Here is a 57,671-nt window from a genome sequence, read left to right as displayed (position 1 = left end):
CGACGCCGAATTCGAAGCCGAAGTCGGGCCGATCCGGCGCGGACCCGGCCTGGCGCCGATCACGCTCGCGCACAACCTCGGCTCCCGCGCCGAAGTCGACCAGGTTCTCGAGACGGCTAAGGCAGCGGGCGCGGATCCAGTGCATCCCGGGCAAGACCGCGACTGGGGTGGATACACCGGCTACTTCGGCGACCCGGACGGCTACCGCTGGGAAATCGCTTGGAATCCAGGACCACTGGGCGACATCGTCGTCCCGTGACACGCGTCATAACCACAGCCCGCTCGCGTAGCTCGTGCCACTATTCCCAGGAAGGGACTCTTTGGAGGCACGATGTCGATGTCATACCGGCTGTCACCGCTGGACCGCTCCGCGCTCGTCGGTGAGGTCGGCCCGGTCAACATGACCGTCGGCAGTCTGATCTTCGTGGAGCACGGTCCGGGCGTGACCTTTGATGCGATCTGCCAGCGCATCCGGGAACGCATCCACCTCGTGCCGCGATGCCGGCAGAGACTCGACGAGGGCCGTACCGGCGTGCGGAACGCGGTGTGGGCCGACGATCCCGATTTCGACGTCGAGTACCACATCCACACGTCAGCTTTGCCGGCGCCGGGCGGTCACGCCGAGCTCATGCGCTACGTCGGCAACGAGATGTCGCGCAAGATCGACCGCTCGCGACCCCTGTGGGAGCTGCACCTCATCGCCGGGCTCGAGGACGGTCGGTTGGCCATCCTCATGAAGATGCACCATGCGATGGTCGATGGCGCGTCCGCGCTGGGAATCGGCCTGGCGATCCTCGATGAAAGCCCGGAGCCCGCCACGATCGCGCCGCCCCAGGACGTTTTCGTCGAGGAAGCCAAGCCCGGATACACTCTCCGGATGGCGCGCAACTTCGCGATCAAACCGATGAAAGCCGCCACCCAGTTCGTCTCCAGCAGCACCCGCCCGTTTCTCGAACCCCTGTCGACCGCGCAGGACATGGTCGAGGCGGCGGAAGTGCTGCGGGAACTCATGCGGGAACGGCCGCCGGCCGTCCATACGCCGTTCAACAACCGCATCTCCGCGAACCGCACTTATGACTGCATGCAGGCGCCGCTGCAACTGTTGAAGGACATCGCGGAGTCGACGGGTCGGACTCTCAACGACGTGCTCCTCGCCGTCGTCGCGGGGATGCTCGCGAAGTACCTCCACGAGGCCGGCGTCGACCCCGCGACGCTTTCCCGCGAACCGTCGACGCTGGTACCGGTGAACATCCGGAAGCCCGGCGAAGTCGGCGGCAACCGCATCTCGGTCGTCATCGCCGAACTGCCGGTGAAAGAGACCGATCCGCTGAAGCGAGTTCAGATCGCGGGAAAGCGGATGGACGAGCTGAAGGAAGCTGCCGGAGTCATGGCCGGCGCGTTGTTCGTCGTCGTCGGCGGTATTGCTCCCCCGCTGCTCGCACCCGCATTGACGACCATGCTGAGCGTCGGAATCGACTTCCCGTCGCACAATCTCGTGGTGTCGAACGTGCCGGGACCGAAGCATCCGCTGTACCTGAACGGTGCAAAGGTTCTCGAGATCTATCCCATCGTGCCGCTCAACCCGGCCGATCAGGGACTCAACGTTGGTGCGTTCTCCTACGCGGGCACGGTCTACTTCGGATTCTCCGCGGACAAGCGACTCACGCCCGGCGTGACCGTGATCAAGGACGCGTTCGACGCCGCACTTCGCGAACTCGCAGATGCGGCGGGCGTTCGCAGCGAACCGGCCATCGAAGAGGCGTCCTCTGACACGCTCACGAAACCGGTCCGCCGCTTCGGCCGTCACTAACTTCCCGCGATGTTGACCAACCACGTGATGCCGAAGCTGTCGGTCGCCATGCCGAAGATGTCGCCCCACATCTGCTTCTCGAGCGCGACGGCAATGGTTCCGTCGGCGGTCAGCTTGTCCCAGTAGCCACGAAGTTCAGCTTCGTCGTCGCCACTGAGGCTGATCGAGATGTTGTTGCCGGGCACGTGTGGCATGCCGGGTGGGTTGTCGGCAGCCATGAGCGTGAATCCGCCCGACGAGGCCAAGGTCCCGTGCATGACGTTGTCCGCTTCCGGGGCGTCCGGTGAGCCGTACTCGGAGAACGGGTGAATCTCGAGGTCGCCGCCGAATACCGAGTGGTAGAACGTCAGCGCCTCACGGGCGTTACCGGGAAAGGAGATGTACGGGTTGAGCATCGAGGCCATGTCGACTCCTGAGTAGGTCCGGGCTGGTTGCCGGTGCCGACGATAGCCGTCTGTTCAAGATCCGAACAGGCTCTCAGCCAGCAATTCGATTCGCCGCGGCGATCAGCGCCCGAACCGCGGAGTCGTCACCCTCGCCGGCGACCGCGAACGCCCAACTGTCGCGCCCGTCGTTGTCGAAGCGCACGAACGTGGCGACCTCGCCGCGACAGGCGCGCTGGTGGAACGACAGGACCTCGACCGGAATGCCGATGGCGTACAACGCGCTCGTGACAGCGGCGATCGGACCATGGGCCGCGACGCGATGAGTCTGAATCGTGTCGCCCACGGAGATTGTCGCGTGGAACTCCGCCGGGCGGTCCAAGGCCTGTGCCAGGCGCCCGAGGCGAATCGGACCGGTCGGTGAGTACTCCGTCAGAAACTGGTCCCAGGTGAGCTCAGCCGCGGCGGACGCGAGCTGGCGCGGGAGCGGTGCGCCCAAGCGCAATTCGACAGGCGAATTACCGCCCCGAGTGGACGCTGTGTAATGCAGTGTGGTTGTCATGTGAAGCGGTCTTCCTCGTACGAGATGGAAGGACCGGCGCGTAGTTCAGACCCGCAACGGGGGGCCAGTCCGACTCAGACCCCGCTGCGGTGAACTACGAGTACGCGCTTCATGATGCGGTTCACCATACAGTGATCGTCGTCGTGAGGGAAGTGAGTGTTACGCCCCCAGTGCGGTGACCTTCGTGGCGCGCATCAATCGCTCGATTCGTGCGGCGAACGCATCGGGTGCGGGCCGGGCCCCGTTCTGCGCCCGGAGCAGCCACGATGTCAGATGTTCGACGAGTTCGCGCACCTCGGTCAGCTGATCAATTCTGGCTTCTTCGGTCGCCGCGGATGCGAGGCACTCGTCCCACACGGCATCGAGGTCGAGAACGCGGCGGACCGTCTCGTAGGCCAATGCCACGTCCGCGGTGCTCACCCCGAGCCGCTCCTGCAGTCGATAGATCGTCCCCGGTCCCACCCGATTGACGAGTTCATCCGCGATGGCCGTGGCGATGATCTCGCGGCGCAGGGGATGGTTCTCGATTCCCGCTGGGACCGCATCCACAACGGCCGGCGGGAAGTACGCCAGCAGTCGCCCGTTGAAGGCGTCGTCATCGACGACCGTCGAGGCAAGCAACTCCTGAGAGACGAGATTCTTCGACTGCGCGACGAGGATCGCGATCTCCGGACGGGTCAGTCCTTGTCCCAATTCGCGCCGCCGTCCGAGTTCCGTGACGGTCGGCAGACCCGCCACCAACGGATCGATCCCACCTTCGACTTCCAGATTTCCGATCAGATGGATATGGCGTTCGAGCAGGTAGCTCGCCTGCGCGGCGGCCAGACTGATCGCGAGGATCGAATGGCGGCTGCCATCGAGAACGCGGCCGGCGACGTCGTCGGTGAGTGTGGCGAGCAGGTGATCCCGACCGGGCATCTCCCCGATCGCGACCTTTAGATTGACCTCGAGATCGCTCGTGGCAACCCCGGCGGCGTTATCGATGAAGTCTCCGTTGATGCGTCCACCGCGGAGCGCGAAGTCGATCCGGGCACGCTCGGTGAAGCCCAGGTTCCCGCCCTCGCCCACGACCTTGGCGCGCAGCTCGGCGGCGGTGACGCGGACCCGATCGTTGACCGGGTCCTGCGCGTCGACATCGGATTCCCGTTCCGACCGCACGTACGTGCCGATTCCCCCGTTCCAGAGGAGATCGACCGGTGCGCGCAGGATCGCTTGGATGAGTTCGTCCGGCGTGAGATTGTCGGCGTCCAGACCCAAGGCGGCGCGTGCCTCGGGACTCATCGAAACGGACTTTGCCGATCTCCGGAAAACGCCGCCGCCCAGCGAGATTCGGGTCCGGTTGTAGTCGTCCCACGACGACGCGGGCAGCGCCGCCAGGCGTTCCCGCTCGGCGAGGGAAACGGTCGTGTTCGGGCTGGGGTCAATGAAGATGTGGCGGTGGTCGAACGCAGCGATCAACCGGATGTTGCGGGACAGCAGCATCCCGTTCCCGAAGACGTCGCCGGACATGTCACCGATTCCGGCGACGGTGAAGGGCTGCGACATATCCATGCCGGCTTCGGCGAAGTGGCGTTCGACCGCGACCCACGCTCCGCGCGCAGTGATGCCCATGGCCTTGTGGTCGTAGCCGGCAGATCCGCCGGACGCGAAGGCATCGCCAAGCCAGAATCCGTACTCCGCAGCGATCCCGTTCGCGACGTCCGAGAATCGTGCTGTTCCCTTGTCTGCGGCGACCACGAGGTAGGGGTCGTCGCCGTCCGCGCACACGACGCGATCGGGGTGAATCACCCGCCCCGCGACGATGTTGTCGGTGACGTCGAGCAACGCGCGAATGAAAGTCTCGTACGCGGCCACCGGCGCGATTCCCGCTCGCCGCACGACGAATGCACCCTTGGCACCCATCGGCACGATCGGTGCGTTCTTGACCGCCTGGGTCTTCATCAAACCGAGAACCTCGGTGCGAAAGTCTTCGGGCCGATCTGACCAGCGCAGTCCCCCACGCGCCACCGCACCGCTGCGAAGATGCACGCCTTCAACGTCGTCGGAGTGGACGAAGATCTCGCGGAACGGGACGACCGGACCGGGATCGAACAGGCTCGACGAATCGATTTTGAAGGCGAGATAGGGCTTCGGCTGGCCGTCCTCGGCGATCTGGAACCAGTTGGTGCGCACGATCGCGAGCACCAGGGCCTGGAGCGAGCGGCGAATGCGATCGTCGTCGAGCGAGGTCGCCTCCTCGACGAGTTCTGCCACGAACTCGGCTTCGTCGGTGAATCCGCCCTGACCTGCGGGGTCGAAGCGGGCACGGAACAACGCCATGATCGCTCGCACGAACTCGGGCGCCCGCGACAGGGCCTCGACAACGTACTTCTCCGAGTAGCCCCACCGCGCCTGCGCCAGGAACCGGCACATCGCACGCACGAGTACCGTCTCCCGCCAGCCGATCCCGGCCGCCGTCACGAGTTGGGCGAACCCGTCGACCTGCCACTTGCCGTTGAAGCCGGCTTCCGCGGCAGCGGCCACTCGGTGGAGCGTCGCCAGGTCGACCTGGAGGTCATCAAAGGTGAAGGCATCGACCCCGCCGAACGATTCGACCTTGTCGACACGCAGGTCGAAGCGAAGGAACAGGGCGCACACGTCCGCCAACGGCGGACGGTTGCGGGAATCCTCGGAGTCGTCCCAATCGACAAAAGCGCGGATGCCGCGATTATTCGATTCGAACCAGGCTCTCGGCGAGCGGATCTGTTCCTGGACAGCGGTCTTCATGGGGTTCCTTGTGGTGACAAGAGCAAGCGGAACGGTTCGGTGCTCCCCTGGGACGCCGATCGACATATATCGATGACGCCGCCCTCAGAGCACTGAATCGTTTGGCAGCCGATCTACGGCAGGGCGATGTACTTGGTTTCGAGGTATTCCTCGATGCCTTCGGAGCCGGCTTCGCGGCCCAGGCCGGATTGTTTGACTCCGCCGAAAGGTGCGGCGACGTCCGAGATGATGCCGCGGTTGACGCCGACCATTCCGGCCTCGACGGCCTCGGCCACTCGCAGGGCACGGGAAAGATCCTGGGTGTAGATGTACGCGGCGAGGCCGTAATCCGTGGCGTTCGCAGCGGCGATACCGGCGGCTTCCCCGTCGAACCCGGTGATCGCGGCGACCGGCCCGAAGACCTCTTCCGTCAAGATCCGCGCGTCGACGGTCACGCCGTCCAGGACCGTCGGCGGGTAGAAATACCCGGCCCCCGCGATCGGCTCCCCACCGCACCTGACGGTGGCGCCCTTCGTGACCGCATCGGCGACCAGGGCGGTCACGGTCGCCCGCTGCTTTTCGGTGATCAGTGGGCCGACCTGCGAGTGTTTTTCGACCCCACTGCCCACGCGTAGGGGTGCCATCCGAGCCGTGAGCTTCTCGGTGAACTCCGAGCGGACCGCGTTGTCGACGTGAATGCGGTTCGCGGCGGTGCACGCCTCGCCCATGTTGCGCATCTTGGCGGCTATCGCGCCGTCGACGGCCGCGTCGAGATCGGCGTCGTCAAACACGACGAATGGCGCGTTGCCCCCGAGTTCCATCGATGAGTTCAGCACCCGCTTGGCCGCCTGGGCGAGCAGGACCTTGCCGACCCCGGTCGAGCCGGTGAAGGTCACCTTGCGCAGCCGCGGGTCGTCGAACATCGGATCGGTGAGAGCTGCCGCGTTCGACGTCGGAAGGATCGAGAGCACACCTTCGGGCAGTCCCGCTTCGGCAAAAACCTGGCCGAGAAGAAGCATTGTCAACGGCGTCTCCGCCGCCGGCTTGCAGATCACCGTGCACCCAGCGGCCAGAGCCGGCCCGATCTTGCGGGTGCCCATCGCGAGCGGGAAGTTCCACGGCGTGATCGCGAGAACCGGCCCGACCGGCTGCTTCGTCACCAGGATCCGGCCCGTGCCGGTCGGCGACGGCGTGTACCGGCCGTTTATCCGGGGTGCTTCCTCGGCGAACCATCGGAGGAACTCGCCACCGTAGGTGACCTCACCGTTCGACTCCGCAAGGGGTTTGCCCATCTCGAGTGTCATGAGCATCGCGAAGTGCTGGCGGTACTTGCCGTCGATGAGTTCCCACGCTCGGCGCAGAATCTCCGCACGCTGGCGGGAGGGCGTCGACGCCCACTCGGCCTGCACTTTCGACGCGGCGTCCAGGGCGCGAGCACCATCGTCAGGGCCGGCATCCGCGACCTCGATCAGCACCTCGCCGGTCGCCGGGTTGTACACCGGGAAACGATTCGTCGAGAGAACCTGGACACCGCCGATCCAGAGGTCAGTGGGTACTGCGGCAAGGGCCTGCTCGGGAGTCACTTGCCTGCCTTTGCCTTGAGCACCGAACCGATGACGTCGAGGCCTTCGATGAGCAATTCATCGCTGATGACCAGCGGCGGAAGGAGCCGGATGATGTTGCCGTACGTGCCGCAGGTCAGCATGACGACGCCCGCCGCGTTCACGGCAGTCGCAACCTCTTTGGTGAGGACTGCGTCTGGTTCGTTGGTGCCGGGCTTGACGATCTCGATCGCCAGCATTGCTCCCCGGCCGCGAATATCACCGATCACGCCAGTCTCGTCGGCGAGCGACCGCAGCATCGGCTTCGCGATCTCTTCGATGTGGCGTGCGCGGGACGCCAAGTCAGCGGACTCGAGGTAGTCGAGCGCAGCGATCGCCGCGGCGCACGCGACCGGGTTTCCACCGTAGGTGCCGCCGAGTCCGCCGGGGTGCACCGCGTCGAGCAGGTCCGCGCGGCCCGTCACGGCGGCAAGGGGCATACCGCCGGCGATGCCTTTGGCCATGGTGACCAGGTCCGGGACGATTCCCTCGTCGTTCGACGCGAACCACGACCCCGTGCGCGCAAAACCGGTCTGGATCTCGTCGGCGATGAACACGACTCCGTTCGCCTGGCACCAGTCGGCGAGCGCCGGCAGGAACCCGCGAGCCGGAACAATGAATCCGCCTTCACCCTGGATCGGCTCGATGATCACGGCCGCCAAAGACCCAGCGCCGATCTGCTTCTCGATCCGATCGATCGCCTCGGCCGCAGCAACCTTGCCGTCAAGGCCGTCGCGGTACGGGTAGGACGCCGGCATCCGGTAGATCTCGGGCGCGAACGGTCCGAAGTTCGACTTGTAGGGCATCGACTTCGCGGTCAGCGCCATCGTGAGGTTGGTGCGACCGTGGTACGCGTGGTCGAACGCCACAACGGCCTGGCGACCCGTCGCGAGCCGAGCGATCTTCACCGCGTTCTCCACCGCTTCCGCGCCGGAGTTGAACAGGACCGTCCGCTTCTCGTGGTCGCCCGGTGTCAGCCGGTTGAGCCGCTCGGCGACCTCGATGTATCCCTCATACGGGGTGACCATGAAACAGGTGTGCGTAAGGTGCGCAGCCTGTTCGGCGACGGCTGCCGCCACCTGCGGGTTCGATGCCCCGACGCTGGTCACCGCGATGCCCGACCCCAGGTCGATGAGCGAATTACCGTCCACGTCCACGATGACGCCGCCGTCGGCATCGACGGCATAGACCGGCGCCGACGAGCCGACGCCGGCCGCGACCGCCCGCTTGCGTCGCGTCGCCAGCTCCGACGAGCGTGGGCCGGGAAGTGACGTGACGAGATTCCGCTCCTGCGGCAGTCGGTAGGTGATGTCGGGCATCGGTGCTCCTTGTTTCGGTGACTACCGCCGAGTCTTGGCGCCGAACACGGACGGGTCGATCGCCTTTTTGGCGAAGCTTTGAGCCCAAGTTCTACGAAATGGCTATTTCGCATGTGTTTCGCATCACACACACTGGGTAAGTCGCCTGAAACACAGGCGGCGGTCGCCGGCTCATAGGAGTGCACGGCGAGTTTCATCTCTCCCGTGCACAACACAAGGAGCCTCATGTCCCTCATACGTGCGAACTACGACGCACAGATATCGCCGGAGACATCGGCGGGACTGCCGATCACACCCAATTCGCTCGAGAAAGAGCCGAAGAAGCTCCGCTCCCGCCACGTCACGATGATCACCCTCGGCGGAATCATCGGGGCCAGTCTGTTCGTCGGTTCCGGCAACGTCATTCGCACGGTCGGGCCGGCCGCGATTCTCTGCTACCTCATCGGCGGACTGCTGGTGTTCCTCGCCATGCGAATGCTCGGCGAAATGGCCGCTGCCCGACCCACCACGGGTTCATTCATGGAGTACGCCCGGACCGGACTCGGCAACTGGGCGGCCTACTTCGTCGGCTGGCTCTACTGGTACTTCTGGGTCGGCGTTCTCGCCTTCGAAGCCGTCGTCGGCGGCTCGATTCTCCACGGGTGGGTGTCCGGTGTGCCGGCCTGGCTGTTCTCCGTCGGCCTGATCCTGCTGTTCACCGCCTCGAACCTGATCTCGGTTCGTTCCTTCGGTGAGGTCGAATTCTGGCTCGCGAGCGTCAAAGTCCTCGCGATCATCGTGTTTCTGGGTATCGGCATCCTCTTCGCCACCGGTCTCTGGAGCGGTTCGACTTTCTCGATCCCCAACCTCTGGCAACACGGCGGATTCGCCCCGCACGGCATCTGGCCCATCATCAGCGGCGTCGCACTCGTGATCTTCTCCTACTTCGGAACCGAGATCGCCGTCATGGCGGCCGCGGAATCGGAGAACCCTTCGAAGGGCGTGCGGCAGGCTGCGAGCACCGTCATCTGGCGAATCCTGCTGTTCTTCGTCGGCGCCGTCACCATCATGGTCATCGTCGTGCCGTGGAACCAACTGCCCGACCCCAAGGAACACGCGCCGTTCGCCTACATCTTCGGCATGTTCGGAATCCCGGCGGCTCAAACGATCATGACGGCGGTCATCCTCACCGCAGTGTGCTCGGTATTGAACTCGGGGCTCTACTCGGCCGCTCGTATGTTCTCCGCACTCGCCGATGACGGCTTCGCCCCCAAGATCGTGGCCAAGAAACACCGCGGTGTTCCGGTCGTCGCCGTCGTGGCCTCCACGCTCGGCGCTTACGCCGCGGTGTTCGTCAATTTCGTCGCACCGAATTCCGGAGTCTTCGACTTCATCATGAACTCGGCCGGCCTGGTGGCTCTGTTCGTCTACGCGTTCATCGCCCTGACGCAGATGCGCACCCGGCAGAAGATGACGCCCGAGGAGCAGTCCCACCTCAAGCTCAAGATGTGGCTCCATCCCTGGCTCGCCGTCCTGACGATCTCCGCGGTCGTCGGCATCGTCATCGTCATGTTGCTCGGCGACGAATCCAGCCGAACGCAGGTCTGGACGAGCCTCGTCTCTGTTGTCGTTCTCGCGCTGTTCTGGCCGCTGGCGCGCAAGAGCGTCGCACGCGTCGACGCGACCCGAACAACCGTCTGACCCTTCACTGATGCGGCTGCTGCCGGACGTTGGTCCGGGAGCAGCTGCGTCCTTGGTCGCGGCCATTTTCGGGCGCGCCATCCTGTCGAACACACTCGATCAGATTCGACAAAAAGGCGACCCCTTTCCGTCGCCCGCTCACCCAAAATCGTAAGTGCCGCACCAAGCACTGACCCTGAAGGAGGCACACAATGCCTAAGTCCGTCACCCGTCCACCCGCCAAGCCGCGCACCACGGTCAAGCGCGAGGCCGCCCAGCGCGTCGAGGTGAGTGTCGGTACGGACGCCGCGTTCGCCTCGGCCACCGTGCCGACAGCACCGAAGCGGCGCGTCCTTCGGAACGTCTCCGAAGTCCGCCACTTCTTCCGCACGAACGACGTGCCGATCTACTTCGTCGGCGCGACGCCGTTCAACCTGCTCGGCCTCGACCGCTGGGTCCGGAAGTTCAGCTACATCGCCTACTACGACGCCTGGGACGGCGCTCATCCGCGCGTCTTCACGCCGAAGTTCAAGCCGTACGAGGAGTTCGGCTCTGGCGAGGACATCAACAACTGGCTGCTCCGGCACCCGGAGACCCGCGCCTACATCGAGCGCGACACTCCGCGGGGCGTGCGTCCGAAGGTTGCGATGGTGTTCTTCAACGCCGAGACCGAGTCGATCTGCGCCGAACTCGGCTACGACCTGATCCTCCCGACGGCCGAACTGCGCGAGCACCTCGACTCGAAGATCGTCACCACGAAGCTGGGCGACGAAGCGGGGTCACCGAGCGTCCCGAACATCCTCACAACCGTCGACTCGTGGGAAGAGCTCCGCGCGGCTGCCGAAAAGGCCGGCCTGGGCGACGAACTCGTGGTCCAGACGCCATACGGCGACTCGGGCAAGACGACGTTCTTCATCTCGTCCGAAGCCGACTGGCGCAAGTACGCCGGCGACATCGTCGGCGAAGACGTGAAGGTCATGCGCCGCATCAACAACTACCCCGTCGCGGTCGAGGCGGTGATCACCCGCTGCGGCACGATCGTCGGCCCGTTCATGACGGAACTGACCGGTTACCGGGAACTGACGCCGTACAAGGGCGGCTGGTGCGGCAACGAGATGCACCCTGACGTCCTCACGCCCGAGCGCCGCGAAAAGGCTGCGGAACTGGTCCGCAAGCTCGGTGACCGCCTCGGCAAGGAAGGCTACAAGGGCTTCTTCGAGGTCGACGTTCTCATCGATACCGACACCGAGGAGGTGTACCTCGGTGAGCTCAACCCGCGCATCAGCGGTGCCACGTCGATCACGAACGTGACCGCCGGCGCCTATGCCGACGTGCCGCTGTTCCTCTTCCACCTGCTCGAGTTCATGGGCGTCGACTTCGACATCGACGTCGACGACATCAACGAGCGTTGGGAGACGCTCGCCGCGGCGGACACCTGGTCGCAGATGATCATCAAGGAGACGAACGACGTCGTCGAACTGCTCGAGGCGACTCCGAAGACCGGTCACTACTCGCTCGACGACCGCGGAAACCTCATCTTCCGCCGGTCCGCCCTGGACTGGCACCAGCTCCAGGACGAGAGCGAGGCGTTCTTCCTGCGCATCTATGCCACCGGCGACTACCGGTGGAAGGGCGCCGACCTCGGCATCTTGATCACGAAGGGCAGGCTGCAGCGCGAGCGGGCCCATGGTGGCTCGGCGCTGACGATTCGGGCCAAGCACTTCATCGACTCGTTTCGGGCGCAGTACAGCGGTACGCCGCTGGCTGCTCCGATGGTTGATGCGCCTGTCTATGAGGGGATTCGGTCCGTCTAGTGGAATCCGGACAACTGGCTATCAAAGGAGATTCAGCCATGATCGGTGGTGACCCGGGCCGGGTTCTGTCGGCCGTGACACTCGACAACTGGCAGTCGTCGGCGAACTTGCACTGGACGTTCCAGCACGTCGCGGACTTCCTGCCGACTTCCCTCATCTCACGTGGCACGGGCGCTATTGCGACCCTGCCCCCACGACCGGCGGGGATTTCGGATCTCGAGGTGAAGCTGCCCGATGACAAGCGGACGACGGTTGGGCAAATCATGGGCACAACGGCGACCGACGGGTGGATCGTGTCGCATCGCGGCGACATCCTGTCGGAGGCCTACTACGGCGGCATGACCCCCGGCACGCAGCACCTGTTGATGTCGGTGAGCAAGTCGCTGGTCGCGATGGTCGTCGGCGCGCTGGGCGTGGACCCAGACGCGCTCGTCACGAGCTACGTTCCTGCACTGGCGGTTTCGGGTTACCACGGCGCGACCGTACGCCACTTGCTGGATATGCGGTCGGGCATCAAGTTCTCGGAGAACTACCTCGATCCCCTCGCTGAAGTCCGGTTGATCGAGCAGGCCATCGGCTGGGCGCCGCGCACAGTTCCCGACCTGCCGAACACCATGTACGACTTCCTGACGACGCTGCAGCAGAAGTCGCCGCACGGCGGCGCGTTCGAGTACCGCTCATGCGAGACCGATGTGCTCGGCTGGGTGTGCGAAGCCGTATCCGGCAAGCGCATGCCGGAACTGATGTCGGAACTGGTGTGGAGCAGAATCGGGGCCCGATACGACGCGTCGATCAGCGTCGATTCCGTCGGTGCCGGCATGTTCGACGGCGGGATCAATGCCTGCCTGTCCGATCTCGTCCGCTTCGGATCTCTGTATCTCAACGAAGGCGTGTCGCTGACCGGCGAGAAGGTCGTTCCGGAGTCGTGGATTGCGGACACTTTGTCGGGAGCTCCTGACTCGCGCGCCGCATTCGCGAACAGCCCCGACGACCTGCGAATGCCGGGTGGGATGTATCGCAACCAGGTGTGGCTCCCGTATGAGGGCAACAATGTGTTGCTCTGCCTGGGAATTCACGGTCAGATGATCTACGTCAACCGCAGCGCGGACGTCGTCGCGGCGAAGTTGTCGAGCTGGCCGCTACCGCAGAACGCTCAGATGCTGTTCTCGACCGTCCGCGCCTTTGACGCGATCGCGGCCGCCGTCGCATAGACAAGTTGGCGTCTGGCGCACTCGACCAGACGCCAATTCGTCTATCGTTGGCGGAATGAATGTGGCGTTGACGTGGGTCTTGGCTCAGCCTGATCTGCGGCTACGCTTGGTCGGCGGACGCGGCGGGGTCGCGCGCGAGACCCGGCTCGCGCTCGTGACCGAGCTGATGGACCCGAATGAGTGGCTCTCGGGTGGGGAACTCGTCCTGACCACCGGAATCCAGCTCCCCGACACGGCCGAGGGAAAGCGCGCATACTTGCGCCGCCTCAACGACAGTCACGTCGCGGGGGTCGGATTCGGCGCAGGGGTGACCTACGACGAAGTACCGGCCGATCTAATCACGGTGGCTGACGAGCTCGACCTTCCGCTCATCGAAGTCCCGCGCCAGATCCCCTTCGCCGCCGTCGTGGAACGCGTCTCGACCCGGATAGCCGAGCTTCAATACGGTGCGGTCCTGCGGGCTTCGCGCGCGCAACCCCGCATGACGCGCGCGGTCTTGACCGAGGGCGCCCACGCGATCCTCGCCGAGCTAGGACAATCGCTCGAGTCGACCGTCCTGCTGCTCGACAACGGCGGCGCGGTGATCGACAGCCATCCACGCGTCATCGACCCGGAGTTCGCGTCCGCGGTCGTCGGCGCTATGTCGCTTCGCGCAGCTGCGGGCTCGGCAAGCCTTGGCAATCTGACGGTCACCCATCAGCAGATCCAGGTCGGCCGTCGAGTTCGCGGTCACTTGGTTGTCGTCGGGGCGCCACTCGGCAATATCGACCAGGTCCTCCTCGGTCACGCGAACTCTCTACTGGCACTCGACCTCACGTTGCCGAACCGGCTTCGCAACACCCAACGTGACCTCAACGCGCAGGCGCTCGCGCTGCTGCTCGGGGAGCGAGTCGACCTGACGCAGGCGCGCCAACTCATGCCCGGCGCCGCGGATAGTCGCGGCGAAATCCGGGCGCTCGTCGTCACCGGCGATGAGCGTGCCGTCGAACGGGCGGCCGCCGCCATCGAACGTGCGACGGCGAAGGCCGGATTCCCGGTGTTCCGGTATCTCAGTGGCTCGCGACTGACCGTGGTGTTGCCTGCCGCGGAGGGCGAATCGATTGTGGACTCGGCCATTTCGCGGATCGATCGCCGAACACTGCGGGCCGGCATGAGCGCCGCCCACCGGACGTCCCGCCTGCAAACCGCGGTCGACAACGCGAATCTCGCGGCCTCGTCCGCCGAAATGGGCGGCGAAGTGCTCGAATTCACGAGCCTCGTCGGAAGTGCGCTGTTGTCCAACAAGGCGAGTCGTGACGTCCTCAACGCGGTCGCGGACACCCTACTGACCGCGCTGCGGCTGTACGACGACGAGAACGGGTCGGAACTCCTTCCCGCGCTCCGCGCATTCCTCGAGAGCAACGGACATTGGGAAGCGGCCGCGGCAGCAGCCAGCGTCCACCGGCACACGCTCCGCAAGCGCGTCGAACTCGCGCAGGACGTGCTCGGCGTCGACCTCGACATCGCGCGCGTACGCGCCGAACTCCTGCTGGCGATCTTGGCGAGCAGCAGCTGAGCTACGCGGCACCGGTCGCCTTCGGGGCGATCGACACGTACCGGTGGCCGGTCGGGGTGCGAAGTTCATAGGCGTGGCGTTCGCCGTCGACGGGCTTGGCCGTAAAGCCCGGCGCTTCGACGGTGTAGTTGCAGCCCTCGCACACCCCCGCCCCGTTCACACTGCTGGTCGCCCCTCCGTGCTGACGGCCGAGGATGTGATCGTGATGCCGGATCGGAGCGCCGCAATACGGCGTGCGACACACATCGTCGCGGATGTCAAGGAACTGTTTGAGCTTGGCCGGGAAGAACCGTCGGCGGGATTCCATCCCCACCAGTTCCCCGGTCTTGGGTCGGATGTAAAGCCGACGGATCCATGCCAGACCCGTCTTGACCCACCGCCGCGCGATCGACGACGGAATCGGCCCCAACCCGACCGCTTGCGCCGGCTCACAGTCACCGCCGAGCAACGCGACATCGGTCATCACCAGGTTCACCGTCACCGGCACCTCGTTCGCACTGCCCAAGCCGGTGAGGAGCTCGACGAACCGGTCCGCCTCGATCTGATCATGCGTGCGCTCATCCCCGGTCGCTTTGACCGCGTCGGCATCACGCTTCAGGCAGGCCTTGACCGTCACCGCTTGTGGCATCGGCACCAGCGCCGTCACGTACGCCATCGCATCCGGCGCGGGCCGCACGCTGACGTGCCGCTCGCTCACCGCCCGGGCATGCCTTTTGACCACCGCTTCGGGAGCGAGCGTGTACGCGTGTCGCTTGACCTCCCGTTCGAACTGCGTGTCGCTCCACCCCTCGAACGTCGCAGCGTCACCACAGACCAGGCGATCGATCTGCGCCCGTTCTTCCCGCGTGAGGTATCCCGTCTCGCGAACGAGGATCGTGGCCCGATACTCGGTCAACACACCCTCGCGCATTCGCTCCAGGGTGTGCGGCATCTCCGAAACCAACGCCTTTCCGAGCCCGAGATGGATGTTCCCGCGCCGCGGCGACTCCCGGCGCGCGAGCGCGATCTCCAACCCCACGCCCTGGCCTTGTTTCTCCTGACGCATCCCGCGAGCCGCATGCCGCACCCGCACCGACGCATCCAACGCGGCAGCCTCCACCGCCTGAGCTGCCGAGAGCGCGTTCTTCACCCGTTCGTACAGAGCGGTCCGGTCGATCCGCGTCGCTTCGTCCACATCCTGACTCCGTCCCCGAAGCCAGCCAATCAGTTCATCCAGTTCGATCACATGTTCGAACGTACACCTGCCCTACGACAAGTTCCGAAGCCCGGAAACCGCCGTCTACCAGCAACAACAGAAATTGCACGCGACCGACGAACAACCGCAACGCCGATTCCAGCGATGAGGACTACTTCCGTCAGAATCCCCACCACCATCGCGACGTTCATCATCGAAGGGTCGTGGCTGACCGTCATCGCATGGTGGTGATGCCCGGCGGGCATCTGCATCCCCGCCGTCGTCGGAGCCGACATCATCGCCACGTGCAGCACGATCATCGCCAACCCGCCGCCCGCTGCAAGCAGACAGTTTCGGGCGGATCCTGACGTCCAGAGATGCGCGGCACAGACCAAACACCATGCCGCCATCAGGAGAAGCGTCAGCGCGGGCAGCAATGCCCCAATGGACCCGCTCAACACGAGACCGAGGTGTGCGGCTGCGGTGGCGCCGGTCAGTACCGACGCCAGTCGGTTCCACCTCATCACCGCACCGCCGGTTGTTGCTGCGTGATGCAGTGGATTCCGCCGCCGCGAGCGAACAGCGGTCGCGCATCAACCGTGGTCACTGGCCGTCCGTACGCCGTGGACAGGATCGCGGCAGCTTCATCGTCGACCGGGTCGTTGTAGCTGCACGCCACGACGCCGTCGTTGCACACGAGATGGTTGATATAGCTGTAGTCGACGAATCCCTCGCCGTCCCGCAGGACGGATGGCGCCGGAACGCGCACAACTTCGAGCTGCCGACCGGCCGCGTCGGTTGCAGCAGAGAGCAACTCACAAAACAACTGACTCCGCACGTAGTCCGGGTGCTCCGGATTCCGCTGGTCATGTACCAGCACGACACCTGGCGATGCGAACGTCGCCACGATGTCAACGTGCCCCCGGGTCCCGAAATCGTCCTCGTCGCGCGTCAGACCATATGGCAGCCAGATCGCCTTCGAAACCCCCAGCGTGCGAGCAAGCTCGGCTTCGATGTCAGCCTTCGTCAGCCCCGGGTTGCGACCCGGATCGAGTTGCACGGACTCCGTCACCAACACCGTGCCCTTACCGTCGACGTGAATTCCGCCGCCCTCGTTGACGATGGGCGACGACACCACCTCGGCAGCCGCGAGCCCCGCCACGAACTTCCCGATCAGCGCATCGCTCGACCAGGACGCCCAGGATTGCGCTCCCCAGCCGTTGAAGATCCAGTCGACTGCGCCGAGCTTGTCCCCATCGACGACGAACGTCGGACCGATGTCCCGCATCCACGCGTCGTCGAGTTCCGCATAGACGATCTCGACCTTGTCGCCCAGGTACTCGGCCGCAACCGCGGCATCGGCGGGATCGACGACAACAGTCACGGGCTCGTACCGCGCAACAGCCTGTGCCACCGCGGCCCACGTCGACCGAGCCTCGTGCGGATCGTCGCCGAGCGTGTAACCCTTCGACGGAAACGCCATCCAGGTGCGTTCATGCGGAGCCCACTCGGCCGGCATGTGCCAACTCATGACTGCCCCTGAGCGTGCTCAAGGTCCACCGGAGCCGTCAGCTGCCCATACGTGTCGGGACGGCGGGTCTTGAGGAACGGGAACAGCGTCAGCCAGTCCTTGCGCTGGTCGAGGTCGAGATCGGCGACCAACACCGCAGACTCGTCGCGCGGGGCCTGCACGAGAATCCGGCCGTAGGGGTCCGAAATGAAGGACGACCCGTAGAACGTGATGAGGCCTTCGTTGCCGTACCGATTCGGCGCGATCATGAACGTGCCGTTGGAGATTCCGTTTCCGACGATGACCTGCCGCCACAGCGGCTGCGTGTCGAACTCGGGATGGTCGGGCTCCGAACCGATCGCGGTCGGATAGACGATCACCTCGGCTCCCCCGAGCGAATACATCCGTGCCACCTCCGGGAACCACTCGTCCCAGCACGTCGGCATTCCGATCCGCAGGTCGAGTCCGACGGGCGTGTGCACCGGGTAGGCGTCGTCGCCTGCCGGGCCGTGCCGGAAGTAGGTGTCTTCGTAGTAACCCGCGGTGATCGGGATGTGCAGCTTGCGGGTCTTGGCGACGAGTTCTCCCTGCGGTGCGACCAGGATCGCGGTGTTGTACCCCAAACCATCTGGGCCATCGAACTTCTCGTAGAGCGACGCATGCACGAAGACGTTGTGCTTTCGTGCCGCGGCCGCCGCGAACGTGAAGGTCGGTCCGGTGGTCAAGTCCTCGGCCTGAGTGCCCGGGTTGTCGCCGGCCCGCACGTCCGCGGGATAGCGAATGAGCGTGATCTCCGACAGGAAGACGACCTTCGCGCCGGCGTCCGCCGCCTGACCGATGGCGTCGGTGAGTTCCCGAACAAGCAACTCCGAGTCGTCGTGCCAGCAGTGCTGTACCAGCGCGACGCGAACCGGCTCGCGGACCGTGTCTTCGACGCGGCACAGCGACTCTGGCGCTCCCAACGCGGTGATGAGTTTCATTGGATTCCCTCGAACTCAGGGTCAGTGGCGGACGTGCCCTTCGCGAGCGTTTGTCCGGTGAAGAAGGATGGATTGACCGCGCGCATGACGATCATGAGAACGGCGCCGAGGACGAGGGACCCGAAACCGATCCAGAACACCAAGCCGATCCCGAAAACCTGCGAGCCGCTTCCGTTTTCGGGGTCCATGCTCTGATGCACCGAGATCAGGAACACGGCGAAGAGCAGGAGCGCGCCCAGCAGCGGGAACACGAATTTGAACACGACACTGCGGGCGTTGCGGAACAGCTCGCTGCGGAAGTACCACACGCAGGCGAACGCGGTGATGCCGTAATACCAGCAAATCATGATGCCCAGCGACGCGACCGTATCCCACAGCACCGAGTCCGACAGCAGCGAGACGGCGGTGTAGAACACGCCCGTCACGACGCCCGCGAACACAGTAGCGAACACCGGTGACAGGAACCGCGGGCTGATGCTGGCGAACTTTTTCGGGAACGCCTCGTACGAGCCCATGGCGAGCAGAGTGCGAGCCGCGGGCAGGAACGTCGTCTGCAGGCTCGCTGCCGCGGAAGCGAACACCGCGAGCAGCACGAACGGGCCCAGGCTGCCCAGCACCGGATGTGCCAGCGCGGCGAACACGTTGTCTGCGTTGTCCGGATTTCCCAGGCCGATGCCCTCTGTGCCGACGCCGGCGAACATCGTCACGCCCACCGCGATGAGCAGGTACGTGAAGAGAATCGACAACACGCACAGCAGGCCCGCACGCCCCGGGACGCGGGTCGGGTCCTTCGACTCCTCGCCCAGCGTCAAGGTGGTGTCCCAACCCCAGAATCCGAAGATCGAGCCCACGACACCGAGGATCAACGCGCTGATGCCCAGACCGGTGAACGGATTGAACCAGTCGATGTCGAAGCTCAGATGGGTTGGCTGACTACTCGACTTGACCACCGCGGTGATCGCGAAGCCGAGCAGCACCACCATCTGGAACGCCACGAGCACGTATTGAATGCGTTCACTGGTCTGAATCCCGCGCGCCGACACCCAAGTGGCGGCCGCGAGGAACAGCAGCGTCGAGATGATGTTGACGGCTTTACCGGTCCCGAACTGCTCGATGGCCGGATTGTTAAAAACGTCCGCGAGGAACAGATAGAAGAACTCGACCGCGATCGCGGCGAGGTTGGACAACACGAAGATCGTGGCGAGCACCATGCCCCAGCCGCACATCCAGCCGACGTACGGCCCGAAGGCCTTCGTCGACCAGGTGAACGAGGCGCCGCAGTCGGGCATGCGGTTGTTGAGCTCGCGGTAGGCGTATGCGGTGAGGAACATCGGGATGAACCCGACGATGAGGATCGCCGGAACCTTCGCGGCAACGGCGGCCACCATGAGTCCGATGCTCGCGGTCAGCGTGTAGCCAGGCGCTACGGTCGAGATGCCTAGAACGGCGCCGGTGAAGGTGCCAATCCGGCCGGCAGCCAGGCCCTTCTCGTGGATGTCGCCACTGGTCGGAGGCGTGGACACTGTGGTCATCTCTCGTACTCCCGCGGAATGACGACCACTGGAACACGGAGAACGCGGAGCATCCGGGCAGCGGTCGAGCCCAGGAACAGCCGGCGGGGTTGGGCCAGGCGGCTCGATCCGACGAGAATCACATCGCCGTCATGCCAGTCGAGCCGATTGACGGCGTCTTCGACCGTCGCTCCTTCGGCGACCACGGAGGTGACATCGATATCCGCGGGCAATGACGCCTTCGCTTGTTCGACATACCGCCGCGCGTGCTCGATGGCAGCGGAACCGCGGCCCTCGTCCAGCGACACCAACGACACCAAACGCAACGGAACACCGGCGCGAGACGTCGACTCGATCGCGGTCCGGAACACCTCGGCAGCTCCGGGACGCGCACCGATTGCGCACGTCACCTCCCGAACGCGCGGGGCCGTGACGTGCCGGGCTCCGCGCGGTGAGAGGACAACCGGAACGGGAGACGCGTGCAGAAGTTCGTTGACGACGGCACCCAAGGACAGGCTGCCGATGATCCCGCCGCCGCTGCCGCCGACCACGATCGCGCTGGCGGCCAGCTTGTCGGCGAGCTCGATGAGCCCCTCGGCGAACGATTCATGCGCGACGACGTGCGTGTTCACCGGAATGTCGGTGATCGTGGCGGCGGCTTCGGCGAGCCACTGTTCGGCTTGGTGCCGGACGTGCTCGTGGTAACCGCCCGACGGCGCCAGCGCATCTGAGATGACGTCCTCGGGCACGATCATCGCCAGGTCGATCGACGCATCGATCGTGCGCGCGATCATCGTGGCGACGGCGACGGCGTCTGCGCCGCCTTTCGTCGCGAGGTATCCGACCAGTAATCGCATCAGTGGCACCCGTGTTCGTGCGTGGGTGCTGAACGCACCGGCTCCTCGACGTCCGTGTGGCAGTGCTTCTTCGGCTGCGGTCGAACGTCGAGCGAAGGATTGCGATCGAAGAAGCCGACCGGCTTGAGCCAGAAGTTGATCGTGTCCACCGGCATGATCGGCCAGTCCTCGGGCCGCGTGATGTGGTGGATGCCGAACGTGTACCAGAGCACGACATCGGTGTTGTCGATCGAGCGGTTGGCGGCAGTCCATTCGGGCAGACCGTGGTCAACCGAACTCTGGACGACGAACTCCCCCGCCGGCCACTGCTCGTCCGGACTGTTCGGCGTGACCCACACCGTGTGCTCGATTGCCTTGCAGCGCTGGAAGACTGGCGAGTTCGGGTCGAACATGGCCGGGAACGAAGCCGCGGGAACCAGCTTGTAAGACGGATTCAGGCCGATACCGGTCTTGACGTTGGTGTTGACAACCTTCCAGGCGCGCTGCGTCTGGTAGTTCATGTCCTGCTTGCCCTGCTCCTCGGTGAGCAGCGGAGTGTTCTTCTGTCGCAGCGACAGGCCGAACGGGTTGTCCGGGCCCATCGGAACCATCTCGGTCTCGGTGGCGTAGACGGTGTTCTCGGTGCCGTCGACGTCGAGGTCCATGCGCGCGACGATGAAGTGCTGGTGGAACGGCGCGTAGGTGCGGTGATCCACGAGCGATCCATGCGGGTGCGAGCCACCCTCCGGGAAGTGCGTGACGACCATGATGCCGGTCGCGCGGACCTCACACTCGATGTTGCCGTCCTCGTAGAACCGCCAGTAGGTCAGGTACTCGTAATTGGCGACCGTCACGTGGAAAGAAACGACCAGCCGTCGTGCACGACGAACTTCGGTCGTGCCGTTGCCGTCGACGTGCTTCCAGCCGACCGCGTTGTCCTCCTCGTGGATGCACACCGCGTTCTTGATCGTGTACGGCTCGCCCTTGCTGTCATGCAGCGTGGCGTCGAGGTAGCGGATCTCGCCGAGGCAGTCGCAGCCAAGCTCGAGAGAGGTCGTCATGAAGCCGAGTCCCCACTCACCGATGTCGAACGCGGTGCGCCGGTAGTGGTCGAAGGCCTGGTCACGGTAGGGAACCATCATCTCGGCGAACGACAGCTTGTTCGCGATCGAGCGCACGTTCCCGTGGTCGTTGTAGGTGATCGCGTGCAGGGTCATGCCCTCGCGGTAGTTGAAGCCGACCCGCAGCGACCAGTTCTGCCACTCGAGTTTGTTGCCGGTGAGCGTGAAGGAAGGGCCCTCGGTCTGCGTTATGTCGAGCGGCTTGAGCGGTTCCCGCTGGCTCGAGTCCCAGATGCGCTGCGGGACGTGCCGCGGCACGTACTCCCCCATGATCTCGGGCTTTGCAACGCTGAACTCGTCCTCGATCTCGAGGAGTTCCATCGAGTTCATGTCGATGATCGCCTTGAGCCCGTTGACCGGACCGGCGTAGGGGTTTGCGCCTTCAGCCGCACGCACCCAGATGTCCGCCCAGCCGAGACGTCGGTCGCGGAACTTCTCCGGCATGACCGCTTCGCCGTAGGTCCAGGTATCGAAGAACACCAGATCGAGGTTCGTGATGCCGCGCTTGGCGAGGGCTGCCGTGAGGTCCGGGTTCTGACGCAGCGCCTCGTCGGCTTCGTGCCATTCGTCGAGCGTGAAGTTCGGCTGCACGCCCGGGATGTGGTGCCACGACTCCACGGTCTTGCTGGTCAGCGAGACTACCGACTTGTACGTGGCATTCCGGGCCCGGTCGATGACCGTGGCGACCGCTTTGCGCGCGGGGACCGTGCCGTCGGCGTCGAACGCGGCCACCTCAGCCTTGGCGGGTTCGACGAGGGCGATCGCGGCATAGCGCCAGCCTTCGCCGACGTTGTGCTCGTTCTTGAGAAGCGTCGCGACCGTGGCGAACTCGTCGGCGTTCAGCGGGTCGAGGGGGTGAAAGGTGTTCATTCTCAGGGGTTCCTTGCGAGTTAGGAGTGCGAGCTCATGACGTGCTTGATTCGGGTGTAGTCCTCGAGTCCGTACGCAGACAGGTCCTTGCCGTACCCGGATTGCTTGAACCCGCCGTGTGGCATTTCCGCGACGAGCGGGATGTGGCAGTTGATCCACACCGCACCGAAGTCGAGAACGCGGGTCATGCGTTCGGCGGCGCGGTGGTCGTTGGTCCACACGCTTGCCGCCAGCGCGTAGTCGACGCCGTTGGCCATGGCGACGGCGTCGGATTCGTCGGCGAACGACTGCACCGTGAGGATCGGCCCGAAGGTCTCTTCCTGGACGATCGGATCGTCCTGGTGCACGCCCGTGATCACCGTCGGTTCGAAGTAGAAGCCCTGATCCGAAGCCCGCTTTCCGCCGGTCACGACGGTCGCGTGGGCCGGCAGCGCGGCGATCTTCTCGGTGACGGTCGCGAAGTGGCGAACGTTGTTGAGCGGCCCGAAGAACGCATCCGCGTCGTCCGGAAGGCCTGGTCGTAGAGCGGCCGCCTGTTCGGCGAGAGCGTCGACGAAGGCGTCGTGGATCGACTCGTGGACGATGACACGAGTCGCTGCCGTGCAGTCCTGGCCGCCGTTGAAGAATGCCGCCTGGGCAATGCCCTCCGCTGCGGACTTGATGTCCACGTCGGCGAAGACGACGCATGGCGCCTTGCCGCCGAGTTCCAGATGTGCGCGCTTGACCTGTGCGGCAGCAGCCTGCGCGACCGCGACGCCGGCACGCACCGATCCGGTGATGGCGACCATGCCCAGCCCCGGGTGCGACACCAGGGCGGCTCCGGTCGATCCATCGCCGAGCACAACGTTGAGAACTCCGTCGGGCAGGATGCCCTGCGTCAGTTTCGCGAGCACGAGGGTGCTCTCCGGAGTGGTGTCACTGGGCTTGAGCACGACCGTGTTTCCGGCTGCCAGTGCCGGCCCGATCTTCCAGATGGCCATCATGAACGGGTAGTTCCACGGCGTGACCTGTCCGATGACGCCGATCGGCTCGCGTCGCACGTAGGACGTGAAGCCCTCCAGGTACTCCCCCGCAGACTTGCCTTCGAGCAGTCTCGCGGCGCCGGCGAAGAACCGCAGGTGGTCCGCGCCGGTGATGACCTCCTCCGCGGCGATCATCGCTTTGAGCTGGCCGGTGTTGCGGCTTTGCGCTTCGACGATCTCGTCCACATGGGCTTCGATCGCGTCGGCCAGCTTGAGCAGCGCGCTCTGGCGTTCCCGCGGGGTCGTCACGCCCCAGGTCTGAAATGCAGTGGTGGCCGCGGCGACGGCGGCCTCGACGTCGGCAGCACCGGAGATCGGCGTGGCGCCTACCTCCGATTCATCGACCGGACTGATGAGCGGGAGTGTGACGGTGGCAGTGGAATCGGTGAACTGTCCGTTGATGAAGTTCTGCAGGAGCGGCTGCATCGTTATCGACCTTCGAGGGGGTATCGGCTGACGTGACTTCGCGGTACAGTGAGCTGCGTCACGCTTCTAAACATAAAACATTGTAGGTTTTAGGTAAAGAGGCAATTTTCGAAGATCTGTCAGCTAAGGTGACCACCATGAACACGGGACCTGGCCCCTCTCGCAGCCTCGCTGCGGTGTTCACGCCCGTCCGCACGGTCGGCTTGGTCGACGAGATCTGCGAGCGCATCGAATCGGCCATCGAATCCGGAATTCTCACCGGCGGCCAGCGACTGCCCAACGAAACCGAGCTCGCCGCCTCGCTCGGGGTCTCCGCCATGACGGCCCGCGAGGCGCTGGCCCGGCTGCGCGCCCGCGGCATCGTCACCACGACGCGCGGTCGCAGCGGTGGCAGCTTCATCGCCGACGATGCGCCGGCACTACTGGGGGAACTGCAACGCAGACCTTCTGATGCCACGCGCATCGAACTCGAAGACCTGAGGCTGCACCTCCAGTCGATTGCGCAGGCGTGCGCCGCTGCTGCGACCCAACGATCGAGCCATGCCGACGTGGCGACGCTCCGGGCCTACCTCCAGGAGGCCGAAACCGACCCGCGCCAATGGCGCCTTGCCGAGACCGAGTTCCTTCTCGAGGTCGCGGCCGTGGCCCGCTCCGCACGTTTGACCCGGGAAATGCTCCGGCTTCAGACCGAACTCGCCGCACTACTCCCGACGCCGCCGAACGATCCCGAATACCGGGCCGGTCTCCTCGACCTTCGCCGAGCCGTCGTCGACGCGATCGAGGTGCACGATCGAGGTGCAGCCGAGACACACATCCGCACACTCGTCGCCGCACCGATCGCCCACGCGATCGCCATCGGCAGCCGCCCGGTCGCAGTCAGCCCCGAATCCGCGATCGCCGATATCGCCGCCTACTTCGCGGCGATCGAGAAACAGTTGGATTCGTGGGCCCAGTCCTTGGGTCCCCGCCTGACCCCGCACGGGCCATCGCTGACTGGGACGGTGATCGACCGGATCGTCAAACCCGATGTCGAACGACTGCTCAGCGAGGACACGCTGGGACTGATGGGTGCCGGCTTCGTCGCGAACGTCGGGGTTGTGGGCCCAGACCGCACGCACTTCGCCTGGTGGCAAGGAACCGAACTCGACCGCGCCGACGTGCTCGCCAACATCAGCACCCACTCGCAGACGCGATACCTCCGGGCCGAGTGGTTCCGCACGCCGCTGAGCACCGGCCAGCTCGAGATCACCGGTCCATACGTCGACCTTTTGTGCACCGACGAGTACATCGTCACGTTCACCGAACCGGTCCGCTGGCCGCATGAACCGAACATCGTCGGCGTCGCTGGCATGGACTTCACGCTCGCAACCCTCGAGGCGCACACGCTCTCCAGCCTGCGTCAGATCGGCAACGCGACGCTCATCAACGGCGAGGGCCGCGCGGTCGTCTCAGCGGACCCGGAGGTGTGCTCGGGCGACCTCATCGCGAACCTCGACAGCTACCAGCGCTGGCCCGCCGGATCTCGGTTCGCCGTGATCACCCACTGAGCCGATAGTTCGCCGCGTCACACTTCATCAATAAGCGCGTGTCGATTATCCGAATTCTGATAATCGAGTTATGTCGCCAGAGACAAATAAGTCGTTGAATTTTCTTCTGTGACCGCCGTCACTAATTCTTGCAATGCGTGACCCGAGTCGCTGTTACAAGATCGAGATAGTCGCCATTGTTGTCCGTTATATCCGGACCTGCCCATGTAACCCAGGACACAAGAAAGCGGTGGCCCTGCATTTCTGCAGGACCACCGCAATTCAGATGGCGTTACCCAGCGAACGGGCCGCAGTCGATACCGTGCGCGATGAGCCACGGCAGCGGGTCGATCTTCGTGCCGTCCGGCAGCCACACCTCGTAGTGCAGGTGCGGGCCAGTCGACTGGCCCTCGTTACCGACCGCAGCGATGACCTCGCCGGCCTTGACCTTCTGGCCCTCGGTCACATAGAAGGCACTGACGTGTCCGAACACGGCAATCGTGCCGTCGTCCTGGCGCATCCGAACCCACTGGCCGAAGCCCTCGGCCGGACCAGCCTGGATGATCTCACCGTCGGTAACAGCGACAATCGGCGTGCCGATCGGAGCAGCCAGGTCGATTCCGTAGTGGAACGTTCCCCAGCGCTCGGCGAACAGCGAGGTCAGGATGCCGTGGGTCGGCTCGAAGTACTTCGGCGGCGGCGGGAGGACCGGCGCTGCAACCGGGGGCACGAAACGGGTGACAGTTGCCTTGCCCTGGAAGTGCGCGTTGGCGTACAGCGGCTGTGCATCAGCGGTCGGCGGAGCGAACACGGCAGCGGTTGCCATGGACACTGCTGCTACACGAGCGGCGGCGCGACGCTGCGACCGGGCCAGGAACGGCTTGCCGGATTCGGTGCGTCCACGGCCACCTTTGTTTTTGGTAGTCGATAACGAATCAATCACGAGCATGGGAATGACTCTAATACTTAAGTATATTTGCCCATAATTTCCGGCTTGATTTTCGGTAAACGATTGGCTTCTTTTGACAAATGCGCGAACCGCAAAAAGTATGAACTAGCTGGGGTTTTTCAGGGGGTGCCCAACGACCGTTTGGTAAAACCGTGACGCTCGTCTCAGGGGCGTGTTTCCGTCCTCTGACGGGTATACAAAGAGGTCGTCGCCCCATGGCGACGTGCAGAGATGGCGACATCGCGGTCGTACCCGTCGAACAGCGCAAATGTGGACGTTGCACAGACGCCACCGACGACTACGACTACGGTTTAGCTGTCGGTACGCACCGGTAGCCGAGTGCTGCCCAACGTTGCATGTCATGGAGGTAAAACGAATGACCATCGAACCAGCCGCGATACGCCGTCACCGCGTAGTCATCATCGGCTCGGGGTTCGGCGGCCTGTCCGCAGCCAAGGCCCTCAAGAAGGCCGACGTTGAGGTCACCCTGATTGCAAAGACGACCCACCACCTCTTCCAGCCGCTGCTGTACCAAGTCGCGACCGGTGTGCTGTCTGAGGGTGAGATCGCGCCCGCGACCCGCATCATCTTGGAGAAGACCAAGAACTGCAAGGTCCTGTTGGGCAACGTGACCAACATCGACCTCAAGAACAAGACCGTCACCTCGCACCTCGTTGACTGGGACACCGTCACGCCGTTCGACAGCCTGATCGTCGCCGCGGGAGCCTCGAGCTCCTACTTCGGCCGCGACGAGTTCGCCCGCTTCGCGCCCGGTATGAAGACGATCGACGATGCGCTCGAACTCCGTGGCCGCATCCTCGGCGCCTTCGAGGCCGCCGAGGTCACCACCGACCTCGAAGAGCGAGCACGCCGCATGACGTTCGTCGTCGTCGGCGCCGGCCCGACCGGTGTCGAGGTCGCGGGTCAGATCGCGGAGATCGCGGACCGCACGCTCAAGAACACGTTCCGCAACATCGACTCCCGCGACTGCCGCGTGATCCTGCTCGATGCGGCGAACGCAGTCCTGCCCCCAATGGGCGAGAACCTCGGCCTCAAGGCACAGCGTCGCCTGCAGAACATGGGCGTCGAGATCCAGCTCGGTGCCATGGTCACGAATGTCGACTACAACGGCATCGAGATTAAGGACATGAAGACCGGCGAGACCCGCCGCATCCCGTGTGCGGTCAAGGTCTGGTCGGCCGGTGTGTCGGCGAGCCCGCTCGGCAAGATGCTGGCCGACCAGTCGGACGGCACCGTGATCGACCGCGCCGGACGCGTTGTCGTGGAGCCCGACCTCAGCATCAAGGGCTACCCGTACGTGTTCGTCGTCGGCGACATGATGAACGTGCCGAACGTCCCGGGTATGGCCCAGGGTGCGATCCAGGGCGCGAAGTACGCGGCCAAGCGCATCACGGCCTCCCTCGACGGCAAGGACGACCCGACCAATCGGAAGCCGTTCAAGTACTGGGACAAGGGCTCGATGGCCACGGTCTCGCGCTTCAGCGCAGTGTGCTCCGTGCCGCTCCCGGGTGGCCGGAAGCTCGAGTTCGGCGGCTTCATCGCCTGGCTCGCATGGCTCGGGCTGCACCTGTTCTACCTGGTGATGCCGACGAAGTCCTTCGTCCAGGCAACGACGACGACTATGTCGTGGTTCATCACGTTCATCGGTTCGGGCCGCGGTCAGCTCGCCATCACCGAGCGGTTCGTCTACGGACGTCTCGCGATGGAGCAGCTCGCCTCGGTTGAGAAGGCGCCGGAACTGCCGATGGCTTCTGGACAGATCCAGAACGCCAACGGCGCACCGGCTAACAAGCCGGACCCGGTCAGCTGACGCGCTAGTCGGACTTCGGTCGAGGGGGCAGGTTCTGAATGCGGACCTGCCCCTTCGCCATGAGACGACCCTCTGCGTTGGTCATCATGACCTCCCACAGTTGCTGCAGTCGGCCCCGGTGAAGGGGACGCCCCTCCGCGTACAGGACACCCTCCCGGGCCGACTGGAAGAAGTCGGTGTTGTTGTTGACGCCTACGCACAGCCCACCCTTGCCATACGGCTGGGCGCGAAACCAGTTCCCGGCGGCCAGGCTTGCCATCGATTCGGCGACCGCGCAGTACACACCACCGTGGACGAGGCCGAACGGCTGGTGGATCTGTGGCGTGATATCGAGTTCGGCTTTCACGCTGTCGAGATCGAGCGCCGTATAGCGCAGCTTGATGACTCCGTCGAAGGATTGCCACACGAACTCGTTGAGGCGGGCGATCTCGTCGTCGGTGCGCGGGCGGCGGTCGTCGTCTGAAGCGGTCATGTTTTCCGATCTTGGCAGATGCACCCGCCGGCCCGACAAGGCCTTGGCAAAGAAGTCGCGGCGGGCCGCACGCCGTGGTTCCGTGCGACCCGCCGCTGGAAGGACCGGGAGATAGCTGCAGCCCTCAGCACTCCGGTGCGGTCCAAGCTTTGTTATCCACCACCATAGGCAAGGCTGTCCTAACCAGCAAGATATTTTCACAACAAAGTTGTATGAAAATTCGCACACGACGTCACGACCCTGCGTAGTAGGCAGACCGCCCAGTCCTCCGTACACTTGGCCATGTGGGGCGCTTAGGTGATCTGGAGAAAGCCGTCATGGACCAGCTGTGGTCTGCTGACGAGCCGCTGACCGTTCGCCAGGTGCATGAGGCGCTGTGTGAGTCGCGGGATCTCGCGTACACCACGGTCATGACGGTGCTGCAGCGCCTGGCCAAGAAAGACCTCGTTGTCCAACGTCGCGACGACCGGGCGCACCGCTATGCGCCGGTCCACTCGCGCAACGAACTCGTCGCCGGCCTGATGGTCGATGCACTCGACGAGGCGTCCGAGACCGGCCGCATGGCCGCATTGGTGCACTTCGTCGGCCAGGTTGGCGCGGACGAAGCCGAGGTTCTCCGGCAGGCCCTCGCAGATTTGGAGAAATCTGAAAAGCAAGCTGGGCGATGACCCAATCGACGTGCGAAACTCGTCGAGTTGAGCACCTGCGTGCAAAGATCGAGCCATGGACCACACTGCAGTCGTCCTGACTGCCCTGGCGGTGTTCTTCGCACTGCCCTTCCCGGCTTGGCTTAGCCGGTCGCAGTGGCCCCTGCGCGCACCCCGCGCCGCAATCTTCCTTTGGCAATCGACGGCACTCGCCGCGATTCTCTCCGCGTTCGGCGCCGGACTCGCCATCGCCTCGATGTTGTTCGTGCCCGGCCCTGACGGTCGGCCCACTTCCTCACCCGCGGATGCCATGGTCACTTTGGGCTGGCCACTCTGGGTTGCGTTGGTCCTCGTCTTCGCGCTCACCCTGCTCATCGGTGCCCGCTTGATGTTCTCCGTGGTGAGTGTCGCGATTCGCACCCGGCAGCGCCGAGACCGCCATCGCATGATCGTCGACCTGCTCGACTGCGAAGAGTCCTCGGAGCACCTACACCAGAACATCCGCGTCCTGGCCACCGATCAGCCGCTCGCCTACTGCCTGCCGGGTAGCCGGCCGCGTGTGGTGTTGAGCCAAGGAACACTCTCGGCACTCGACGCAAACGCGGTGAGCGCGATCGTCCACCACGAACGCTGTCACCTGCGCGAGCGTCACGACATCCTGCTCGAAGCGTTCGTCGCCATGCATCGTGCATTCCCACGAGTCGTCCGCAGCAAGGCAGCGCTGCAGTCGGTTCAGCTGCTCGTCGAACTTCTCGCCGACGACAACGCCGTCAAGCACGCCGGTCGCGGTCCGTTGGCCCGCGCTCTCGTCGCGTGTGCCGGCGGTTCGGTTCCCGCCGGTGCGCTCGCCGCGGGCGGCCGTTCGACGCTGCTGCGCATTCGTCGTTTGCACTCATCTGGCGCCGGTGCGGCGCTGTCGCCGAATCCGCGGGTGTCGGCCGCGGCGTACTTGGCGTCGGCCGCGATCCTGGTGGTCCCGACCCTGGCGGTGGCACTCCCCTGGCTCATCGAACTGAATCGACTGCTGCTCGGCTAACCGGCGTAGTTCCCGCAGGGAATCGTCAATTGTGCCGAACGCACGTGCGGCCTTCGCCCACGTCGTAGCAACACCATTTGACGACCGCGCTGGCGTCACCGTTCTCTGTGAGCTTCTTCTCCAGTGGTGCCATGGTGACGCTCATCGAAGCGGGCGGATTGTCGATGTACTGCTTGACTCCGCGCTTGGTGAGGAAGCCGATGGGGTCTTTGAGCATCTCGGGAACGTCGTCGTCGCTGATGTCGAAGTGATAGACGGGGTAGTCGTGCTGAGCGAAGGGTGCGTCGGGTCCGGCGATCGCTTTGAAGTCCAGGTCAACCTTGTCGTCTGCCATAGATAGATGCTTCAAGGGCCGACAAGTCGATGTCAAGAGTTCGATCGTGAACGGGCCTCTGCTCGGCGGCGTCCGAATCGGAGTTCCCGCCGGTAGAGTCGCGTTCGTGCGCTTCCTCGCCGGACATGAGCCGCCTTTCGACCTCACCTACGACGACGTCTTCCTCGTCCCGAATCGCAGCTCGGTGAGCTCGCGCTTCGATGTCGATCTCGCGACCGGCGATGGCACGGGCACGACGATCCCGATCGTCGTCGCCAACATGACCGCGATCGCGGGCAAACGGATGGCGGAGACCGTGGCCCGTCGCGGCGGGCTCGTGGTTCTCCCCCAGGATCTGCCCAACTCCGCCGCTGCGGCCACGATTCAGTACGTCAAGTCCCGCGACCTCGTCGCCGATACCCCGGTGACCTTGTCCCCGTCTGATTCGGTGAGCGACGCCATGGCGCTCGTTCACAAGCGCGCGCATGGTGCAGTCGTGCTCGTTGACGCGAGCAAACCCGTCGGCCTCGTCCGCGAGCGCGACTGGGCCGAAGTCGACCGCTTTGCGCGCCTCGGTGCCGTGGCCAACACCAACTTCACCCAGGCGCCGCTGACGTCGACACCGCGCGAGGTCTTCGATCTCCTTGAGTCGCGGCACGACGACATCGCGATTCTCGTCCATCCGGACGGCACTCTCGCCGGCGTCCTCACCCGCCGGGCGGCCTTGCGTGCGGCGATCTACCGGCCCAGCGTCGACCAGGCTGGCCGGCTCCGCGTCGCGGCGGCCGTCGGGATCAACGGCGACGTCGCCGGCAAGGCCCAGGCCCTCGCCGACGCCGGCGCGGACGCTCTCGTCATCGACACCGCGCACGGCCACCAGGAGAAGATGCTCGACGGCCTGAAGTCGGTGAAGGCCCTCGGCCTCGGCATACCGCTCGTCGCCGGCAACGTCGTGTCGGCGGAAGGCACGCGCGATCTCGCCGCGGCCGGCGCCGACATCGTGAAGGTCGGAGTCGGGCCGGGTGCAATGTGCACGACCCGCATGATGACCGGTGTCGGCCGGCCCCAATTCTCGGCCGTTGCCGAATGTGCGGCGGCCGCCGCCGAACTCGGAATCGCGGTCTGGGCCGACGGCGGTGTTCGCCACCCACGGGATGTCGCCCTCGCGCTCGTCGCGGGTGCGTCGAACGTCATGATCGGATCGTGGTTCGCGGGGACGTACGAATCGCCCGGCGACATTCGTTTCGACAAGCAAGGGCGCGCCTACAAAGAGAGCTTCGGGATGGCCTCCAAGCGCGCCGTCGCCGCCCGCACTGCGACCGACAGCGGCTTCGACCGCGCGCGAAAGGGACTGTTCGAAGAGGGAATCTCGAGCTCCCGCATGCTCATCGACCCCGAGATGCCGAGCGTCGAAGACCTCATCGACCAGATCTGTGCGGGCGTCCGCAGCACGTGCACGTACGTGGGCGCGCGTTCGATCGCTGAGCTACGCGAGGAAGCCGTCATCGGCGTGCAGTCGGCCGCCGGGTTCGCGGAGGGAAGGCCGCTGCCGTCGGGCTGGTGATCACCAGCCATCCGTTGCGGGTGCGCGTTTCTAAGCACCCGGTAAACTGAGACTTCACCGTGATGATCCAGGGAAAGGGACCAGTGCCGCAGGCGCACGAGAGCTCCGCATCGGAGGGCTCCTCTACCAAGCCGGCTAGATCTGCCGGCCACAGAAATTTGTGCTGAGTCCCGATGGATACCTTCTTCACCATCGCAGCCCTCATCGGCTTCTTCGCTCTGACCGCGGGCACCGCAGTGTTCGTCGCGGCCGAATTCTCGCTCACCACACTCGAACGCAGCACCGTCGACACCCACGCCCGAGACGGCGACTGGACTGCGCGCCGGGTGCAGAAAGCGCACCGCACGCTGTCGTTCCAGCTGTCCGGCGCCCAATTGGGCATCACCCTGACGACGCTCGTGACCGGTTACATCGCCGAACCCGTTCTCGCCGGCCTGTTCGCTCCGCTCCTGGATCATTTCGGTTGGAGCGACAGCGTGATCACCGCGATCTCGCTGGCCTTGGCCCTCTTCTTCGCAACGTCGCTGTCGATGGTGCTCGGCGAACTCGTGCCCAAGGGCATAGCCATCGCGTATCCCATGCGCACTGCGCGGGCCACCGCAGCAATGCAAACCGGCTTCTCGGCGCTCAACACCTGGCCGATCAAGCTCCTCAATGGCGGCGCGAACATGATCGTGCGGCGCTTCGGCATCGAACCGGCGGAAGAACTGCGGTCGGCTCGATCACCGCAGGAACTCGGCTCGCTCGTCCGCCTGTCGGCACAACGCGGTGCGCTCGATCTTCGTACGGCGGCCATCGTCGACCGCACGCTCGAATTCGGTGAGCGCACCGCGGAAGAACTCATGACCCCTCGCGGGAAGATCGTGGCGCTGCAGACCACCGACACCGTCGCCGACCTCATCGAGACAGCCTCGCGGACGGGCATCTCCCGCTTCCCCGTCATCGCCGGCGACCTCGACGACACCGTGGGCATCGTGCACGTCAAGCAGGCCTTCACCGTGCCGGTTCAGCACCGGGCCGCGACGCGGTTGTCGACGCTGGCTCGCAAGGTTCCGGTCGTCCCCGCGGCGCTCGCCGGAGACGTCGTACTCGAGCGCGTTCGCGCGCACGGCATGCAGATGGCGCTCGTCGTCGACGAATACGGCGGCACCGCCGGAATCGTGACGATGGAGGACGTCATCGAGGAGATCCTCGGCGATGTCCGCGACGAACACGACGAGGTGGCGCTGGAGGTCACTCGCATCGGTGACTCCTGGAGTTGCTCGGGCCTGCTGCGCATCGACGAGGTCTCCCGGGAGACCGGGTACTCGGCGCCCGACGGCTGGTACGAAACTCTCGGTGGCCTCGTCCTCACGACGATCGGACGGATCCCGGAGGCCGGCGACGAAGTCGTTCTCCCGAACTCGATCGACGGCCTGTCCACGTCCGGCGGCTGGGTCGCGAAGGTCCTTCATATGGACGGCCGCCGCATCGACCGTGTTCTGTTGACGCCGGTCCCGGAGTCCGCACTCGAGGAGCTCGGCGATGAGTAGCGTCTTCGGAATCCTGCTGGCCGTCGTTCTCCTCGCGGCGAACGCGTTCTTCGTCGGCGCGGAGTTCGCGATCATCTCCGCACGGCGCGACCGACTGGAAGCACTCGCGGCCCAAGGCAAGCGCGGGGCACGCGCGGTCATCAAGGCCGGCGAGAACCTGCAGTTGATGCTTGCCGGCGCCCAACTCGGCGTGACGATCTGCTCGATCCTCCTCGGCCGCGTCGCCGAACCGGCGATCGCCCATCTCATCGAGACGCCGATGGAGTGGATGGGTGCAGCGCCCGAACTTCTCCACCCGGTCGGCTTCGCCATCGCCCTGAGCCTGGTGGCCGTCCTGCACATCCTGCTCGGTGAGATGGTCCCGAAGAACATCGCGCTGGCCGGACCGGAACGCAGTGCCCTGCTGCTCGTGCCGGTGCATCTCGCCTGGTTGCGGCTCGCGCGCCCACTCATCTGGTTCTACAACTTCATCGCCGCCATGGTCTTGAAGGTGCTTCGAATCCCGATGAAGAACGAGGTCGAGAACACGGTTTCGGCACTCGAACTCTCCGAGATCCTCGGAGAGTCGCGCGAAGAGGGACTCCTCGACGAGGGCGAGCACCGCCGCCTCAAGCAGGCGCTCGCCAACGCCGAACGAACCATCGCCGACGTCATCATCCCGCTCGAATCCGCTCGATTCCTGCGGCAGGTCAACGGCGGAACGCGACTCGGTGACATCGAACAAGCCGTCGTCGAGACGGGTTACTCGCGCTACCCCGTCCGTGCGACCAGCGGAACGCTTGTCGGCTATATCCACCTCAAGGACGTGCTCGACGAGGTCGGCGACGAATCCGTGGGGCCGGAGACGATCATTCCGTACTCGGACATCCGACCGCTGGTTCGCCTTCCGGTGCGCCTGCCGCTGTACGAGGCAGTCACGCGGATGCGGCGAGCCAGCAGCCATATGGGTGAAGTTCTCGACGCCCGCGGAGTCACTGTCGGCATCGTGACGCTCGAAGACCTCATCGAGGAATTCGTTGGGCAGGTCCGCGACAGCACGCACCGCGTCCGGGACGTCGTCCCCGGCCGGCCGCGCCAGCAAGGCACGTGACGGTTCTCGATCGCGCCACGTGGACGGCTCGCAGCGCACTCCATCAGGCCGAGGTTCACGCCCTGCTCGACCCGTACTTTGACCTGCGCAAACGTGGCGAGTCGCACCCCGTGGTCGACTTCCTGTTCACGTACTACCGCCTGTCGCCGGCTCAGCTTCTGCGTTGGCACCCAGGATTCGGTGTGGTCCTCGAGGACGCTCCGGAATACGCGTCGCAGCGGGGCTACACGACTGTCGACGCCGGGGTGACTGCCGACCCGGCATTCCTCGGGCGTCGCCTCGACACGATCCGCTACGTGGGGCAACTTCTCGAAACGACCGCCGCGCGGCCGCCGGCATTCGGCTGCTTCGGTCTGCACGAATGGGCGATGGTTTACCGGACGTCTGACGTTCGGCATTCGAAGGTGCCGCTTCGGTTGGGTGCCGGAACTGATGCGGTTGTGGAATCGCTTCCCCTGCGTTGCACACATTTCGATGCCTTCCGGTTCTTCACCGAACCGGCGGTCCCGCGAAACCCCACCCTCCTGGCCCGGGACACCCAGATCGAGCATGAGCAGCCCGGCTGCCTGCATGCCGGCATGGATGTGTACCGCTTCACATCGAAGCTCTTGCCGCTCGTCGATTCGGACCTGCTGTGGTTAGCATTTGTCTTGGCCTACGACGCTCGCGACCTGGATATGCGCGCGAGCCCGTACGACCTCTCCGCTTACGGCTACGAACCGGTTCGGATCGAAACCCCACAGGGTCGAGCAGACTACGTCCGCGAACAGAGTGCGCTGACCGAGCGCGCGGAGCCGATACGCGCCCGACTCATCGAGCGGTGCCGGACACTCGCCGGAATAAATGTTGACACGTCTACCGTTTAACCGGGCGTGAAGTCCTAGGATCCCGAGGCAGAGTGCGCCGAACCGCCACCTTGGCGGGCACCGCCCATGGGTAAGATTCCAACGTCCCAGCAACTTTTCGAAACGAGGCAGGTTCATGACTGAGCGCGTTCAGGTCGGAGGTCTTCAGGTCGCGAAGGTCCTGTACGACTTCGTACAGAACAAGGCGGTCCCGGGCACCGGAGTCGACGCGGACACGTTCTGGGCTGGAGCCGAGCAGGTCATCAACGACCTTGCTCCGCGCAACCGCGAACTGCTGGCCAAGCGCGACGACATCCAGGGCAAGCTCGACGCCTGGCACGGCGAACACCCGGGCGCCGGTTACGACCGCGCTGCCTACAAGGCGTTCCTCGAGGAGATCGGCTACCTGCTCCCCGAGCCGACCGATTTCGCCATCACGACCGAGAACGTCGACACCGAGATCGCCGAGACTGCCGGTCCGCAGCTCGTGGTGCCGGTGATGAACGCCCGCTTCGCGATCAACGCCGCCAACGCACGTTGGGGCTCGCTGTACGACGCGCTCTACGGCACTGACGCCATCCCGGAGACCGACGGTGCCGAAAAGGGCAAGGGCTACAACAAGGTTCGCGGCGACAAGGTCATCGCGTTCGCCCGTGCCTTCCTCGACGAGGCTGCTCCCCTGGCGACCGGCTCGCACGTCGGCTCGACCAACTACGCGGTCGTCGACGGCCAGCTGCAGGTGACCCTCGCGGACGGTTCGACGACGGGCCTCGCCGACGCGTCCGAGTTCGTCGGCTACAACGGCGACCCGGCCGCACCGAAGAACGTGCTCATCAAGCACAACGGACTGCACGTCGAGATCGACATCGACGCCACCTCGCCCATCGGCCAGACTGACCCAGCGGGCATCAAGGACCTCGTCCTGGAGTCCGCGGTCACCACGATCATGGACTTCGAGGACTCGGTCGCGGCAGTTGACGCCGACGACAAGGTCGAGGCGTACGGCAACTGGCTCGGCCTCATGAAGGGCGACCTCGCCGAGGAAGTCAGCAAGGGCGGCAAGACCTTCACCCGCACCATGAACCCGGACCGCACCTACACGGCACCGGACGGCTCTGAACTAACCCTGCACGGTCGTTCGCTGCTGTTCGTCCGCAACGTCGGTCACCTCATGACCAGCGACGCCATCCTCTGGGGTGACGGAGACGAGGTCCCCGAGGGCATCATGGACGGTCTCGTCACCTCGCTCATCGCGCTGCACGACCTCAAGGGCGACACGATCCGCGGCAACAGCCGTACCGGCTCGATGTACATCGTGAAGCCGAAGATGCACGGCCCCGAGGAAGTCGCGTTCACGAACGAGCTGTTCGGACGTATCGAGGACGTTCTCGGCATGGACCGCAACACCCTCAAGGTCGGCATCATGGATGAGGAGCGCCGCACCACGGTCAACCTCAAGGCTGCCATCAACGCCGTCAAGGACCGCGTGGTGTTCATCAACACCGGCTTCCTCGACCGCACGGGCGACGAGATCCACACCTCGATGGAGGCCGGCGCCATGGTGCGCAAGGCCGACATGAAAAAGCAGCTGTGGATCAACTCCTACGAGGACTGGAACGTCGACCTCGGTCTGCTGTGTGGTCTGCCGGGCAAGGCACAGATCGGTAAGGGCATGTGGGCCATGCCGGACCTCATGGCGGGTCTTCTCGAGCAGAAGATCGCGCACCCGATGGCCGGCGCGAACACCGCCTGGGTTCCGTCCCCGACCGGTGCCACGCTGCACGCGCTGCACTACCACAAGGTCAACGTCTTCGACCGTCAGGCCGAGATCAAGGCCGGTGGCCGCCGGGCAACCGTCGACCAGATCCTCTCGATCCCGCTGGCCGAGTCGGTCGACTGGACCGAGGAGGAGAAGCGCAACGAGCTCGACAACAACTCGCAGGGCATCCTCGGCTACATGGTCCGCTGGATCGACCACGGCGTGGGCTGCTCGAAGGTTCCGGACATCAACGACGTCGGCCTCATGGAAGACCGCGCCACGCTCCGCATCTCGAGCCAGCTGCAGTCAAACTGGCTGCGTCACGGCATCGTGAGCGAGGAGGACGTCGTCGACAGCCTGCTGCGCATGGCACCGGTCGTCGACCGGCAGAACGCGGGCGACCCGAACTACCGCAACCTGGCGGACAACCCGGACGACAACATCTCGTTCCAGGCCGCCAAGGAGCTCATCTTCGAGGGCACCAAGCAGCCGAACGGCTACACCGAGCCGATCCTGCACCGCCGTCGTCGCGAGTACAAGGCGCGCTACGGCGCCTGATCTGCACACGTGAAAGTGGGCGTCACCCTGCGGGGTGGCGCCCACTTTCGTCGAGGCGACACCGCGAGTTGCTTCTGATCACGACGCCGGCCCTTCGGTCTAATGTGGGTCCGTGAGTGGACAGTTGAGTCCGGGACAGACGTTCGCCGGATATCGAATTGAGCGACTGCTGGGTTCCGGCGGCATGGGCGCGGTGTACCTCGCACAGCACCCCACACTTCCTCGACTTGTCGCGCTCAAGCTCTTGCGCGGCGGCATCGACAGCGACCTGCGCGCACGCTTCCTGCGCGAGGCCGAGACGGCAGCGCGCTTGGACCATCCGAACATCGTCACGCTCTACGACCGCGGAGTCGACGGCGACGAGCTCTGGATCGCGATGCAATACATCGACGGGACCGACGCCGCGGGAGCCGTTCGGGAGGGCCGCCTCGATCCGGCGCGAGCGGTACACATCATCGGCGAGATCGCCGCCGCCCTCGATCATGCGCACGCCAATCGAGTCATTCATCGCGACGTGAAGCCCGCGAACATCCTGCTCACGCGTCCCGGCCACGGCGCCGAATCACGAGCACTGTTGACCGACTTCGGAATCGCGAAAGCGCTCGACAACACGACTGCCCTCACGCAGACCGGATACTTCCTCGCGAGCCTGCAGTACGCCGCACCCGAACAGTTGTCCACGGGAACGATCGACCATCGCGCTGACATCTACGCCCTCGGCTGCACGCTGTACCACTTCCTCGTCGGTACCCCGCCCTTCACCGGCGGATCTGCGCAACTGTTGAACGCCCATCTCAACGCTCCGGCGCCGCGGCCAAGCGCCGCAGGGGTACACCCCGCTTTCGACGATGTCATTGCTCGGGCGATGGCGAAGGCACCCAGCGATCGATACAGCTCGAGCGGGACTTTGGCGGGCGCCGCCTGGGCGGCTCTCCTGTCGAGCGGACGGGCCGCCACCACCGTCATCGACCGGCCGGCGCCATTCACCGAACGCAGCGCGGCTCCGCCGACCGCGCGGGTTGTTCCGCCGCCGTCGCAGGATCCGAAGAAGGCGTACAACCACGCACGTGACCTGGAGAAGAAGGGCCGAAAGGCGGAGGCCAAGGCTGCCTATCTTGCGCTCGTCGACTCCCCGGATCGCGAGATCGTCTCCTACGCGAACTGCAATCTCGGGAACCTGCTGCGCGCGGAGGGAGATCTCATCGCAGCACGAGCCGCGCTCGAGCGATCGCTGAATCTCGGCATCAAAGATGCGGTGCCGGCCGCCGCCTACAACCTTGGGATGGTGCTCGAACAGCAGGGCGACCGAGAAGGCGCCCGCGCCGCCTATGACCGCTCGATCGCCGCTGCCGCGGAGGGCGACCCCATCCGGACAGCGGCGAAACTGCGGCGAACGCGGCTGCGATTCGTGCGGTGACCGGTTACTTCGGCGAGTGCAGCCACGGCTCCTTGATGTCGTAGTACGTCGGCTCACCCTCATACAGCGACATCATTTCGCCCATCATCGCCACCATCTCTTCGGACATCTCCTGCTTCTCCCCTTCGCGCGCTTCGGCTTCGGAGGTGAAGTAGATGATGTCGGTGTAGCCGCCGTCGCCGTGCAGCGCGGTCACACCGCCGATGACGTCATCGCGGAAGTTCTCGAAATCGGCCTCGTGCGCGTCATTGAAGGCTTTGAGCGCGGCGGCATCCTTCACGCGGCCCTGCATGATCTGTACGAATCCAGCCTGGTCAGAGCCACCCTTGCCGAAGGTCAACGTCTCGACGCAGTTCTGGAACTCGACGTTGCTCAGCAACGGCTCGACCGAGGCCCACCACTCGCCCTGCTGCGGACGACCGCTGTTGGCCTGCGCGGACTGCTCCGTCGAGAACCGCACGATCCCGAAGAATGTGCCGTCACCCGTGACACCGCCGGTCGACCCGAGCCATCCGGTCGCACCGGGCGCGAGGGTCTCTTGCCACTCGTCCAAACGCGCCTTCAATGCCGCGGGATCGCTGACCTGACCTTGGATGATTTGGATAAACATGGCGTGTTCCTCGTTTTCGCCGGCGGGGCTGGAAGGTGACCGCGTTGTCGAGACCGAGCCTACCCCCGGAGCACTTTGACAACGCCCGTCGTCTAATGTCCGAAAGATGACGAAGCCAACCCGAGTCGAACGCCTCACGAGCGCCGGTGGCGCCGAGTACGCGGTCCTCACTTTCGACAATCCGCCCGTCAACCTCTTCGACGCGGCCACGTTCGACTCGCTGCGCGACGATCTCGCCGAACTCACCGCGAACCCGCCTCGGGCACTTCTCCTGCGTGCCGAGGGCAAGCTCAACTCCGGCGGCGTCGACGTTCACGTCTTCGATGGTCTGTCCGAGGCGGAAGGCACCGCGCTGTGGGAGCGCCTTTTCGGCGAGATCATCCACCCGCTCGAAGCTCTCCCGTGCCCGACGATCTACGCAGCCCACGGCCTCACGCTCACCGCCGCGTTCGAGGTCTCGCTCGCCTGCGACATCATTCTCGCTGGTCCCCGCGCCAAGTTCGGGCTCGTGGAGATCGTCGTCGGGCTCACTCCCTCGATGGGCGGACCGCAGCGACTCGCCGAGCGCGCCGGGTCTGGCCGCGCGCGCGAGTTCGTCATGACCGGTGACCTCTACAACGCCGAGACCATGCGCGACTGGGGCGTTGTCAACCAGATTCACGACGACGTCGACGCGGCAGCACGTGCCCTGACCGAACGTCTCGCCAATGGACCGACCAAGGCGAACGCGGTGACGAAGAAGATCATCGAAGCGTGGCGATCGGGTGGAGTCGCGCACGCGGACTCCATCACGAGCGCCGCTTCGGGAGCACTGTTCGAGACCGAGGACCTCAAGGGTGCTGTGCAGAGCTTCCTTGTCAACGGACCGGGCAAGGCGACCTACCAGGGCCGGTAAACTCGCGAGCGTGGCAACGGTGCACGCAAAGGTTCATCTTCCCCTCACTCCCGAGCAGGTCTGGAGTGCAGCGCAGGATCTCGAATCGACTCCGGAGTGGCTCGTCCTTCTCGAGGGATGGCGCGGCCCGGTTCCGGACCAACTAGGCATCGGAACCAAGGCGACCGGAGTTCTGACGGCGAAGGGCTTCCGGAACCGCACCGTGTTCGAGTGCACCGTCTACGACGAGCCCCGGCTATTGGAACTTCGCGGGCATGGAATCGCCGGGGCGAGATACGCGCTCGATGTGAAGATCGAGGAGACCGCCACCGGGACCCACGTGGACATCGCCATCAACCTCGGCGGACCGCCGCTGTTCGGTCCCATCGGGAAGATCGTGGCAATGGCGCTCCGAAGTGACATCGAGCAGTCGGCAGCGAACTTCCGAGATCGCTACGGCATCATTTAGCCCCATCGGTTCTTGAGCGACACCGGTTCCACATATCCGCTGATCAGCGTCCGGTTCCACCATCGGCGCTCGTGCCGCAGTACCCGCCAACTGGTGAACCGGTACTCGTACAACTGGGCGCGCACATAGTGCGGCGGTGATTCCGGAAACGGATTGTGGCGGAGGAGTCGCAGCGTGTCCGCGTCGTTGCGCAGCAGCCGATTGAGGAACCCGCCGAACCAATCGCGCGCGAAGGACGGCGACAGCGCAGCGAACCACATCAGCCAGTCCAAGCGCAGGTGGTAGGGCGCCCACTGGCGCGGCATCCGGTACAGGTCGCCGGGTTTGCCTTTGAATTCGTACTCCTTCCACACCGTCTGGTCGGTGATCACCACATCCTCGGTTCCCTCGACCACCACCTCGTAACGAGTGCGGCCGATGCTGCCGAAGGCACCGTAGGAGTTCACGAGGTGGACGGAGTTGAACGACGTATTCATGCGTTGGTTGTGCGACATCAGGTTGCGCACCGGCCAGTAACTCAATACGACCGTCAGTGCGGTGAACGCGATGACGAAGCCGGCGAACCACAGTGGCGGGCTCGGCAGTACGTGCGGCCCCGGCACTGGAAGAACCGCCGCGAACGACGAATCGTCGATCACGCCAAACGTGAGCACGATCGTCACCCAGTTCAGCCAGGCGAAGTTGCCGGACGTCACCAACCACAGCTGCGTGACGATGACGATCACCGCAGCCACGCTGGCCACCGGTTGCGGCGCGAAGAGCGCCCAGGGCACGACAAGTTGAACGAAATGGTTGCTCGCGACTTCCACCCGGTGGAGGGGCTTGGGCAGGTGATGGAAAAACCAACTCAGCGGCCCGGGCATCGGCTGCGTCTCGTGGTGGTAGTACAGGCAGGTCAGATCTCGCCAGCACGTGTCGCCGCGCATCTTGATCATCCCGGCGCCGAACTCGACCCGGAACACCAGCCAACACACCAGGAACACCGTCGGCCGAGGCGGTGCCGTCTCGGCGTTCCCGAGCAGCATGGCGAGCAATCCCGCCTCCAACAGCAATGACTCCCAGCCGAATCCGTACCACCGCTGCCCGACGTTGACGATCGACAGGTAGAGAATCCAGAGCGCCAGCCACGCCCCCATCGCGGCCCAGAGCGGCACGACATCGCCCGCCCCGGCGACGAGTGCTCCCGACAGCACGGCACCGATCCAGCACACCACGGCAAACAGCCGATCCGAGTACCGGAAATGGAAGAGGCTTGGAGCGGCCTTGAAGGGCACCCGCTCGACGAACCGCGGAATCGGCAGCATTCCGTGTTCGCCGATCAGGGCACGGAACTGCCGAGCAGCCGAAACGAAGCCGATCAGGTAGATCGCGGCGATGCCACGCTGCACGATCTCCCTGGCCAACCAATATTCAGGCGCTACAAACCACTCCGCGTCCATACCGGTACCTCTGAAACCCGTTGTACCCGCATGGATGCAGTCATTACTACCGGACGGCGAAGTTGCAGTAAACCCGCGATGGATCCTTGGCGTTCCGCTTCACGATGTCCGCAAAGCACTTCGTGTTCTCGATCTCGTCGAGACCCTCTTGCGTGAAGGTGTCCTTGTTGTAGACATTGGCGGCAAGTAGCGGATTCGACAGCAACTGGGTGAAGGCGTCGTTGGCCACCATCGTCGTGAGCAGGTCGCCCATCATGAGTTCTCTGGGGTAGTCCTCCGCGAAGATACCGACGTACCACTCGAGATTCTTGATATCGCCGTATAGCTCCTTGAGCGGCTCGATCACCTTGGGATCCTTGTTGAGCTGCTCCCACTTGGTGAAGGGCTTCATGCTGTACGCGACCCGATAGTCGTTGTACGACTTCAACTGAGCCTCCCGAGACAGCCTGATGGTCCTGCTTTCCACAGAGAAGCCGTTCAAGGCAGGGCTCGGGATCATGAGGTAGGTAGGCGTGTTGAACAGGCCGATCTTTCCCGCGCGCGCTCGCGAGCACCAAGCGATCAGGGATTCAATCCCCTCGTCCTCGATCAGTTTGTTGTTGGTGAGGAAGTCGGCCGGCGTTAGCGCGGTATCGCCGGCGCCCACGGTTTCGGGCGCGAGCATGTGCCAGCGGTAGAGCAGGTTGAATTCGACCGCACACCAATTGGTGCGATTCCAACGCTCGCGATCGGCAATCAAATCGACCATCTTGATCGGGAAATCCCAGGGCGCAATGTGCTTGATGTACTCCTCGACCGCGAGTTTGATTGCGAGCACGATCGCGATATTTCGTGCCGTTTCGAACAGGCGCTCGTCGTCCCAGCCTGGATGCTTGTTCTCCAACATCGCAGCGAGTCGGTTGTGCTCACGCACCCACACGATGTTCATTATCGAATTGCCAAGAGTCGAGTTCCCGTGGGCGAGTCCCACGGCATAGAACTTCTTCTTGCGGTCGTACGAAACGCCCGTCAGAATCCGCGTCATCGTCGCGGCGTCGTGCAGACCGTCGAACTCCTGTTTGACGACGAGCGTGCCGTCTTTCGACTCGAAGTAATACGGCGGGTATTCCTCTCCGTTGATGTTCTGGACCTTCAACCTGCCGCCGTGCTTTGCACGGAGCATGTCCGTCTGCGCCTTCGTTAACCCGTAGATTTCACACAGGTCAATCTCGTGATTCGAGTGGTTCTTTCTGAAGTCATCCCAATCCGTCGCCAGGAAACTGTCGACAAACCACTGCGCGAAGAACATGAACATCACGCTGGTGTCGGTGTCCTTCTTCTCCTCGGTGCGCCGGAACAACTTCAGCACTTCAGACTCCGAAGGCAGGCCTGCCATGTACTCGGGCGTTGCCGGCGGCAAGTGGCGCGCGGAGTACTCCCGGTCGGTCAGACTCCGCCAGCTGGTGTAGTCCGCGAGCAGAGTCAGTGCGCGCGGTCGCAGAGTGGTTGAGTAGGCGGCACGGTTGATTGCCCAGATGCTCGCCTTGGTTCGCAGCCAGGGAATACTTCCGATCACTGCGACAACCGCGGGCATGAACGGTTTTAGGAAGACCGGAATCTTTGGGAATGCAGACACGGTGATGATCCCGTCTCGAGCCGATATCTAAAGCTCATGCCAGGCCGCGCTGCCGGTTCAGCCAATCCCAATTCTGCGCTTGATGTGCCTGAATCAGAAGGCATTTCGGCACGACCACGGGCCAGTCAGACGATCGGACGACAAAAACCGGTCAGCTGTACGCCTCGACCGGGGGGCACGAGCACACGAGGTTTCGGTCGCCCCGCGCGCCGTCGATCCGGCGCGATCCCGGCCACACCTTGGCGCGGTGCAGGCCGGCGGGGTACGCCGCCTCCATCCGCGTGTAGGGGTGGGTCCACTCGTCCGCCGCGATCGATGCCGCCGTGTGCGGTGCGCCGTGCAGCGGGTTGTCGTCGATGGGCCATTCGCCGTTGCCGACCTTGTCAATCTCGCGCTTGATCGCGATCATCGCGTCGATGAAGCGGTCGAGTTCGTCGAGGTTCTCCGACTCGGTGGGCTCGACCATCAGCGTGCCGGCGACCGGGAAGCTCATCGTCGGAGCGTGGAACCCGAAGTCCGCCAATCGCTTCGCGACGTCTTCGACGGTCACACCGGTGTGCTTGGTGATGTCGCGAAGGTCGAGGATGCACTCGTGCGCGACCATGCCGTTCTCGCCCGTGTACAGAACCGGGTAGTACTCGTCGAGACGGCGGGCGATGTAGTTGGCCGACGCGATCGCGACCTGAGTGGCGGCCCGCAGACCGTCGGCCCCCATCATCCGGATGTACGCCCACGTAATCGGCAGGATCGACGCCGAACCGAACGGCGCGGCGGACACAGTCCATTGGTCGCCGAGAGTCGACTCGAGCGGGTGTCCCGGCAGGAACGGCGCAAGGTGCTCGCGCACCGCGACCGGGCCGACTCCCGGTCCTCCGCCGCCGTGCGGGATGCAGAAGGTCTTGTGCAGGTTCAAGTGGCTGACGTCCCCGCCGAACTGGCCCGGCTTCGCCAGTCCCACGAGAGCGTTGAGGTTGGCACCGTCGATGTAGACCTGGCCACCGGCGTCGTGCACGGCGGCACACAGCTCGCCGATCTCCTGTTCGAAGACACCGTGAGTGGACGGGTAGGTGATCATGATCGCGGCCAGTCGTTCCGCATGGTCGGCGATCTTCGCGCGCAGGTCGTCGAGGTCCACGTCTCCGTTTGCACGGCAGGCCACGACTTCGACCTTCATCCCGGCCATGACCGCGGATGCTGCGTTCGTGCCGTGTGCACTCGACGGGATGAGGCAGATGTCCCGGTGGTCGTCACCGCGGCTCAAGTGGTACGCCCGAATGGCCAGCAGACCCGCGTACTCCCCTTGTGAACCGGCATTCGGCTGCAGGCTGATGCGGTCGTAGCCGGTGACGGTCGTCAGCCAGTTCTCGAGGTCCGAAATGATCTGGCGAATACCCACGGTGTCCGACGCCGGCGCGAACGGGTGCAGGCGGCTGAATCCGGGCCACGTGATGGCTTCCATCTCGGCTACGGCGTTGAGCTTCATCGTGCACGAACCCAACGGGATCATGCTGCGGTCGAGCGCGATGTCCTTGTCCGAGAGTTCGCGCAGGTACCGCATCATCGCAGTCTCGGTCCGGTACTTCGAGAACACCGGGTGCGTCAGGAACTCCGACGTCCGCGTCTCGATCGAACTCTGCGCAGCATCATCGGCATCTACGCCGAAGGCCCGCAGGACCCCGGCCACGTGCGCGTCGGTGGTGGCCTCATCGCACGCGATTCCGACATGGTCGTCATCGACGAAGCGCAGATTGATTCCGTAGTCCTTGGCCGTCGCCACCACCTCGGCGGCCCGTCCCGGCGCGTTGACGAGGAGCGTGTCGAAGAAGGTGTCGTGGACGGTGTCCAGGCTCGCGGCGAGCTTCGCTGCCTGCCCGTGCACGCGACGCGCAATCGCCTTGAGCCCATCCGGACCGTGATAGCACGCGTACATCGACGCCAGGATCGCCAGCAACACCTGCGCGGTACAGATGTTCGACGTCGCCTTCTCGCGGCGAATGTGCTGCTCACGCGTCTGCAGCGCGAGGCGGTACGCGGGGTTGCCGTCTGCGTCCACCGAGACACCGACGATTCGGCCCGGCAGCTGACGAGTCAGACGCGACGGCACCGCGAGGTAGCCGGCGTGCGGTCCACCGAATCCCAGCGGAACACCGAACCGCTGCGACGTTCCGAACGCGACGTCGGCACCGAGGTCACCGGGTGAAGCGATCAACGTCAGGGCCAGCAGGTCTGCACCCACCGCGACGAGCGCTCCACGGGAATGCGCATCCTCGATGATCGGCTTCCAGTCCACGATCCGGCCCGATGAACCCGGCAGCGGAACGATGACACCGAAGAATTCGCCTTCGGGCAGCCCAGCGCTGAGGTCGGCGGTGACGACCTCGATACCGATCGGCTCGGCACGCGTCTCGATGACTGCCTTCACCTGCGGGAAGAGGTCACTGTCGATGGCGACCCGGTTGGACTTCGACCGCGACGCACGCTTGAGCAGCGTCATCGCCTCGGCCGCCGCGGTGGCGTCGTCGAGCATCGAGGCGTTCGCGATCTCCATGCCGGTGAGGTCGGAAACCATCGTCTGGAAGTTCAGCAGCGCTTCGAGGCGGCCCTGGCTGATCTCCGGCTGGTACGGCGTGTAGGCGGTGTACCAGGCGGGATCTTCGACCAGGTTTCGCACGAGAACGGGCGGCGTGAGGGTGTCGTAGTAGCCGAGCCCGATCATCGACACGTCGACGGTGTTCAGGGCGGCAAGTTCCGCGAGTTCGGCGAGCGCCTCGTGCTCGGTAGCAGCGGGCAGCAGATCGTCGAGGCCGGCCAGATCCAGAATCGACCGCGGCAGCGCCTTGGCGGACAACGAGTCCAGACTGTCGACTCCGATGACGTGCAGCATGGCGCCGATCTCGGCGGCGTTCGGACCGATATGACGGTCAGAGAAGGCGTTCACAGAGGTCTCCCAGTGTTTGGCCCTCTCCCTCTGTCGATGGGCCTGAGAGATTCCAGCATTGCCGTGTTTGTGAAACACAGCCACGCCGTTTCCCCGTGGGCGGGTGGATTGCCACCACTTTCCAGAGACGCCCTTAGCCGCTCGGTCCTTTTGCCTGAGAGATTGACGGAGAGGTGCTGCTCCTTCGGCGCCCGGACTGAACCGGGGCTCTCCCGTGCGGCTGCATCAGCGCGAGCCAAGTGTAGCGGAGACACGATTGATGGCGGCGTCATCGATCGGCAACGTCACACCAACACAGCGTCAATACAAACCAAGACTGGGCCAGCGGATTGCTGACCCAGTCTTGTGCAGAAGCTGTTTACCCGATCTTGCGGCTGATCCGATTGCGGCGCCGGAACGCGAGCTCGTCCTCGGGACGCTCTTCGACGTCACCGTCCTCAGCACGCTCGGCCGGGAAGTTCGCGATCGTGCCGGTCAGTTCGCGCATCGCGCCACTGACGGCGATACCGAAGACGCCCTGACCACCCTGGAGCAGATCGACGACCTCTTCGGCAGACGTGCACTCGTACACCGTCGTGCCATCGGAGAACAATGTGATGCGCGAGAGGTCTGCGACCCCGCGGTCGCGCAGGTGATCCACGGCGACGCGGATGTTCTGCAGCGATACGCCGGTGTCGAGAAGGCGCTTCACGATCTTCAGAACCAAGATGTCTTTGAACGAGTACAGGCGCTGACTGCCCGATCCCGCTGCGCCACGAATCGACGGCACGACCAGAGAGGTACGCGCCCAGTAATCCAGCTGGCGGTAACTGATCCCGGCGATTTGGCATGCGGTCGGCACGCGGTAGCCCATGAGCTCGTCCGGCACAGTGTCATCCGGAAACAGACCTGGCTGAACTACCTGCTCCTTCGGCTGATCCCCCACGACACTCCCTCTCGGACGATAGTCGGTGTATCCAGGCTACCTTCTGAGTGAAAGATATGTTTGTAACCCACCCTGGGCACCCGAACTCGCGCCGTGCGTAGCCCGATTGCTATCCGTCTGTTGCTTTGAAGTCATCAGGCGATACGGAGTCCAGAAATTCCTTGAATTTCTCGACTTCGTCTTCCTTTTCATCGGGCATGACAAGCCCGGCCTCTTCGAGGATTGCTTCCTCGGCGAAGATCGGCGCACCGACGCGCAGCGCGATCGCCACCGAGTCCGACGGGCGGGCCGAGACCCGCACATTGCCGTCGAAGATCAGGTCGGCGTAGAACGTGCCCTCTTGCAGGTCGACGATGCGGACCTCGCGAAGTTGGCGCCCCAGTGCGGTGATGACGTTCTTGAACAGGTCGTGCGTCAGCGGCCGCGGCGGCTCGACGCCTTGCTGCTCGAGGATGATGGCCTTGGCTTCCGCGTCGCCGATCCAGATCGGCAGGTATCGATCACCATCGGACTCGCGAAGGAGCAGGACCGGCTGGTTTTGTGGCTGCTCGATACGGATGCCGATCACACGCATCTCGCTCATAGTGCTCCACCTTCCAGCATCACGAAGCCCAGATAAAGCCTGAAGGACTCTGACCCGAGTCTATGCGAATTGTGTCAACGCGCACGTGCTGGTTGGTGGATACCCGGCTAGCGGTCGAGCACGCTCGACACGGCCGATTTCACCAGGCACGTGTGCAGCGTCAGCGACAACGCGGCGAGCTCCGTGGCGAGCTCCTGAGCGCGATCCCGCGCACCGACGTCCTTGCGGTTGGCCACCGGACCGGCGACCTGAGCGATGAGGGCAGCTTCGCGGTCTGCCGCGAGGCGGTACGCGCGAAGATGCCGGACTTCGAGCCCGAATTCGCACATCGCCTTGGCGGTCTCGATCAGGGTGACCGCGGAATCGTCGAAGTAGCCCGATTTGCTCGGGACGACCAGTCCGCTCTTGATGAGCTCGGACAGAAACGCGTCCTCGCAGTTCGCTTTGACCAGGAGGTCTTTGCGGCTCATGCGGGTCGGTTCGCTGGAGCGGAATTCCTCGGGCGCCACCAAGCCAAGTCGACGCGGGCTGCGTGCCTGGTGCTGTGCGGCACCAAGCGACGCAACGCCGCTGTCGATGGCTTCGAGTTGCTCCTTGATGACCTTCAAGGGGAGGTACTGGTCGCGCTGAGCACTCAGCACGAAACGCAGTCGATCGCAGTCAGCAGCGGAAAACCGGCGGTAGCCCGACGGTGTTCGCTCCGGAGTCACAAGGCCTTCCGCTTCGAGGAAGCGGATCTTGGAGATCGTGATGTCCGGAAAATTCGGACGCAGGATCTCCAGGACCGTGCCTATGGACATCCCCTGCTGCTGCGGGGCGGTCATGCGCCGGCAGAGCCCGTCGCGCGCGCGCCGGTCAGGAAGACCAGACGGAACTTGCCGATCTGGACCTCGTCGCCGTTGGACAGCACCGCCGAGTCAACCGGCTCACGGTTGACGTAGGTGCCGTTGAGGCTGCCGACATCGACGACCTGGAACTCGTCGTCGTCCTTGCGGAACTCGGCATGACGACGGCTCACGGTCACGTCGTCGAGGAAAATGTCACTGTCCGGGTGACGTCCTGCGGACGTCGTCGGACGGTCGAGGAGGAAGCGCGATCCCGCGTTCGGGCCACGCTTGACGACCAGCAGCGCCGAACCGCTCGGAAGGCTCTCGACACCGGAGTACGAGACCTCACGAACCGGGGCTGCCGATTCGTCGGCCTCCTTCAGGAAATCGGCCCGAAAGACCGACGTCTGCTCCGCCGGGCTCTCAAATTCGGCTTCGTTCCCGCTCACCGCTGCTCCTCCTGTAGATCCGAACTCTCACGACTTCACGTGGTGAAGCCGGATTCTCGCCAATTAAAACTTAACGGCCTCGGAACTGTCCCCCGACCCGACGGCAGTCGCTTTCCAAGACCGTACCTTGCCTACTGTTCCCCGGATAGGCAGTCGCCAACCTCTTTACGAAGTCTCAACCGTCCACACGGGCGCGGTAGTCATCCGCGGTGAGTAGACCCTCCAGATCGGACGTCAGTGTCTCGCTGGACTCGACCTCAAGCTCGATGAGCCATCCGTCGCCGTACGGGTCGGTGTTCACAAGATCCGGCCCGTCCTCAAGGCTACCGTTAACGGCCGTCACAGTGCCGCTAAGGGGTGCGTAAAGGTCAGAAACGCTCTTCGTGGACTCCACTTCGCCGAACGATTCGCCGGCCGAAACGTCGGCCCCGACCTCGGGCAGCTGAACGAAGACAACGTCACCGAGCTGCGCCTGGGCATAGTCGGTAATACCAATGCGAACCGTCGCCGGACCGGTCTGGAGCGTCCACTCGTGCTCCTCGGTATAGCGCAGGTCAGCAGGGATCTCGCTCACGCGGTTCGCCTTTCGGTCAAGATCTCAACGCGGGACAGAGTATGGGATGTGGCGCGTCACGGCTACCGCCTTGCCGATATAGAGAACGGCCGTCCAGAAATAGATCGCTGTGCCCCAGACGAGCAGGCCATATCCGAACGGTTCGGCGACCCGTGCGATAGCCCAATCGGTCTGCCCGGCCAGGATCCAGGGGAACGCGGACATCAGCGCGAACGTCGCGCCCTTGCCGAGGTAGATCACCTCGGGCGGCAGCAATCCACGCCGGCGGTAGACCGGGATGGTGAAGGTCAGGATGACGTCCCGCGCGATGAGCGACAGCGCCAGCCACCACGGGATCAGATCCCGCATGAGGAACGTGATGATGATCGTCAGTAGATAGAGCCGGTCAACCATCGGATCCAGAACAGCCCCGAGCTTGGACGACTGGTTCATCAGCCGCGCCAGCTTGCCGTCGAGGAAGTCGGTGAAGCCGCTGATCACCAGCAGGACGAACGCAAAGCCGTCCTGATACGGGCTGACGAGCATCCAATAGACGAAGAGCGGCAAAGCCGCGATCCGAACGAAGCTCAGGACGTTCGGCACAGTGAAGATCCGGTCGCCCGGTTCCACAATGCTCATTCCATCCCCATTCGCATTCACCAAAGTCTGGACAACGTTCCCCGCCACCACTACGTCGAAGCCTAGGACATCGGCTCGAACAGCGGTTGCCGATCCACGCGCGCCGACAACGCACCGAGCGCCCGCCAGGTCCGCGCCGTCCGATCGCGATCGCTCGGCTCGACAAAATTGCCCATGACGCGAAAAGCCCGGTCCGCCAACGCCGGCGAGGCGAACACCCGAGGCGCGGCCGCGCGCAGCACGCGCGGTGAGTAGACCCTGGGCGCGACTCGGCGGGCCAACGAATACGCCCCGCCGTAGCGCTGGCGAAGTAACGCCGGCCACGATTCCGAGAGATCATCAGCCGACAGCTGCTCCGCGCCCAGACGACCCGTCTCGAGCGCGTAATCGATCCCTTCGCCGTTGAGCGGATTCACCAAACCGGCGGCGTCACCGACGATCAACCAGTTGCCGCCCGCGATGCCCGACACCGCGCCGCCCATGGGCAGCAGCGCGGAGGCCTGGTGTTGGAGGGTGCCGCGCAACTTCCAACGGTCGCGATTGTGTTCGGCATAGTTCGCGACGATCGGTCGCAGCGACGCGCCGACGGGGTGCTTCTTCGTCGCAATGAGGAAGACACCGAGGTTCACGAGCCCCGAGTCGCCGGTCGGGAACATCCAGCCGTAGCCACGAAGCACATTGCCGGCCGGGTCACGCGGTTCGAGATCGAAGGTGATCCAGTCATCGGTGGCCAGGTCCGATTCGATGTAGGCGCGTCCGGAGACACCGAACGCAGTGACCCGGTGCCACTGCCGCCCGAGCATCTTGCCCAGGGGAGATCGCACGCCATCGGCGACGATGAGGCTCCGGCAACGCACCGTCCGACGGCCCTCCGGAGTATCGAACTCGACCGCGGTGACCGCATTGCCCGCCTGGACGACGCTCACCGCACGCACCCCATCGACGGAAATCGCGCCCGCTTCGGCGGCGTGGTCGCGTAAACGAGCGTCGAGTTCGGTGCGGGGTACGACACTGCCCATCGCCGGCCAGTGACGCTCAGGCCATGGGATCAACGCTTCGCGACCGAATCCGACTGCGCGAATGCCCCGGCTGACGGAACGCGAGCGCACCCAGTCCCCGAGGCCCAGGTCATCGAGCTCGGCGATCGCGCGAGGCGTCAAGCCGTCGCCACACGTCTTGTCCCGCGGGAACACCGCCGCATCGGCCAGGACGACACTCCGGCCCGTGCGTGCCGACCAGAACGCCGCAGACGACCCAGCGGGGCCAGCACCGACCACGAGAACGTCGATGGATGAGGGCAGCTGTGGCACCCATCCAACCTACCTACTTGCTGAGCAGGTCCTTGTAGCCGCTCCAGGTGGACTGGGCGCCGGTGTCACCAGCCATGACGACGAGGTAGACCGACACCAACGCGACCACCACGGCACCCACTCCGACAGCGAGCTGAACAACTTTGTGCCGGCCGACCGACTCGAGCGGGCCGAGCTTGCCAAGAATGCGCTGGCCACCACTTGCGGCGACGATCCACCACCCCAGGAACAGTCCGAAGACGGCGATCGTGACGTACTGGAGGATCGACCCGTAGTTCGCGTGCTGGTTGATTGTTTCGTCGTCCAGGTTCAGCTTGTGCTTGAGCCAATCGCCCGCCTCAGCGGCAACGAGAGCGAAGATCATCGTGATTCCACCGAGCAGTGGGCCGAATACGCCGATCCGTTCGCGTGCCGCAGGCCACACCACCGAAAGAATGAGCAGTAGCGCCGTCGCCGGCACGAGGACCACGACAAAGTGGACTATCAAAACGTGGGCCGGAAGTCCGTTGACCACCATCGGCATTGCTGTTGCACTCCTGAACGTTCGTCGCGTCTTCGGCATTGAGGTTCGCTTGGAGGCACCCTATCCCGAGGTTGCCGACCACGTTTCAATTGAACCTTTTCGCGGCCTCGGAAATGTCCGATATCAAGATCGTCTCAGGTTGTTGTCAGTCAGATAGATGACCTTGATCACGCTTGAAAAGTGTTGCTTTTCTTCAAATTTGGCCACTTTAGTCACATCAGTCACACCAGTTTCAGATTTGCTTCATCACGGTTAATGCGTTCGTGATCTAGATCCATACTGATCCATAGCAATCCAACACCGAGCGAGCTACGAACCACCCTCGATGGCGCCGGGGTCATCGAGGCAAAACCGTACTTGCAGATCCGCAGGTAGCCGAGCGATCGGCCTGAGTTCGATCTTGGAGCGACTATCTATGACTGACCAGCTGGACGCGATAGCAATCGTTGGGCACGCGAATATCGACGCAGTGCCGCTGTCTCTCGCGCAACTGGGCATGTGGTACGCGCAGCAGCTCGCTCCGCACGTACCGTTCACCGTCGCGCAGTACGTCGAGCTCGAGAATCCCGATCTCGAAATCGTGGCGCAGGCGCTCGAGATCGTCAGCGCCGAGATTGAGTCGATGCGGGTACGCATCATCGAAAATGAGGGCCAGCCGGCACAGGTGGTCCAGCCCGGCCAGATCGTGCAGTTGGAAACCGTCGACCTGCGCGATTCCATCGATCCCCGCGCCGCTGCGCAAGCCTGGATGCGCGGCGATTACCGCCGCCCGCTCGATCTGCTTCAGGACGATCTCATCCGCGCGGTGATGATCCGCATCGATGAGACGCATTGGTTCAGCTACATGCGCGTCCACCACATCACCATGGACGGCTACGGAGCGACCCAGGTCGTCAACCGTATGTTCGAGGTCTACACCACCTTGTGGCACGGGATGCAGCCTGCGCCCAAAGCGTTCGGAACCGTCCGCGAACTCTACGAATCCGAGGCCAGTTACCGCGACAGCACGCGGTTCGAGTCCGACAAGCAGTACTGGGCAAAGCAGGTCGCCCGCATCACCGAGACGACCACGCTGTCGAGTCGAACCGGCGGACCCGGCGCCATCAGCCTGCTCGCGTCCGCGATCTACAGCGGTGCAGATCTCGCCAACATCGACGCCGCGGCCGAGCGCGTCGGCTCGAGTCGAGCCGGGGTGCTCATCGCCGGTTTCGCGGCATACCTCTCGCACGTTCTCGACCGCCCAGACGTCGTCGTCAGCCTGCCCGTCGCGGCCCGGACCACGGCACTGGCTCGGCGGAGTTCCGGAATGTTCGCGAACATCGTTCCGCTGTGCGCGCACGTCGAGCCGACGACGACAGTCGGCGGGCTCATCAACGCGATGGGCACCGAGGTGATCGGCGCGCTCCGGCACCAGCGGTACCGGCAGGAAGATATCCGTCGCGACTCTCCGATCGCGGCGACCGGCCGCGAATTCTTCGGCCCCCGCGTCAACGTCATGCTGTTCGACCGCGAACTCCAGTACGGCGCGCAGTCGGCGACCTTCAACGTCCTCATGTCGGGCGGCCTCGAGGACATCGGCGTGAACCTCTACCACTCCGATGGTGGGGACCGCGTGCACGTCGACTTCGAGGGCAACCCGAACCTCTACTCGCAGAGCGAGATCGATCTTCACCACCGGCGATTCGTCGACTTCCTTGGCCGATTCGTCGCGGCCGCGCCGGAGACTCCGCTCAGCTCGATCTCGGTCCTGAGCCCCGAGGAAGAGCACTCGGTCCTCGTCGAGTGGAACGACACGGCACACCCGGTACGGGAGGCGACCCTGACCGCGCTGTTGCGCGAATCGTTCGACACCCATTCCGATCGCATCGCGCTCGTCGACGACAGCGGCGTCGAACCGGTGTCGCTGATGTACCGCGATGTCGACAGCCGTGTCAGCCGATTGGCCCGACACCTCATCGCGCACGGCGTAGGGCCCGAGTCCGTCGTCGCGGTCGCCATCCGGCGCAGCGTCGACCTCGTCGTCGCCATGAACGCGGTGCTGCAGGCTGGCGGCGTCTACGTCCCGGTCGACCCGGATCACCCGGCGGAACGCAACGAGCACATTTTGCGCAGCGCGCAGCCGTCGTGCCTGTTGGTGTCGGGCACCGGACACGGACTCGCCGCCGACTGCACGATGATCGATGTCAACGCTGATCTGTCGGACACCTCGGATGCGCCGGTCCGCGATGAGGACCGCTTGGCGTCACTTCGTCCGGACAACACCGCCTACATCATCTACACCTCTGGATCGACCGGCCGGCCCAAGGGCGTCGCGGTCTCGCATCGCGCGATAGTCAACCAGCAGTTGTGGATGCTCGAGCGGTACGGCATCGACGCCACCGACGTCTATCTGCAGAAGACCGCAGCCACGTTCGACGTGTCGATGTGGGGCTATTTCCTGCCGCTGATGGTGGGCGCCCGGATCGTGGTCGCACCGTACGACGGTCACCGCGACGCCGAGTACGTGTCCAACGCCATGACCAAGCACGCCGTCACGGTCACTGACTTCGTACCGTCGATGCTGTCCGTCTGGGCATCGTCCGCGAACCCCGGTCGCTACCACACGCTTCGGCACGTTTTCGTCATCGGCGAAGCGCTCCCGGTCGAGACTGCCGCGCGCTATCGCCGAGTCGCGAACGCCGAGCTCGACAACCTCTACGGGCCCACCGAAGCTGCCGTGAGCATCACGCGGTGGCCGGCCACGACGCGCGACAGCGGTTCCGTGCCCATCGGTGGTCCGGCCTGGAACAGCGGCGTCCTGGTTCTTGATTCGCACCTGCGGCCCACACCGATCGGCGCTGCCGGACACCTGTACCTCTCGGGTGTTCAGCTGGCGCGCGGCTACCACGGACGCTCCGACCTCACGGCAGACCGCTTCGTCGCGAATCCGTACGGAAAGCCCGGCGAGCGGATGTACCGCACCGGCGACCTCGTGCGTTGGCAGTACCGCCAGGGCGAGAACGGCTCCATGATCCCCGCGCTCGATTACCTCGGCCGAACCGATTTCCAGGTCAAGTTCCGCGGTCAACGCATCGAACTCGGCGAGATCGAGACCGCCCTGCTCGCTCAGTCAGGCGTGCAGCAGGCCGCAGTGGAAGTGGTCGACGGACCAGCCGGACAGCAGCTCGTCGGTTATGTGGTCCTGCAATCGGGCGAATCCGCAACCGAAGAGGATCTCCAGAACGCGGTGCGCCGCATCCTGCCGGGCTACATGGTCCCGGCGGCGATCGTGATGCTGAGCGCGTTCCCGCTCAACGGCAGCGGCAAGCTCGATCGCAAGGCTCTCCCCCGGCCGGAATTCCAAACGGTCACCACCGAGTTCGTGGCGCCACGGACCCGCACCGAGGAGATCCTCGCGGCGGTCTACGCCGACGTCCTCGGCGTCGGACGCGTGGGCGTCAACGACAACTTCTTCACCCTCGGCGGCAACTCGCTCAACGGCACACAGGTCATCTCCCGAGCCGGACAGGAACTCTCGCGTGATCTCACGATCCGTGACCTGTTCGAAGCACCCACCGTCGAGCAGTTTGCCGCGCGTGTCGACGCGATGCCGATCCACGACCACGGCCGTCCGCCGGTCACCCGGGCGCCGCGCATCGGTCGAATCCCGTTGTCGCCGGCCCAACGCCGCCTCTGGTTCCTCAACCAGATGCAGCCCGAACTCGCCGCGTACAACATGCCGTTCGCGGCCCGGATCAAGGGACCGTTCGAACTTTCGGTGCTCGAAGTCGCCGCACGCGACGTCCTCGAGCGACACGAAGCCCTGCGCACGATCTATCCGGACTCGGCCGCCGGCCCGCACCAGAAGATCCTCAGCCCCGACGAGATCGTCCTCGACCTGCAGATCGTCGACTGCACCCAAGCCGAGGCGGACCGCCAGCTGCGCGAGATGTCGCTCGCCGGCTACGACGTCACCCGCGACCCGATCATCCGCACGCGGGTGTTCCGCCTGAGCCCGGACGAGTTCCGATTCGTTCTCGTGCTGCACCACATCGCGGGTGACGGCTGGTCGGTTGCGGTCTTGGCTGCCGACGTCCTGCACGCGTACGCCTCGCGTCTGCACGGCCGGGAACCGTCGTGGGCGCCGCTGGCGGTTCAGTACGCCGACTTCAGCATCTGGCAGAACAACCTGCTCGGTGGCTGGCGCGCGCCGTCCCCCTTCGCCGCCAACCAACTCGACCACTGGCGTCAGGCGCTCGAGGGCGCACCCGCCGAACTCGAGCTCCCCAC

Annotated in this window: 47 protein-coding genes and 2 riboswitches (2 of these 49 cut by a window edge); of the genes, 19 read left to right on the top strand and 28 right to left on the bottom strand. The window is 64.6% G+C overall.

The window, feature by feature from the left end; genetic code table 11:
• On the top strand, nucleotides 1-259 hold the 3' portion of the coding sequence (locus tag F600_RS0116555; RefSeq protein ID WP_018161746.1) for a VOC family protein. It extends 158 nt beyond the left edge of the window; 259 of the gene's 417 nt are visible here — the last part of the coding sequence; its start codon lies off the left edge, out of view; it ends in the stop codon at nucleotides 257-259.
• A 72-nt stretch (nucleotides 260-331) separates the two neighbouring features.
• Complete coding sequence (locus tag F600_RS0116550; RefSeq protein ID WP_018161745.1) at nucleotides 332-1,810, top strand: wax ester/triacylglycerol synthase family O-acyltransferase; 1,479 nt, start codon at nucleotides 332-334, stop codon at nucleotides 1,808-1,810.
• Here F600_RS0116550 and F600_RS0116545 read toward each other — a convergent pair.
• From F600_RS0116545 to gabT, 5 genes are all read right to left on the bottom strand, one after another.
• Nucleotides 1,807-2,214 carry a VOC family protein gene (locus F600_RS0116545; protein ID WP_018161744.1) on the bottom strand — a complete coding sequence of 136 codons (408 nt, stop codon included), beginning with the start codon at nucleotides 2,212-2,214 and terminating at the stop codon, nucleotides 1,807-1,809. The genes F600_RS0116550 and F600_RS0116545 overlap by 4 nt on opposite strands.
• Before the next feature lie 73 nt (nucleotides 2,215-2,287).
• The gene (locus tag F600_RS28705; RefSeq protein WP_156024649.1) at nucleotides 2,288-2,755 is read right to left on the bottom strand and encodes a 2-isopropylmalate synthase; all 468 of its coding nucleotides are present in this window, start codon (nucleotides 2,753-2,755) and stop codon (nucleotides 2,288-2,290) included.
• Nucleotides 2,756-2,914: 159 nt separating this feature from the next.
• Complete coding sequence (locus tag F600_RS0116535; protein ID WP_018161742.1) at nucleotides 2,915-5,587, bottom strand: NAD-glutamate dehydrogenase domain-containing protein; 2,673 nt, start codon at nucleotides 5,585-5,587, stop codon at nucleotides 2,915-2,917.
• A gap of 47 nt (nucleotides 5,588-5,634) precedes the next feature.
• The gene (locus F600_RS0116530) at nucleotides 5,635-7,083 is read right to left on the bottom strand and encodes an NAD-dependent succinate-semialdehyde dehydrogenase (protein ID WP_018161741.1); all 1,449 of its coding nucleotides are present in this window, start codon (nucleotides 7,081-7,083) and stop codon (nucleotides 5,635-5,637) included.
• Nucleotides 7,080-8,420 (bottom strand): 4-aminobutyrate--2-oxoglutarate transaminase, encoded by a 1,341-nt coding sequence (gene gabT, locus F600_RS0116525; protein ID WP_018161740.1) that lies wholly within the window; start codon nucleotides 8,418-8,420, stop codon nucleotides 7,080-7,082. Before gabT ends, F600_RS0116530 begins: the two co-directional genes overlap by 4 nt.
• A gap of 225 nt (nucleotides 8,421-8,645) precedes the next feature.
• Here gabT and F600_RS0116520 point away from each other — a divergent pair, with 225 nt between their 5' ends.
• The 4 genes from F600_RS0116520 to F600_RS0116505 all read left to right on the top strand — a co-directional run bounded on the left by F600_RS0116520 (nucleotide 8,646) and on the right by F600_RS0116505 (nucleotide 14,659).
• Nucleotides 8,646-10,100 carry an amino acid permease gene (locus tag F600_RS0116520; protein ID WP_018161739.1) on the top strand — a complete coding sequence of 485 codons (1,455 nt, stop codon included), beginning with the start codon at nucleotides 8,646-8,648 and terminating at the stop codon, nucleotides 10,098-10,100.
• Nucleotides 10,101-10,291: 191 nt separating this feature from the next.
• Nucleotides 10,292-11,893: a biotin carboxylase gene (locus F600_RS0116515; protein WP_018161738.1), complete on the top strand. Its 1,602-nt coding sequence runs from the start codon at nucleotides 10,292-10,294 to the stop codon at nucleotides 11,891-11,893.
• Between the two features lie 38 nt (nucleotides 11,894-11,931).
• Complete coding sequence (locus tag F600_RS0116510; RefSeq protein ID WP_018161737.1) at nucleotides 11,932-13,104, top strand: serine hydrolase domain-containing protein; 1,173 nt, start codon at nucleotides 11,932-11,934, stop codon at nucleotides 13,102-13,104.
• A gap of 55 nt (nucleotides 13,105-13,159) precedes the next feature.
• Entirely contained in the window at nucleotides 13,160-14,659 is a 1,500-nt protein-coding gene (locus F600_RS0116505; protein WP_018161736.1) for a PucR family transcriptional regulator, read from the top strand.
• A gap of 1 nt (nucleotide 14,660) precedes the next feature.
• Here the strand turns inward: F600_RS0116505 and F600_RS0116500 are convergent, their stop codons facing one another.
• From F600_RS0116500 to F600_RS0116465, 8 genes are read right to left on the bottom strand one after another with little or no spacing between them, the layout of a single operon-like run.
• Nucleotides 14,661-15,833, bottom strand: coding sequence for an HNH endonuclease (locus F600_RS0116500; RefSeq protein ID WP_051090863.1), 1,173 nt, complete (start codon nucleotides 15,831-15,833; stop codon nucleotides 14,661-14,663).
• Between the two features lie 47 nt (nucleotides 15,834-15,880).
• Nucleotides 15,881-16,357 carry a hypothetical protein gene (locus F600_RS28700; RefSeq protein ID WP_018161734.1) on the bottom strand — a complete coding sequence of 159 codons (477 nt, stop codon included), beginning with the start codon at nucleotides 16,355-16,357 and terminating at the stop codon, nucleotides 15,881-15,883.
• Nucleotides 16,357-17,364, bottom strand: a complete 1,008-nt coding sequence (locus F600_RS0116490) for an agmatine deiminase family protein (protein ID WP_018161733.1) — start codon at nucleotides 17,362-17,364, stop codon at nucleotides 16,357-16,359. Before F600_RS0116490 ends, F600_RS28700 begins: the two co-directional genes overlap by 1 nt.
• Nucleotides 17,361-18,323: a nitrilase-related carbon-nitrogen hydrolase gene (locus F600_RS0116485; protein ID WP_018161732.1), complete on the bottom strand. Its 963-nt coding sequence runs from the start codon at nucleotides 18,321-18,323 to the stop codon at nucleotides 17,361-17,363. Before F600_RS0116485 ends, F600_RS0116490 begins: the two co-directional genes overlap by 4 nt.
• Entirely contained in the window at nucleotides 18,320-19,855 is a 1,536-nt protein-coding gene (locus tag F600_RS0116480; protein ID WP_018161731.1) for an APC family permease, read from the bottom strand. The genes F600_RS0116485 and F600_RS0116480 overlap by 4 nt, the downstream gene beginning before the upstream one ends.
• The gene (locus F600_RS0116475) at nucleotides 19,852-20,691 is read right to left on the bottom strand and encodes a universal stress protein (protein ID WP_018161730.1); all 840 of its coding nucleotides are present in this window, start codon (nucleotides 20,689-20,691) and stop codon (nucleotides 19,852-19,854) included. The genes F600_RS0116480 and F600_RS0116475 overlap by 4 nt, the downstream gene beginning before the upstream one ends.
• Nucleotides 20,691-22,661, bottom strand: coding sequence for a primary-amine oxidase (locus tag F600_RS0116470; RefSeq protein ID WP_018161729.1), 1,971 nt, complete (start codon nucleotides 22,659-22,661; stop codon nucleotides 20,691-20,693). Before F600_RS0116470 ends, F600_RS0116475 begins: the two co-directional genes overlap by 1 nt.
• A 20-nt stretch (nucleotides 22,662-22,681) precedes the next feature.
• Complete coding sequence (locus F600_RS0116465; RefSeq protein ID WP_018161728.1) at nucleotides 22,682-24,109, bottom strand: aminobutyraldehyde dehydrogenase; 1,428 nt, start codon at nucleotides 24,107-24,109, stop codon at nucleotides 22,682-22,684.
• 137 nt (nucleotides 24,110-24,246) lie between these two features.
• On the opposite strand from F600_RS0116465, the gene F600_RS30580 reads away from it, so the two are divergent.
• A complete protein-coding gene (locus F600_RS30580; protein WP_018161727.1) occupies nucleotides 24,247-25,656 on the top strand; it encodes a GntR family transcriptional regulator in 1,410 nt (469 codons plus the stop codon).
• 271 nt (nucleotides 25,657-25,927) lie between these two features.
• Here the strand turns inward: F600_RS30580 and F600_RS28690 are convergent, their stop codons facing one another.
• Nucleotides 25,928-26,461 (bottom strand): M23 family metallopeptidase, encoded by a 534-nt coding sequence (locus tag F600_RS28690; protein ID WP_018161726.1) that lies wholly within the window; start codon nucleotides 26,459-26,461, stop codon nucleotides 25,928-25,930.
• A gap of 499 nt (nucleotides 26,462-26,960) precedes the next feature.
• Between F600_RS28690 and F600_RS0116450 the strand changes: the two genes are divergently transcribed.
• Complete coding sequence (locus tag F600_RS0116450) at nucleotides 26,961-28,415, top strand: NAD(P)/FAD-dependent oxidoreductase (protein ID WP_018161725.1); 1,455 nt, start codon at nucleotides 26,961-26,963, stop codon at nucleotides 28,413-28,415.
• Between the two features lie 4 nt (nucleotides 28,416-28,419).
• Here the strand turns inward: F600_RS0116450 and F600_RS0116445 are convergent, their stop codons facing one another.
• Nucleotides 28,420-28,887, bottom strand: coding sequence for a PaaI family thioesterase (locus tag F600_RS0116445; protein ID WP_018161724.1), 468 nt, complete (start codon nucleotides 28,885-28,887; stop codon nucleotides 28,420-28,422).
• A gap of 284 nt (nucleotides 28,888-29,171) precedes the next feature.
• Between F600_RS0116445 and F600_RS0116440 the strand changes: the two genes are divergently transcribed.
• The gene (locus tag F600_RS0116440) at nucleotides 29,172-29,555 is read left to right on the top strand and encodes a BlaI/MecI/CopY family transcriptional regulator (protein ID WP_026306605.1); all 384 of its coding nucleotides are present in this window, start codon (nucleotides 29,172-29,174) and stop codon (nucleotides 29,553-29,555) included.
• 55 nt (nucleotides 29,556-29,610) lie between these two features.
• Complete coding sequence (locus tag F600_RS0116435; protein WP_018161722.1) at nucleotides 29,611-30,570, top strand: M56 family metallopeptidase; 960 nt, start codon at nucleotides 29,611-29,613, stop codon at nucleotides 30,568-30,570.
• Nucleotides 30,571-30,595: 25 nt separating this feature from the next.
• Here F600_RS0116435 and F600_RS0116430 read toward each other — a convergent pair whose 3' ends face one another.
• Nucleotides 30,596-30,904, bottom strand: a complete 309-nt coding sequence (locus F600_RS0116430; protein ID WP_018161721.1) for a hypothetical protein — start codon at nucleotides 30,902-30,904, stop codon at nucleotides 30,596-30,598.
• Between the two features lie 106 nt (nucleotides 30,905-31,010).
• Here F600_RS0116430 and F600_RS0116425 point away from each other — a divergent pair, with 106 nt between their 5' ends.
• The 6 genes from F600_RS0116425 to F600_RS30575 all read left to right on the top strand — a co-directional run bounded on the left by F600_RS0116425 (nucleotide 31,011) and on the right by F600_RS30575 (nucleotide 39,648).
• Entirely contained in the window at nucleotides 31,011-32,447 is a 1,437-nt protein-coding gene (locus tag F600_RS0116425; RefSeq protein WP_026306604.1) for a GuaB1 family IMP dehydrogenase-related protein, read from the top strand.
• Between the two features lie 173 nt (nucleotides 32,448-32,620).
• On the top strand, nucleotides 32,621-33,979 hold the full coding sequence (locus F600_RS0116420) for a hemolysin family protein (RefSeq protein ID WP_018161719.1): 1,359 nt from the start codon (nucleotides 32,621-32,623) through the stop codon (nucleotides 33,977-33,979).
• The gene (locus F600_RS0116415; protein ID WP_018161718.1) at nucleotides 33,972-35,069 is read left to right on the top strand and encodes a hemolysin family protein; all 1,098 of its coding nucleotides are present in this window, start codon (nucleotides 33,972-33,974) and stop codon (nucleotides 35,067-35,069) included. Before F600_RS0116420 ends, F600_RS0116415 begins: the two co-directional genes overlap by 8 nt.
• The gene (locus F600_RS0116410; RefSeq protein WP_018161717.1) at nucleotides 35,066-35,935 is read left to right on the top strand and encodes a hypothetical protein; all 870 of its coding nucleotides are present in this window, start codon (nucleotides 35,066-35,068) and stop codon (nucleotides 35,933-35,935) included. Before F600_RS0116415 ends, F600_RS0116410 begins: the two co-directional genes overlap by 4 nt.
• Before the next feature lie 115 nt (nucleotides 35,936-36,050).
• Nucleotides 36,051-38,231 (top strand): malate synthase G, encoded by a 2,181-nt coding sequence (locus F600_RS0116405; protein ID WP_018161716.1) that lies wholly within the window; start codon nucleotides 36,051-36,053, stop codon nucleotides 38,229-38,231.
• Between the two features lie 112 nt (nucleotides 38,232-38,343).
• Nucleotides 38,344-39,648: a serine/threonine-protein kinase gene (locus F600_RS30575; protein ID WP_018161715.1), complete on the top strand. Its 1,305-nt coding sequence runs from the start codon at nucleotides 38,344-38,346 to the stop codon at nucleotides 39,646-39,648.
• 4 nt (nucleotides 39,649-39,652) lie between these two features.
• Here F600_RS30575 and F600_RS0116395 read toward each other — a convergent pair whose 3' ends face one another.
• Nucleotides 39,653-40,258 carry a hypothetical protein gene (locus F600_RS0116395; protein ID WP_018161714.1) on the bottom strand — a complete coding sequence of 202 codons (606 nt, stop codon included), beginning with the start codon at nucleotides 40,256-40,258 and terminating at the stop codon, nucleotides 39,653-39,655.
• Nucleotides 40,259-40,364: 106 nt separating this feature from the next.
• Between F600_RS0116395 and F600_RS0116390 the strand changes: the two genes are divergently transcribed.
• Nucleotides 40,365-41,153: an enoyl-CoA hydratase/isomerase family protein gene (locus tag F600_RS0116390; protein WP_018161713.1), complete on the top strand. Its 789-nt coding sequence runs from the start codon at nucleotides 40,365-40,367 to the stop codon at nucleotides 41,151-41,153.
• Nucleotides 41,154-41,163: 10 nt separating this feature from the next.
• Nucleotides 41,164-41,601 carry a type II toxin-antitoxin system Rv0910 family toxin gene (locus F600_RS0116385; protein ID WP_018161712.1) on the top strand — a complete coding sequence of 146 codons (438 nt, stop codon included), beginning with the start codon at nucleotides 41,164-41,166 and terminating at the stop codon, nucleotides 41,599-41,601.
• Here F600_RS0116385 and F600_RS0116380 read toward each other — a convergent pair.
• The 11 genes from F600_RS0116380 to F600_RS0116330 form a co-directional block, all read right to left on the bottom strand.
• On the bottom strand, nucleotides 41,598-43,040 hold the full coding sequence (locus F600_RS0116380; protein ID WP_026306603.1) for a lipase maturation factor family protein: 1,443 nt from the start codon (nucleotides 43,038-43,040) through the stop codon (nucleotides 41,598-41,600). The two genes, F600_RS0116385 and F600_RS0116380, sit on opposite strands and share 4 nt — an antisense overlap.
• A 46-nt stretch (nucleotides 43,041-43,086) precedes the next feature.
• Nucleotides 43,087-44,655 carry a peroxidase family protein gene (locus F600_RS0116375; RefSeq protein ID WP_018161710.1) on the bottom strand — a complete coding sequence of 523 codons (1,569 nt, stop codon included), beginning with the start codon at nucleotides 44,653-44,655 and terminating at the stop codon, nucleotides 43,087-43,089.
• Nucleotides 44,656-44,806: 151 nt separating this feature from the next.
• Nucleotides 44,807-47,593: an aminomethyl-transferring glycine dehydrogenase gene (gcvP, locus tag F600_RS0116370; protein ID WP_018161709.1), complete on the bottom strand. Its 2,787-nt coding sequence runs from the start codon at nucleotides 47,591-47,593 to the stop codon at nucleotides 44,807-44,809.
• Between the two features lie 20 nt (nucleotides 47,594-47,613).
• A riboswitch (glycine riboswitch) is annotated at nucleotides 47,614-47,725 on the bottom strand.
• Nucleotides 47,726-47,818: riboswitch (glycine riboswitch) on the bottom strand.
• Nucleotides 47,819-47,951: 133 nt separating this feature from the next.
• Nucleotides 47,952-48,518: a MerR family transcriptional regulator gene (locus F600_RS0116365; RefSeq protein WP_018161708.1), complete on the bottom strand. Its 567-nt coding sequence runs from the start codon at nucleotides 48,516-48,518 to the stop codon at nucleotides 47,952-47,954.
• A 109-nt stretch (nucleotides 48,519-48,627) separates the two neighbouring features.
• Nucleotides 48,628-49,101 carry a bifunctional nuclease family protein gene (locus F600_RS0116360; RefSeq protein ID WP_018161707.1) on the bottom strand — a complete coding sequence of 158 codons (474 nt, stop codon included), beginning with the start codon at nucleotides 49,099-49,101 and terminating at the stop codon, nucleotides 48,628-48,630.
• Between the two features lie 107 nt (nucleotides 49,102-49,208).
• The gene (ftsR, locus tag F600_RS0116355; RefSeq protein WP_018161706.1) at nucleotides 49,209-49,925 is read right to left on the bottom strand and encodes a transcriptional regulator FtsR; all 717 of its coding nucleotides are present in this window, start codon (nucleotides 49,923-49,925) and stop codon (nucleotides 49,209-49,211) included.
• Entirely contained in the window at nucleotides 49,922-50,377 is a 456-nt protein-coding gene (gene garA / locus F600_RS0116350; RefSeq protein WP_018161705.1) for a glycogen accumulation regulator GarA, read from the bottom strand. The genes ftsR and garA overlap by 4 nt, the downstream gene beginning before the upstream one ends.
• 175 nt (nucleotides 50,378-50,552) lie before the next feature.
• Complete coding sequence (gcvH, locus tag F600_RS0116345) at nucleotides 50,553-50,951, bottom strand: glycine cleavage system protein GcvH (RefSeq protein ID WP_018161704.1); 399 nt, start codon at nucleotides 50,949-50,951, stop codon at nucleotides 50,553-50,555.
• 24 nt (nucleotides 50,952-50,975) lie between these two features.
• Entirely contained in the window at nucleotides 50,976-51,569 is a 594-nt protein-coding gene (locus F600_RS0116340) for a CDP-alcohol phosphatidyltransferase family protein (protein ID WP_040631908.1), read from the bottom strand.
• A gap of 62 nt (nucleotides 51,570-51,631) precedes the next feature.
• On the bottom strand, nucleotides 51,632-52,879 hold the full coding sequence (locus tag F600_RS0116335; protein ID WP_026306602.1) for a geranylgeranyl reductase family protein: 1,248 nt from the start codon (nucleotides 52,877-52,879) through the stop codon (nucleotides 51,632-51,634).
• 13 nt (nucleotides 52,880-52,892) lie between these two features.
• Nucleotides 52,893-53,402, bottom strand: a complete 510-nt coding sequence (locus tag F600_RS0116330; protein ID WP_018161701.1) for a DUF2231 domain-containing protein — start codon at nucleotides 53,400-53,402, stop codon at nucleotides 52,893-52,895.
• Nucleotides 53,403-53,817: 415 nt separating this feature from the next.
• On the opposite strand from F600_RS0116330, the gene F600_RS28680 reads away from it, so the two are divergent.
• On the top strand, nucleotides 53,818-57,671 hold the 5' portion of the coding sequence (locus tag F600_RS28680) for a non-ribosomal peptide synthetase (RefSeq protein WP_018161700.1). It continues 3,655 nt past the right edge of the window; the window shows 3,854 of its 7,509 coding nt (coding positions 1-3,854); it begins with the start codon at nucleotides 53,818-53,820; its stop codon lies beyond the right edge, outside the window.

It is taken from the genome of Smaragdicoccus niigatensis DSM 44881 = NBRC 103563 (genome assembly GCF_000380645.1).
Lineage (GTDB): Bacteria > Actinomycetota > Actinomycetes > Mycobacteriales > Mycobacteriaceae > Smaragdicoccus > Smaragdicoccus niigatensis.
The sequence above is the reverse complement of the archived record's forward strand: the minus strand, read 5'-3'. Positions and strand labels throughout refer to the sequence as shown.

Excerpts from the sequence above, each read along its gene's own strand:
- F600_RS0116550 (WP_018161745.1), top strand. The coding sequence starts at position 332 with ATGTCGATGTCATACCGGCTGTCACCGCTGGACCGCTCCGCGCTCGTC.
- F600_RS0116545 (WP_018161744.1), bottom strand. The coding sequence starts at position 2,214 with ATGGCCTCGATGCTCAACCCGTACATCTCCTTTCCCGGTAACGCCCGT.
- F600_RS28705 (WP_156024649.1), bottom strand. The coding sequence starts at position 2,755 with ATGACAACCACACTGCATTACACAGCGTCCACTCGGGGCGGTAATTCG.
- F600_RS0116535 (WP_018161742.1), bottom strand. The coding sequence starts at position 5,587 with ATGTCGATCGGCGTCCCAGGGGAGCACCGAACCGTTCCGCTTGCTCTT.
- gabT (WP_018161740.1), bottom strand. The coding sequence starts at position 8,420 with ATGCCCGACATCACCTACCGACTGCCGCAGGAGCGGAATCTCGTCACG.
- F600_RS0116520 (WP_018161739.1), top strand. The coding sequence starts at position 8,646 with ATGTCCCTCATACGTGCGAACTACGACGCACAGATATCGCCGGAGACA.
- F600_RS0116515 (WP_018161738.1), top strand. The coding sequence starts at position 10,292 with ATGCCTAAGTCCGTCACCCGTCCACCCGCCAAGCCGCGCACCACGGTC.
- F600_RS0116510 (WP_018161737.1), top strand. The coding sequence starts at position 11,932 with ATGATCGGTGGTGACCCGGGCCGGGTTCTGTCGGCCGTGACACTCGAC.
- F600_RS0116505 (WP_018161736.1), top strand. The coding sequence starts at position 13,160 with ATGAATGTGGCGTTGACGTGGGTCTTGGCTCAGCCTGATCTGCGGCTA.
- F600_RS28700 (WP_018161734.1), bottom strand. The coding sequence starts at position 16,357 with ATGAGGTGGAACCGACTGGCGTCGGTACTGACCGGCGCCACCGCAGCC.
- F600_RS0116490 (WP_018161733.1), bottom strand. The coding sequence starts at position 17,364 with ATGAGTTGGCACATGCCGGCCGAGTGGGCTCCGCATGAACGCACCTGG.
- F600_RS0116485 (WP_018161732.1), bottom strand. The coding sequence starts at position 18,323 with ATGAAACTCATCACCGCGTTGGGAGCGCCAGAGTCGCTGTGCCGCGTC.
- F600_RS0116480 (WP_018161731.1), bottom strand. The coding sequence starts at position 19,855 with ATGACCACAGTGTCCACGCCTCCGACCAGTGGCGACATCCACGAGAAG.
- F600_RS0116475 (WP_018161730.1), bottom strand. The coding sequence starts at position 20,691 with ATGCGATTACTGGTCGGATACCTCGCGACGAAAGGCGGCGCAGACGCC.
- F600_RS0116470 (WP_018161729.1), bottom strand. The coding sequence starts at position 22,661 with ATGAACACCTTTCACCCCCTCGACCCGCTGAACGCCGACGAGTTCGCC.
- F600_RS0116465 (WP_018161728.1), bottom strand. The coding sequence starts at position 24,109 with ATGCAGCCGCTCCTGCAGAACTTCATCAACGGACAGTTCACCGATTCC.
- F600_RS30580 (WP_018161727.1), top strand. The coding sequence starts at position 24,247 with ATGAACACGGGACCTGGCCCCTCTCGCAGCCTCGCTGCGGTGTTCACG.
- F600_RS28690 (WP_018161726.1), bottom strand. The coding sequence starts at position 26,461 with ATGGCAACCGCTGCCGTGTTCGCTCCGCCGACCGCTGATGCACAGCCG.
- F600_RS0116450 (WP_018161725.1), top strand. The coding sequence starts at position 26,961 with ATGACCATCGAACCAGCCGCGATACGCCGTCACCGCGTAGTCATCATC.
- F600_RS0116445 (WP_018161724.1), bottom strand. The coding sequence starts at position 28,887 with ATGACCGCTTCAGACGACGACCGCCGCCCGCGCACCGACGACGAGATC.
- F600_RS0116435 (WP_018161722.1), top strand. The coding sequence starts at position 29,611 with ATGGACCACACTGCAGTCGTCCTGACTGCCCTGGCGGTGTTCTTCGCA.
- F600_RS0116430 (WP_018161721.1), bottom strand. The coding sequence starts at position 30,904 with ATGGCAGACGACAAGGTTGACCTGGACTTCAAAGCGATCGCCGGACCC.
- F600_RS0116420 (WP_018161719.1), top strand. The coding sequence starts at position 32,621 with ATGGATACCTTCTTCACCATCGCAGCCCTCATCGGCTTCTTCGCTCTG.
- F600_RS0116415 (WP_018161718.1), top strand. The coding sequence starts at position 33,972 with ATGAGTAGCGTCTTCGGAATCCTGCTGGCCGTCGTTCTCCTCGCGGCG.
- F600_RS0116405 (WP_018161716.1), top strand. The coding sequence starts at position 36,051 with ATGACTGAGCGCGTTCAGGTCGGAGGTCTTCAGGTCGCGAAGGTCCTG.
- F600_RS0116395 (WP_018161714.1), bottom strand. The coding sequence starts at position 40,258 with ATGTTTATCCAAATCATCCAAGGTCAGGTCAGCGATCCCGCGGCATTG.
- F600_RS0116390 (WP_018161713.1), top strand. The coding sequence starts at position 40,365 with ATGACGAAGCCAACCCGAGTCGAACGCCTCACGAGCGCCGGTGGCGCC.
- F600_RS0116380 (WP_026306603.1), bottom strand. The coding sequence starts at position 43,040 with ATGGACGCGGAGTGGTTTGTAGCGCCTGAATATTGGTTGGCCAGGGAG.
- F600_RS0116360 (WP_018161707.1), bottom strand. The coding sequence starts at position 49,101 with ATGAGCGAGATGCGTGTGATCGGCATCCGTATCGAGCAGCCACAAAAC.
- ftsR (WP_018161706.1), bottom strand. The coding sequence starts at position 49,925 with ATGACCGCCCCGCAGCAGCAGGGGATGTCCATAGGCACGGTCCTGGAG.
- F600_RS0116340 (WP_040631908.1), bottom strand. The coding sequence starts at position 51,569 with ATGAGCATTGTGGAACCGGGCGACCGGATCTTCACTGTGCCGAACGTC.
- F600_RS0116330 (WP_018161701.1), bottom strand. The coding sequence starts at position 53,402 with ATGCCGATGGTGGTCAACGGACTTCCGGCCCACGTTTTGATAGTCCAC.